This is a genomic window from Brevundimonas sp. FV1ye29L, assembly GCF_058681095.1.
Genome location: NZ_CM178730.1, coordinates 3191636 through 3249306, shown reverse-complemented (window position 1 = coordinate 3249306; position 57671 = coordinate 3191636). Strand labels below are relative to the sequence as shown.

Genomic DNA, 57671 nt, shown 5'->3' with positions numbered 1-57671 from the left:
CACCACCACCAATGACGCCCGCCGCCGGGCCTATGCCGCCAGCGCCGCCCAGGCCGGTACGACGGCTGATGTCGCCGGCGCCCGGATGTTCGAGAGTCAGCTTCTGGCCCGCATCCCGACGGGTCAGTGGTACCGCAACGCCTCGGGCCAGTGGGTCCAGAAATAGGTCCGGCGGCGCCTTCGAGGGCTTCATGGCGAGCCCGATCCTCCGTTTTGTCCTGTCGCTGGGCCTCGCCCTGCTGATCGCCGCCCTGTCGACGGCGGCCATGAGCTGGTTGTGGGTGGCCATCGGCGGCGGGACGATGTCAGTGCATGGCTGGATCGCCCTCGGGCTGGGCATGGCGGGCACGGTCGGGCTGGCCTGGGGTCTGATGGCCCTGGCGTTCCGCTCCCATCGTGAGGGGTGGGACGACCGGGTCGACAACTCTCTGGACCCCGGGCTTCAGGACCGCGTCAGCCGCGATCTGGATCACAGGGACTAGGCGGCGATCCCGGGGCGCGCCTTGAGGGCGGGCCCCAGCAACTGTTCGCCCAAGGCCTGCACCACGGGAACGGCGACGGCGTCGCCCATCAGTTTGAGCGCGGCGTTTTCACTGGCGGGCAAACACCAGCCGTCGTCCAGCCCCATCAGGCGGGCGGACTCGCGTCCGGTCAGGCGGCGGGCGCGCAGCCGGCCTTCCTGCATCACCAGCACATATTGTCGCGACGATCCGCCCGAGGGGGTGCGCAGGCATCCCGCCAGCCCGTCGAGCCGGACTTCCAGCCTCTGGACCTTGCGGCCGTTCTCGACCCGTACGCGGCGGAAGGCGGCCGCCACGCGGCGTTCGCCCGAGGCCAGGGCCGCCTCCAGCCGCGCGCGGTGGAGGGGGGCGGTCAGGGCCAGCAGGGCGTCGGTCCGGCCCTGATCCAGCCAGTCGACCTCTGCATCCGGGCTGAGGATCGAGGCGAGGTCGAGGTTGCGGCGCGGCGGCGGCGTCAGCGACCACCAGACCCAGGCGGCCCGTGTCGCCTCGGGCAGGGCCGCATGGGCGGCGACGAGGCGCGGCGAATGGAAGGGGCCAGCCGGCGAGGGCAGGATGGGCGCCTCCAGTCCCTTCATGGCGATGATGAACAGGCGCGGCCGCGACTGGGGCAGCCACAGGCCGGCGTCGATCTCCAGCGCCCCGACCCGGTAGCCCGCGCCGGCCAGAACCGTGCAGACTGCGGCGAAGTCCGCTCCGCCCGCCGAACTGAGCAGGCCGGTGACATTCTCGATGACCATGATCGGCGGCCCGCGCCCCTCGGCCGCCAAAGCCTCCATCAGCCGCCAGAAGCCCCAGAAGGCGCCCGAGCGCCGGGCCTGGAGCCCGCCCCGGGCGCCCGCCAGACTGACATCCTGACAGGGGGAGGAGGCCCAGCACAGGGAGGGGGCGCCCGGCAGGTCAGCCGGGGTGAGGTCCCAGACGTCGCCGTGATGCAGGGCGACATCCGGGTGATTGGCGCGAAAGCAGCGGGCCTTGGCGGCGTCGATGTCATTGGCGAAGACGGTGCGAAACCCGGCCCGGGCCAGACCGGTTCCGGCGAGGCCGCCGCCGGCGAAAAACTCGAAGACGGCGGGGGCTGTGGCCGCCCGGTCGTCGGTCCGGATGTTCGCGCGAATCGCCATGTATCCAGACTAGAGGCGGATGGCGCCCTGTGGAACGCCCGGCGCCGCCAACCCCGTCTTGCCCCGTCGCCCCATCGGGGTCATTGCTTTGGCTCCCGCGTCCGGTGCGGTGTTTCAGGGTTCAGGAGCCGTCATGCGTTCGATCGTCACCCGCCTCGCTGTGACCGCCCTGCTGGGCCTCGGCGCCTGTTCGCAGGGAACCACGGAGGCCACGGAGCCGCCGGCCGACGCCCCGGCGGGCGTCGTTCTGGGCGGGATCGACCTGAACCAGCCGCTGCGGGCCCTGGGCACGGAGCCGTTCTGGGGGCTGGACATCACGCCGCAGACCCTCAGCTGGAGCGGGGTCGACCAGCCGGTGCTGACCGCTGTCAATCCGGGCCCGGCGGTCCAGGGCACCACGGCCGTCTATCACACCGAAACGTCGACGGGCGCCCTGCTGGTCCTGACCCTGATCGCCACGGAATGTTCGGATGGAATGAGCGACCGGACGTATCCGCTGACGGCGCGCGTCGAACTGGGCGAGCAGTCTTTCAATGGCTGCGCCGCCACGACCGCCTTTCTGAACGCGGCCCCGCCGCCCTGACCCGGGGCTCAATTTCCGGGCTTTAACGGTTCCCAAAGCGTGGGCGGGTTAGGGTCGCGCCATGACCCAGACACCGAACCTGGCCCCGGCGCCTGTCCCGGCCTCCGTCGTCCCCGCGCCGCACCTCACGGATGCGAACGGGGCGCCGACCGATCTGAGAGCCCTGACCTCCCTGCGTTTCCTCGCCGCCATGTGGGTGGCGGTCTACGCCCTGTGGGATCATCTGGCTGTCGGCTTCAGGCCGGATGTCGTCGCCAAGGGCTATCTTGGGGTCGAACTGTTCTTCGTCCTGTCCGGCTTCATCCTGTGCCACGTCTACCTGGCCCAGACCGGTGCGGGGCCAGGCGAAAGGCGTTTCAGCTACAAGGGCTTCCTGTGGGCCCGGATCGCGCGGGTCTATCCGCTGCATCTGGCGACCCTGATCGGCATCGGCGTTCTGGCCCTCGGGGCCGGTGCGGCGGGGGTGGCGGTCGACGACGGCATCCTCGGCTGGTCGTCGCTTCCGGCCAACCTGACCATGACCCATGCCTGGGGCCTGGCCCCCGAGGCCGCGTGGAATCACCGGTCGTGGTCGATCTCGGCCGAATGGTTCGCCTATCTGCTGTTCCCGGCCTTCGCCTTCGTCGCCTGGAGACTGAGGGCCCGGCCGCTGGCCGCCATTGTCGGGGCGATCGTCCTGATCGCGGCCCTGTATCTGGCCTTCCCCCGTCTGGCGGGCTTTCATCTGACCGAGGCGACCATCGCCTGGGGGGCGCTGCGGATCGTGCCCTGTTTCGCCTATGGCTGCGCCCTCTATCTGGTCTATCGCCGCGCGCCGATGCCCTTCCCGGGTCTGGTTTCGGCCGCAGCGGCGGTGTTGCTGATCGGCACAGCGGCGCTCGGCCTGTGGGACGGCGTGCTGGTCGCCCTGTCCGGCCTGCTGATTCTCGGGCTTGCCTCCCTGCCCAATTCCCGGGCCGGGGTGCTGGCCTCTAAGCCCGCCGTCTATCTCGGGGAGATCAGCTATTCGGTCTATATGGTGCTGGTGCCCTGGCAGCTGCTGGCGGTGAATCTGGCCGCCCGGGCGACCAACGCCCCCGACAAGCAACTTCAACTTTTCGTGTGGCTGGCGATTCTGGCCGGCCTGCCGGTGGTCGCGGCCGTCTCCTATCATCTGGTGGAATTCCCCGCCCGGCGGGCCCTGCGCCGGCTTGCGGAGCGTTCGCCGCAGCGCAAAAACGCCCTTCGCAGCGCACCATCGGCATCCTGAAAACGGTGCTTCAACCGGGCGGACGTATGGGCTATGCCTGTCACGGGCGTAACAGTCAGAAACAGTTCAGCATGAAAAAACGTTTCACGGCCGCCGTGGTTGCCGCGTCCCTCGGGTTTTTCGCATTGGGTTCAGCCCCTGCCCAGGCCGACGCTCCCTACTGGCAATGTGTGACGTTCGCCCGGATGTTCTCGGGCATCCAGATTTTCGGCGATGCCTGGACCTGGTGGAACCAGGCGACGGCGCGGTTCCGCACCGGCCGGGCGCCGGAGACCGGCTCGGTTCTGGTCTTCCGCCCCGAGGGCCGCATGTCGCGCGGCCATGTGGCCGTCGTGTCCGACATCATCACCGACCGCGCCATCCAGATCACCCACGCCAACTGGGGCGGCAGCCGCGGCAAGGTCGAGGAGAACGTCACCGTCGTGGACGTCTCGGCCCGGAACGACTGGAGTCAGGTCAAGGTCTGGTACAACCCGATCAACGACCTGGGCACGACCGTCTATCCGACCTATGGATTCATCTACAAGGACGCCCGCGACGCGGCGGCCGCCAGCCGGCAGATGGCCTCGGTCGACGCCGTCCAGGGCGGCGGTCGCTGATCGTCGCTCGGTCCCCGCACCTGTGATCGCGCGCCTGTGATCCTGTGATCCTGTGATCCATCTGTTTCGCGACGGCGCCATGACCTTCGAGGTTCTGGCCGGAGATCCGGCGGCCCTGGTCCTGACGCCGGACGTGCTATGGATCGACCTTGTCGCCCCGACGCCCGAGGAGGATCGCGCGGTCGAACGGGTCCTGGGCCTGTCGATTCCCACCCGTCAGGAGATGGCCGAACTGGAGGCCTCCAGCCGCCTGTATCGCGAAGGCGGGGCCACCTATGTCACCGCCGACATCCTGCACAATGGCGACACGGACCTGCCGACCCTCGATCCGGTGACCTTTGTCCTGACCGCCGGGCCCCTGGTCACGATCCGCTATTTCGATCCGAAACCCTTCACCCTCCTGCTCGAGCGGATCGCGCGGGAGCCCGGGATGGGCGTCTCGGGACCGGCCCTGTTCCTGCATCTGATGGAGGCGGTGATCGACAGGGCGTCGGACATCCTGTCCTTCAATGCCGGCAAGGCCGAGGCCGTGGCCCTGCATATCTTCGCCACCGGCCGCACGGTCGGCTTCGAGAGGCTGATCGCCAGACTGGGTCGGGCCCATATGGCCAACGCCCGGATCGAACAGAGCCTGTCGGGCCTGGCCCGCATCTTCGCCTATGTGGCGCCGGATGAGCGGATCGAGGCCGTGCCGGATGCGCGAGACCACCTGAAGTCGCTTTCGGGCGACGCCTCCAGCCTGATCGCCCACAACCAGGCCGTGGCGGCGACAATCAATTTCCAGCTCTCGGCGGCGCTGGGACTGATCAATATCGAGCAGTCGTCGATCATCAAGATCGTGTCGGTGGCCTCGGCCGCCATCCTGCCCCCGACCCTGATCGCCTCGATCTACGGCATGAATTTCCAGCATATGCCGGAGCTGCCGCTGGCGTGGGGCTATCCGGCGGCCCTGATCGCCATGCTGGTGTCAGGCCTGCTGCCGCTGGCGTGGTTCAGACGCAAGGGATGGCTGTAGGGCGGGGCGCAGGCAGGACGGGAGGGCCTGGGTCCGCGCCGATGGACCGGGCGATGTCGCCGTCTGGTCCCGGGTCCCTGTTCGGCCGCTATCTTTCCGGCTTGATCGACAGCTGGAAGGCGACAAGACCCTCGGTGACATCGCGGTCGAAGCCCTCTCCGCCGCGCAGGCCGTCGGCCTTGATCTCACGATAGACCACGCCGAACGAGCCCTGCATATCGCCGCGCCGGTAGGCCACCCCGACCGAGGCGTCGCCGAGGAACGATCCGGCGTCATGGCTCATGCCCGAGCGGGCGTAGTCGCCGTCGCGCGTGCGGGCGAAATTATAGCCGACGGCGCGCCCGGCCCCGGCCGCATAGATGTACCAGCGCGCCCGCTCGCCAAATCGTTCGGCGCCGTTCGGGGCGAGGGAATCCGGTCCGATCCTGAGGGTGGCGCCGGCCTCCGCCGATCCGCCGCTGTCGCCCACCCCGATGCCGGCGTGAGGGATCAGGGCGACCTCAAGCCCCGAGGCCGTATAGGCCCGCGCCGCCTGCCAGCCGCGCGTAAAGCTGACGTCATAGCTGTCGACATCGAAGGCGGCGGAATCCCGCGCCGTCGGCGGAAGCGGCGCTCCGTCGGCCCGTCGCAGGCCCCCGCGTGTCGTCAGGCGCAGCCGGTCGGCATAGGCGCCGGTTTCACGCCAGATATCGCGCCGGTCAACGGCGGCGACACTGCTGAGGCGGCGGTCGGCAAAGCGGTCCGCGGGACGATCGGTATCGCGGAACCCGACGGCGGGGCCGAAGGCGGCGCGTTCGTCCGCAACGACGGCATAGGGGGTTGTGGCGGCGAACAGCGGTGAAGAGGTCGCGGCCTCTGCGGAGGCCAAGGGGGGGACAGACGCCGGGAATGTAAAGGCGACGGGCGCCGGTTCGGGGAGGGGGGCGACCCGGGCGGGCGGGCGGCGGGCGGCGCGCAGGGCGTTCACTTCTTCTGCCCGCGCCCATTCGGCGTTGAGCTGAGCCGACGTCGACTGAGCCATCGCTGCAGAGCCTGTTCCCGAAAGAAACAGGCCCGACAACGCCAGGCCGGCGCAGAAGAGATCAGCCGATCGGTTCAACGGTCCCCCTCACAGTCCGTTAACGGAACCCACCGTGACTCGAAACCGGCGGATCGCCAAATGACATTTTTCAGACCTGTTTCGAATGCGCGTCGTGCGGATCGGGTTCCCGGCGCTCGATTGCGGTTCAGGCCGGGCGGCTGGACGACGCCGGGAACAGCACTTCCCTGCCGGTGCGGGCGCTTTCCGCCCCGGCGTCCAGCACCTGCATGACGCGCAGCGCCTGGTCCGGAGGGACCGGGTTGTCGCCTTCTCCGCGCAGGGCCCGGGCCACCCCGGCGTAGTAGGCGGGATAGTCGCCGGGCGGACCTGGGGCGGCCGAGCGGGCGGCCGTGTCGCCGTCGACCCAGGTTGCGGGGCGGGGGTCCACGCCCCAGCCGGGGGCGCCGGGGGCCATGCCGGACTTGAGCTGATCCTCCTGTACGTCCAGTCCGGCCTTCAGCCAGCTGGCCGAGGTTCCGTGGACGGCGAAACGGACCTCGGGCGCGGCCATGACCATGGCGGCGTTCAGCACGACCCTGAGCCCGTCGTCATAGCGCAGCACCGCATGGGCCCAGTCCGGGCTGCGGCCGCCGTCGCGCTGGATGGCGAGGGAACAGCTGATGCCGACGGGCAGGCCGAACAGGACCAGCATCTGGTCGATCAGATGCGGACCGAGGTCCAGCCAGCAGCCGGCGCCGGGGGCCTCGCGCCAGCGGTCGCGGACCACAGGGCGGTGGCGGTCGAAACGGCTCTCGACCGTGACCACCCGGCCCAGCCGTCCGCGCTGGATCTCGCGTTTCAGGGCCAGGAAGTCGGCGTCCCAGCGCCGGTTGTGGAAGACCGACAGGAACAGGCCCCGCTCGCCGGCCAGGGCGACCACCGCCGCCGCCTCGGCGTGGCCCAGGGCGAAGGGCTTGTCGACGACCACCGCCTTTCCCGCATTCAACGCCGCCGTCGCCTGTTCGGCGTGGACGGGGTCGGGGGTGGCGATGACGACCAGTTCGATGCCGGGATCGGCCAGGACCTCGGTCAGGCTGGCGGCGGTGCGGACGCCGGGAAGGTCGGCGCGGACGACGTCAGGCTGACGGGTGGCGACGAGGGCCAGCTCCATCCCCGGCGCGGCGCGGATCAGGGGGGCGTGGAAGGTCTTGCCCGCAAAGCCGTAGCCGATCAGGGCGACCTGGACGGGGCCCTGTCCGGAGGGCGATGGGGAAGCGCCGGCGGCCGTGACGGAGGCGAACAGATCATCCGTCACGGCGCAGTCCTTTTCCCGGGATCGGGCTCAGCCCGCGACCATGCTCATGTCACGGCGGGCCATCATCTTGTCAAACTCGGACCAGACGCCGTCGGCGCCGTGCCAGGAGCCCTGCGTCGCCGCCTTGGAATATTCGGTGGCGCGGGCCTCGAAGAAGTTGGCGTGTTCGACGCCGCTGAGCAGCGACTGCAGCCAGGGCAGGGGGTTCTCGCGCGAGCCGCCGTACAGCTCCGGCAGGTCCAGCTGGCGCAGGCGCCAGTCGGCGATGAAACGGATGTATTTCTTGATGTCCTCGGGGGTCATGCCGTCGACCGAGCCCATCTCGAAGGCCAGGTCGATGAACTTGTCCTCCATGTCGACCACGGTGCGGCAGCATTCGACGATGTCCTCGGCGACCGCCTTGGTCACCGCCCCCGTCTCCTTGTTGAAGGCGTGGTAGAGCTTGATGATCCCGTCGCAGTGCAGGCTTTCGTCACGCACCGACCAACTGACGATCTGGCCCATGCCCTTCATCTTGTTCTGGCGCGGGAAGTTCATCAGCATGGCGAAGGAGGCGAACAGCTGAAGCCCCTCCGAGAAACCGCCGAACATGGCCAGGGTGCGGCAGATGTCGGCGTCCGTATCCACGCCGAACTTGCCCATGAAGTCATGCTTGTCGCGCATGGCCTCGTATTCCATGAAGGCGCCGAACTCGCTTTCGGGCATGCCGATGGTCTCGAGCAGCAGGGCGTAGGCGGCGATATGGATCGTCTCCATATTGGCGAAGGCGGCCAGCATCATCTTCACCTCGGTCGGTTTGAAGACCCGGCCGTAGCGCTCCATATAGTTGTCCTGGACCTCGATGTCGGCCTGGGTGAAGAAGCGGAAAATCTGGGTCAGCAGATTGCGCTCGCTGTCATTCAGATTGGCCGCCCAGTCCTTGCAGTCCTCGCCCAGCGGCACCTCCTCGGGCATCCAGTGGACCTGTTGCTGCTTTTTCCACATGTCGAACGCCCACGGATAGCGGAACGGCTTGTAGGCGGCGGAGGCGGTCAGAAGTCCGGCGGTTCCGGGCTTGATGATGGCGTGTGCGTTCATCGGAAAGGGGCTCTGAAAACGGCGGGGGACGAATCCCGTGGAGAGACACTCACCATGCGGCCGCAATGCCCTGGCGCCAAGTCGAAACCGGCCTATTTAGCGATCACTTTTTCCAGAAACGCTATATCTGGTAGACATGCCCCGGAATTGTGGGGAGGATTCAGGGGATGAGCCTGGCGCTGCCGGTTCAGGCGGCGGCCCGTCCGCGGCCGGCCAGCACGGCTCCGACGGATCCCGAAAGGGCAGAGAAGGAGATCGGCTTGGACAGGTGTCCGTCCATGCCTGCGGCGAGACAGCGCGCCGCGTCTTCCGGCATGGCGTCGGCCGTCAGCGCCAGTATGGGGACGAGTCCCGCATCGCCTGTCAGCGCCCGGATCGCGCGCGTCGCCGCCAGTCCATCCACGCGCGGCATGCGCACGTCCATCAGGATCAGATCGTAGAGACCCTCCCGCGCCAGGGCGACCGCCTCGTCGCCGTCTTCGGCCTGTTCCACGCGACAGCCCATGGCGGTGAGCATCAGTCGGGCGACCTCGCGGTTGGCCGGGTGATCGTCGACCACCAGCACCCGGGGCGACGGGCCACAGGGGGGCTCGGCCCTTTGAGGTCCGGCCTCAGCCTCGGGGATGGCGGCGACGGGCATGGGCAGGCGCAGGGTAAAGGTCGCGCCCTCGCCCGGTCGGCTGTCGACGATGATGTCCCCGCCCATGAGGCCCATCTGACGTTGGGCCACGGCCAGACCGATGCCCGCTCCGCCATAGCACCGGGTGGTGGAATCGTCGCCCTGGACGAAGGCGCCGAACAGGCCGGCCGCCCGGGTCTGGTCCAGCCCGCAGCCGGTATCCGTCACCGCAATCCGCACCTGACCATCCAGGCGGTCGGCGCGGACGGTCACCCCACCCCGGGCGGTGAATTTGAGCGCGTTTGCGACCAGGTGCTGCAGGGCCTGACGGAGCCGGCGGGCGTCTCCGGTCAGGGTGACGGCGGCGTCCGGCCGGACCTCGATTGTCAGCGACAGCCCCTTGGCTCCGGCCATGAGGCGGTGGGGGGCGACGGCGGACTCAATGACGTCATCCAGCCTTAACGGCGCGAGATCGAGCGAGTCGTCCGCACTGGACATCTCCAGAACATCCTCGACGAGGGCCAGCAGGGCATCCCCCGCCCCCCGGATCTGGGTCAGGTCCGTCCGGTCACGGTCGTCGAGGGTGGTGCGGAGCGCCATGATCTCGGCATAGCCCGCGATACTGTTCAGCGGCGTGCGCATCTCGTGGCTCATCAGGGCGAGGAAACGCGACCGGGCGGCCTCGGACCGTTCCGCGCGGCGGCGGGCGGCGTTGGCGGCGGCGGTCCGCGCCTGCAGTCTCGCATGCAGACGGCGCCTCTGGCTGGTGATGGTGCTGACCGGGAGGGCGGTGAGGACCACCATCAGCATGAAGACATAGTAGAGACCCAGATTGGCCACGCCGGGGGCGGACCCGAACATGGCGGGAATGTCGGGCAAATGCGCCAGCGGCAGGGGGCCCCGGCCAGCGGCCGTTGCGGCGCCCCCTATCAGGCCGATGCCGATGACCGCCACCGCCACCTGCGACGGCGACAGCCGGAACGCCGCCAGAACCAGGACCGGAAAGACGAGGAAGGCCAGCGGGGCCCGCGTCTGCACAAACACCGCCGTCGTGACCGCGAACAGCAGGGTCATCAGGACCACCGACTCGCGTCGCGCATCCGGCCGGCGTTCCTCGGGCGGGGTTCTGCGCGACAGCAGGATCAGCGCCGGGGTGACGATCATGGCGCCCAGGGCCTCGACCATGAAGAAGCGCTGGACCTGGAACAGGGTCTGGGTGACCGAATAGTCACGCAGCAGAACCGCGATGGGTACGGAGACGCAAACGGCGACCAGCACCGAGGGCGCCACGGCCAGAAGGGCGAAGCGCCACAGACGTCCGGGACGCCGGAGGTCCAGCGCCGCGCCACAGACGCGGCGGGCGATCACCGAAGCCAGCACAGCCTCCGCGGCGTTCATGGCCACATTGATCAGGAAGAAGGGCATCTGGTCGCCGCGCACCAGATTGTTCAGCAGGTTCAGCGCCACGGCGGCCAGCAGCACCCCGAAGGCCTGCGGGCGGCGAAGCATCAGAAGCGCGGTGATCAGCACCGCATTGGCGGGCCAGAAGACCACGACGCCGAAGATCTTCGCCGACAGGGTGCCCAGGGCGAGGGCTGCGACATACAGGACCAGGAACGTCCAGGGCCCGGGCCCTGACTTGCGTGCCGCCTCATGTCTGAACAGTCGCCAGCGACCGTGCATTCGGCCCCCCAAGACCGCCCAACAGCCGAGGCTACAGTGCATCTGGTTAAGAAATTCGCCGCAATCCGCCCGGCGCCCGGTGCGGGCCGGACAGTCGCCGTATTCGTCGCCTGCGGAACCCCTGTCTGATCGCCCCCGGAACCCCGAACGACGCGCGATCGTTGACGGGATGCGTATCAGTATTCCGGGGCGGCGTGTTTGGCCCCGATCGGGAGTCAAGGCCATGTCCGCGTCTGTCGAGCGACCGTCTGCCGAGAGTTCCCCCATCGCGACCGATCCCGCCGGCTGGGCCGGCCCGGACTTCGACGACATCCGGCCCCCGTCCTGGTGGCTTGCGGCGCGGTTGCAACGGGAGGATGGACGTCATGCCCCGCCCGGCGCCGCCCAGGGGCCCGGCGCCGCCCGGGGGGAAGTCTTCGACGAGGCCGCGCCCGGGCCCGAACCGATCTCGCCCTAGGCTGCGACCAGCACCCACAGGCCGGTCGCCGCAAAGGCCGCCGCCGCCGCCCACCGGATATATCTGAGCGGCAGGCGTTGGGCCGCAGCCTCTCCCACGAGGACCGCGGGTCCATTGACCAGCATCATGCCGAAGGTCGATCCGGCCACCACCAGCGGCAGGTTCTGGAACCGGATCGCCAGGCCCGCTGTGGCGATCTGGGTCTTGTCGCCCATCTCGACCAGGAAGAAGGCGGCCGCCGTGGTCCAGAAAATGCCGGCGAAGGTCCGCGCCGCCGTCTGCGGGGCGTCGTCATCGAGGGTGTCCGGAATCAGGGCCCAGAGCGCGAAACCCAGGAAGGCGACGCCGATGATCCACTTCATCCACGGTCCGTCCAGGTATTGGGCGGCCAGGATCCCCGCCAGGGCGGCGAACGCGTGATTGGCCAGGGTGGCGACCAGAATGCCCAGGATGATAGGCATCGGTCTTCGCCATGCCGCCGCCAGGGCGAGGGCCAGCAGCATGGTCTTGTCCCCGATCTCGGCGATGGCGACGAGACCGGTCGATATGAGGAAGGCGTCCATAGGTTGTCTTCGCGGGGCCTCGGCGGATGGACCTGTGGCGTTCGCAGCCGAAACCCCGCGAAAGGTCCCTGCGAATACCAGCGGTCTTGCCATCCTTCCGGCGCCCTGAACGGTATCGCGAACGCGATACGAGAGGGCCACTGGAAGGCTTCCCGCGCCATCCTCTCCGGGAGAGGAAGTGTGTTGACGCGGGCTCCGCTTGAGGTGCGGACGGCTACTCCCCGATGACGTCGCCAGTCTTAGTGTGCAGCGCAACATGCCGACAAGTGCGAACGTCTCGCATCTTTCGCGATTCAGGTCTCGGCCGGGGAGGGCTCGTCGTGCGGACCGCCCGCGTGGGCGCGCTGGCGCCGCGCCACGGCCCAGGAGATGAGCCACAGGGCCATGGCCCAGGCGGCGCCCACGCTCCATCCGGCGAAGACGTCCGAGGCCCAGTGGGCGCCCAGATAGATCCGGGTCACGCCGACCGTGACGGTGAGCAGGACGCCGACGCCCAGGGCATAGGCCTTGAGCCGTCTTTGGGGAAAGGCGCGCGTCAGCATGACGCCGAGCGTCAGATAGAAGACCGCCGACAGCAGGGCGTGACCCGAGGGGAAGCTGGCGTTGATCGTCTCCACCGCCTGATAGATGGCGGGCGGTCGCTCGCGCCCGAAGACCGCCTTCAGCCCCTCGCTGAGGGCCACGCCCCCGGCGAGGCCGACGACCAGCAGGACGGCGGACAGCCGCTTGCGCTGCAAAATCAGGAAGGTCACCGCAATGATTGCGAACAGGCCCAGGACAGAGATCCCGCCCAGGGCCGTCAGGTCCCCTGCCGCCTCCTGCAGCCACCATGGCCCCCAGGGTCGGCCCGGGTCGGCCGGCCAGGGTCGCAACAGCGTCAGAATCCGCCAGTCCAGGGCCTGGCCGTCAGCCTCCGTCACATCGTCGGCGACCTCCACGAAGGTCAGCACGCCGAGGCCGAGCACGAGCAGGGCGCCGAGGGCGACGACCTCGGTGCGCGCAGCCTGGATCAGGCGCGTCAGGCGGGGGTGGGAGAGGGGCGGGCTGAAACGGGACATGGGGCTCCTAACGGCCAAGCTGACGCCCCGTTCCGGCCTTCCCGGATTCACGCCATCGTGATCGCCGGCCCGTCGCCGCCCGAGGCCCTTTCGCCGTCGTGTCACGCGGCGTTCGCGGCCTCGTCACGGGATTCGCCCACAGGGCCATCCCCTGTCTTCCTTGCGATTCGGTTGGAAAGTGATCGTCAAGCCCGTTGACGCCTCATCAACCATCTGACCCTATATCTGGACCAAGGGGGTGCTTCGACCACTAGATGCTGTGGTCGATCACAGTGTTTCCCTTTGCGCTTATGTTCAGGACGAAGACGATATGGCTGGCCTCGAGGCGTTCAAAACCACGGAATTTCCTTCGCTTTCCGAGGAGGGTCGAGGCGAGGCGGCGGCGCGTCCGCAGCTGTCGGTGGTGCGGTCGCTGGAGCTTGACCGGTCGCGCGACGACCTGCTGACCGACTTCGGAAAGAAGACGCTCGAGGATCGTTATCTGCTGGCCGGCGAGTCCTATCAGGACATGTTCGCCCGCGTCGCCACGGCCTATGCCGACGACCACGACCATGCCCAGCGCGTCTACGACTATATGTCGCAATTGTGGTTCATGCCCTCCACCCCCGTGCTGTCGAACGGCGGGGCGGCGCGCGGCCTGCCGATCTCCTGCTTCCTCAACGCCGTCGGTGATTCCCTGGACGGCATCCAGTCGGTCTGGAACGAGAACGTCTCCCTCGCCTCGAACGGCGGCGGCATCGGCACCTACTGGGGCGGGGTCCGCTCCATCGGCGAGAAGGTCAAGGGCGCGGGCCAGACCTCGGGCATCATCCCCTTCATCCGGGTGATGGACTCCCTGACCCTGGCCATTTCGCAGGGGTCGCTGCGCCGCGGCTCGGCCGCCGTCTATCTGGACGTCTACCACCCCGAGATCGAGGAGTTCCTCGAGATCCGCAAGACCTCGGGCGACTTCAACCGCAAGTCGCTGAACCTGCACCACGGCATCAACATCACCGACGAGTTCATGGAGGCGGTGAAGGCCGGCGAGACCTTTGCGCTCAAGTCGCCTAAGACCGGCGAGGTCAGGAAGACCGTCAACGCCCGCGACCTGTGGACCAAGATTCTCGACATCCGGATGCAGACGGGCGAGCCCTATCTGATCTTCTCCGACACGGTGAACCGGCAGATGCCGCAGCACCAGCGCGACCTGGGCCTGAAGGTCAAACAATCGAACCTGTGCTCGGAAATCATGCTGCACACGGGCCGCGACCATCTGGGCATCGACCGCACCGCGGTCTGCTGCCTGTCGTCGGTCAATGCGGAGAAATTCCTCGAGTGGCGCGAGGAGCCCCGTTTCATCGAGGACCTGATGCGGTTCCTCGACAATGTTCTGGAAGACTTCATCAAGCGCGCCCCGCCGGAGATGAAGGCCGCCGTCTATTCGGCCAAACGCGAGCGTTCGGTGGGCCTGGGCCTGATGGGCTTCCACTCCTTCCTGCAGATGCAGGGCGTGGCCTTTGAATCCGCCATGGCCAAGTCGTGGAACATGCGGCTGTTCAAACATCTGCGTCGCGAGGCCGACAAGGCCAGCCGCCTGCTGGCAGAGGAAAAAGGCCCTTGCGAGGATGCCGCCGAGCGCGGCGTGATGGAGCGGTTCAGCCACAAGCTGGCCATTGCCCCGACCGCCTCGATCTCGATCATCTGTGGCGGCACCTCGGCCGGCATCGAGCCGATCCCGGCCAACATCTATACCCACAAGACCCTGTCGGGCTCGTTTGCGGTCAAGAACCCCTTCCTCGAGGAACTTCTGGCCTCCAAGGGGCTGAACACCGACGAGACCTGGAACTCGATTCTGGAGCATGAGGGCTCGATCCAGCATCTGGACGGCCTGACCGAGGACGAGAAGTCGATCTACAAGACCGCCTTCGAACTGGACCAGCGCTGGATCATCGAACTGGCCGCCGACCGCTCGCCGGAAATCTGCCAGGCCCAGTCGATCAACCTGTTCATCCCCGGCGACGTCAACAAATGGGACCTGCACATGCTGCACTGGTCGGCCTGGGAGCGGGGGGTGAAGTCGCTCTACTATCTGCGGTCCAAGTCGGTGCAGCGCGCGGCCTTCGCCGGCGCCGGGGAAAAGACGGCCGAGGAGCCGGATCCCAACCAGCCCGACCTCTTCAACATCGCCCGCACCGACTATGACGAGTGCTTGGCCTGCCAGTAGGCTGAGGTTGAACCACCGGTTTCCGGCCCGGATGCGCCTGCATCCGGGCCGTTTTCGTCAGATCAGGGCTCCGGGCCAGCGGGTCGGGCGAGGTCCGACCCGCCCGCCTTTGCCCTAGATGCGGATGTCGAGCAGGCTCCCGGGGCGCAGGGGCCGTTCCGGATCGGCCGTCTGGACCTGTGGGGCGGGTGCGGCGGTGATCCGCGGCGTCGTCGCGACGGGCGAGGCGGTCATCGCAGCGGCGGCCCCGGCCATGGCGGCTGTCCGGGGGGCGGTTGGGGCGACCGCGCCATCGGCGGCGCCGAGGGCGGCACGGAAAAAGGCGGACTGGGCCTGGCGCGCCGCATCCTCGCGGACAGGCGCGCCGGTGCGGGGCAGGGACGGCAGATCGGGGCGGATGGCGCTCATGCCGACAGGGTTAACGAAACCTGTCGCAAAAAGGTTAACGCCGGGGGTTCGGGCCGTCGACCTCTAGGGGCCTCTCGGCCTGGCCGTCGGCGGCGCCCGGGCCGGGGTCTGAAGGGCGGCGACCAGCCGTTCGACATCGGCGTCCTCAAGCAGGGGCCCGGACTGTTTGGCGACGATGCGGCCCATGGCGTCGACAGCGAAACTCTCGGGTACGCCCGACACCCCCAGATCCAGTCCCGCCCGGCCCTCATGATCGACCAGCACCATGGAGAAGGGGTCGCCGAGCTCCTCAAGGAAGGCGGCCGTCGCCTCGGGCTCGTCCTTGTAGGCGATGCCGACAACGGCGACGCCGCGCGCCTTCAGCGCCAGAAGATTCGGATGCTCCAGCCGGCAGGGGGCGCACCAGCTGGCGAAGACATTGACGATCATCGGGCGGCCGACGCCGGCGGTCTTCAGATCGACATTCTGCGGCCCCGCCGCGCCGTTCTGCAGGATCGGCAGGACCGTCTCGGGAATGGCCTGGCCGACGAGGGCGTCAGGCCGGTAGGTCGGGTCGCGCTTGAGCGACCAGCCCACGAACAGCGCCGCCAGCGCCGCCAGAACGACCAGCGGCAGGATCGCCAGCCAGCGCTTCATGCGTCCGTCGCCCTCTGTTCGGCCTCGAGTGCGGCCAGTTCGCGCCGGCGGCGCCGGGCGGCCAGAAGGGTGCGCGCCGCCAGTCCGCCGAGCACCAGAACCGTCAGGCCCCAGGCGGGCCAGACGAAGGCGGCATAGGGGCTCATGTCCAGATCGATCATCCCGCTCTCCCTTACGCCGCCCAGGCGGCGCGCGCGCGCAGGGCGACGATGCGACGACGCAGGATCTCGGTGCGGATGTCCGTCAGCCACAGGGCCAGAAACAGGGCGCTCCAGGCCGCCATCATGGTCAGCAACGGGGCGAGAAAGACCGGGTCGAGGCTGGTTCCGCCGGCGCGCAGCAGCGACGCCGGCTGGTGCAGGGTGTTCCACCAGTCGACGGAGAATTTCACAATCGGCAGGTTGATCAGTCCGACCAGACCCAGAACGGCGGCGGCGCGCGCGGCCCGGGTCTCATCGTCGATGGCGGAGCGAAGCGCCATATAGCCGAGATAGAACAGGAACAGCACCAGCACCGAGGTCAGCCGGGCGTCCCAGACCCACCAGGTTCCCCACATCGGCCGGCCCCACAAGGCGCCTGTGGCCAGGGCCAGGGCCGTAAAGGCGGCGCCGGGAAGGGCGGCGGCGCGGGCGGCGGCATCGGCCAGGGGGTGGCGAAACACCAGGGACAGGAAGCTGCAGACCCCCAGGGCGGCGTAGATCATCAGGCCGAGCGAGGCCGCCGGCACATGAACGAACATGATCCGCACCGTGTCGCCCTGCTGATAGTCGCCGGGTGCGGCGAACGACAGCCAGGTTCCGGCCGCCAGCAGGACAGCCGCCAGACCCCAGACCCACGGGACCAGGGGGCCGGTGAAGCGCATGAAGCGCTCGGGATTGGCGAGACCGAACATGGCGGCGGCTTACCGGCCCGGGCGCCGATCGGCAAGGGAGTGAAGACGGCGGACGGGCGGCGCCCTCAGGCCAGGGCTCCGACTGGCGCCTGGACGTCGTTCGACATAGGATCACCGCCGCCGGGGGGCGGATATCGAACAGGAGTTGCGACGATGTGGCGAACCCTACGGCCGATCCCCCTTCACCTGGCCCTGTCCGGACTGGTTCTCGCCGGATTGACGCTCGGCGCCTGCGCCTCGGGCGGCGCCCGCTTCCCGGGTCAGGCCGAGGAACGGGCCAGACTGACCGCCGATTGCGAGGCGAGGGGCGGGGTCCTGACGCCCTCCGGCCGCACGACCGGCCGTGAGCCTCTGGACAACTACTGCCGCATCACCGGCGGCCCGTCCGAACGGCTGCGCCCGCGAAACTGAGGCTTGCGAGGCGGCGGAGGATATCGAAGGCCGCGCGGCGTCCCGGGGCGGTCTTCATTCTGTGCGCGTCGTCAGTGGTTGTCTCTCGGATTGCCGAAGCGGTCGATGATGCGGTGGTATTTGACGGCGGGTTCGAGGACGGCTCCGGTGGAGAGGGGGCCGACGGCGGCGCGCTGCATTTCCTGCCAGGGGGTCTGTGACGGGGGGAAGGCGAAGCCGCCGGCGGCCTCGAGGGCGGCGCGGCGTTCGGCGAACTCCGCTTCCGACAGGTCGGCGTTGACGGTGCGGGCGTTGAGGTCGATGCGGACCCGGTCGCCGGTCCTCAGCAGGGCCAGGTTGCCGCCGGCCGCCGCCTCGGGCGAGGCGTTCAGGATGGAGGCCGAGCCCGAGGTGCCGGACTGGCGACCGTCGCCGATACAGGCCATGGCGGTGACGCCCCGGGCCAGCAGGTGGGCGGGCGGGCGCATATTGACCACCTCGGCCGCCCCCGGATAGCCGATGGGGCCGGCGCCGCGCATGAACAGGATCGACTGTTCGGTGATGCCGTTGTCCGGCTGGTCGATGCGGTGGTGATAGTCTTCCGGACCATCGAAGACGACGGCCGGACCCTCGAAGGCATTGGGGTCGTCGGGGTTGGACAGATAGCGGTCGCGGAACTCGGCGGCGATGACGCTGGTCTTCATGATGGCGCCGTCGAACAGATTGCCGCTGAGCACCAGGAAGCCGGCGTCGGCCATCAGGGGGGCGTCGAAGGTGCGGATGACGTCGGGAAGGATGATGGCCTTGCCGGCGCAGTTTTCACCGATCGTCCGGCCGTTGACGGTCAGGGCGTCCTCGCGGATCAGACCCGCGCCCATCAGCTGGTTGACCACGGCGGGGACGCCGCCGGCCTGATAATAGTCCTCGCCGAGGTATTTGCCGGCGGGCTGGAGATTGACCAGCAGGGGCACGGCGTGGCCGACGTCCTCCCACTGTTGCAACGGCAGGTCGAGGCCGACATGGCGGGCCAGGGCGGTGATGTGGACCGGGGCGTTGGTCGAGCCGCCGATGGCCGAGTTGACGACAATGGCGTTGTGGAAGGCGTCGGGGGTCAGGATGTCGGAGGGCTTCAGGTCCTCATGGACCATGTCCACGATCCGCCTGCCGGTCAGATAGGCGGCCTGGGGCCGTTCGCGATAGGGGGCGGGAATGGCGGCCGAACCGGGCAGGGACATGCCCAGGGCCTCGGCGAGCGAGTTCATGGTCGTGGCCGTGCCCATGGTGTTGCAGTAGCCGACCGAGGGCGCCGAGGTGGCGACCAGGTCGATGAAGCCCTCATAGTCCAGCTCGCCCCGCGCCATCATCTCGCGCGCGGTCCAGATGATGGAGCCCGAGCCGATCCGCTCGCCCTTCAGCCAGCCGTTCAGCATGGGCCCGACCGACAGGGCGATGGCCGGGATGTCCACCGTCGCGGCCGCCATCAGACAGGCGGGGGTGGTCTTGTCGCAGCCGATGGTCAGGACCACGCCGTCCAGCGGATAGCCGTACAGCAGCTCGACCAGACCCAGATAGGCCAGGTTGCGGTCCAGCCCGGCCGTCGGCCGCTTGCCGGTCTCCTGGATCGGGTGAACCGGGAATTCCATGGCGATGCCGCCGGCCTCGCGGATGCCCTCGCGCACCCGTCTGGCCAGTTCGATATGGTGACGGTTGCAGGGGCTGAGGTCCGAACCGGTCTGGGCGATGCCGATGATCGGCCTGCCCGAGCGCAGCTCCTCCAGCGTCAGCCCGTAGTTCAGATACCGCTCCAGATACAGGGCCGTCATGTCCGGGTTTTCCGGATTGTCAAACCAGGCGCGCGAGCGGAGGGGCTTTTTCATAGGTATTCTCTGAGGTGGTATACTCAGACAATTAACGAGGCCTGCTCAACTTGGCAACTCACTGCCACCGGTGTCATTTATTGTTTAGCGCCCCCGCAATCTGGGCCAGTGCGTGATTGACCAGGGCTTCCATCGCCGCCCTCGCCTCGGCCGCGTCCCCAGCAGCGACCGCATCATAGACCCGCCAGTGCTCCGGCATCGGATCCGGCGGCAGCTTGCGCTTGCGCTGTTTGTAGTGGGTGGTCCAGCGCACCCCGGCCCCGATGGTCGAGGCCAGGCTGATCAGCGGCGGATTGCCGGTCGCGACCAGCAGGGTCTGGTGGAAGTCCCTGTCGGCGGACTGGCCGGCCTCCGTCTTGAGTGTCAGTCGCTCCATGTCATTCAGCGCCTGTCTCATCTGGCTGAGCTGCTGTGTCGTGCGACGCTCGGCCGCAAGGGCGGCGGCGGCCGGCTCTATGATCAGGCGAAGTTCGAACAGGCCGTCGACCATGCTGCGGCTCGGCTCGCTCTCGAAGAACCAGGCCAGAACGTCCGGGTCCAGAAGGTTCCAGCGTTCCATCGGCAGCACGCGCGTGCCCGTTCTGGGCCGGCTTTCGACCACTCCCTTGGCGGCCAGGATGCGTATGGCTTCGCGATAGGCGCTGCGGGAGACCTTCAGTTGCTCGCTGAACTCGATCTCGTTGGCCAGGATTTCACCAGGCTGGCGTTGTCCGGAAACGATTGCGATTCCGAGATCTCTGGCGATGGCTCCGTGCAGGCGTCCAGGCCTGGAGGGGGGGCGGGTCAGGACGTGGGCGGTCCGGGAAGACATGGAAAGCTCCAGTGGTGTCGGCCGACTTCTACAGGATTTTTGACGCCCGGCGACCATTGACCGGGCGTCAGGATCAGCCGTATGGTTATGGTAGCGCTATCATCATCGGGCCTAACCGGTGGGTGTCCAGGGAGAAACGAAATGACCGACCAAGGCTTGACGCAGGTAAAGCTTGGCCGCCGCACACTGCTCGCCAGTTTTGTGTCGACGATCGCCATGTCGCAGATTCCCGTGGCCGCCCGGGCGCAGGTGTCGGCCCGGCCCGGCCCCGACGCCCTGTATCGCGATCCGCGGCAACCGGTGGAAAGACGGGTCGAGGACCTCCTTCGGCGGATGACGCTCGAGGAGAAGGTCGCCCAGATGGTGGGCATCTGGGAAACCAAGGGGCTTGTTCAGAACAGCGTCGGCGATTTCGACGCGACCAGGGCCACCGTCGCCTTCCCTCACGGACTGGGCCAGATTTCTCGCCCGCAGGACAAGCGCGGCGTCGACGCCAGCCTGAACGGCGCCGCCGGCGCGGCCGGGGATGCGGTCAACAGAACCGGCCGTGAGACGGCCCAGTACGCCAATGCGGCCCAGAAGTGGGCCGTCGAGAACACGCGGCTCGGCATTCCGCTGATCCTGCACGAGGAAGCCCTGCACGGCTATGTCGCTCGCGGCGCGACGAGCTTCCCGCAGTCCATCGCCCTGGCCAGCACCTGGGACCCGTCTTTGCTGACGCGCGTGTTCAGCGTCGCGGCGCGGGAAATGCGCGCCCGGGGCGCCCAGCTCGCCCTCGCGCCGGTCGTCGACGTGGCGCGCGACCCGCGGTGGGGGCGTATCGAGGAGACCTATGGCGAGGACCCGCATCTGGTGGGCGAAATGGGGGTGGCGGCGATCCGGGGCTTCCAGGGTGAAACCCTGCCCCTGGCGCCCGACAAGGTCTTCGTCACGCTCAAACATATGACCGGCCACGGCCAGCCCGAGAACGGCACCAATGTGGGGCCGGCCAACATCTCCGAGCGGACCCTCAGGGAGAATTTCTTCCCGCCGTTCGAGCGCGCCGTGACGGAGCTCCCCGTCATGGCCGTCATGGCCTCCTACAACGAGATCGACGGCCTGCCCTCGCACGCCAACCGCTGGCTCCTGCACGACGTCCTGCGCAAGGAGTGGGGCTATGAGGGCGCCGTGGTGTCCGACTATTTCGCGGTGAGGGAGCTCAATACGCGCCATCGGATGTTCTCCACCATCGAGGAGGCCGCAATCCGGGCCATTGATGCGGGGGTGGACGTCGAACTGCCGGACGGCGAGGGCTACGCCAAACTGCCGGCCCTCGTGAATCAGGGGAAGGTGGACATCGCGGCGATCGACGACGCGGTGCGTCGCGTCCTGACCATGAAGTTCCAGGCCGGGCTGTTCGAAACGCCCTATGTCGACCCGCGCCGCGCCGATGCGCTGACGGCCACGCCGGACGCGATCGCCCTCGCCCGCGAGGCTGCGGGCAAGGCGATGGTCCTGCTCAAGAACGCCAACGGGGTCCTTCCGCTGGACGCGTCGAAGATCTCGCGCATGGCGGTGCTGGGCACCCACGCCCGAGACACGCCGATCGGCGGGTACAGCGATGTGCCGGCCCATGTGGTCAGCGTGCTTGAGGGAATCCAGGCCCATGCCGCCGGCCGGTTCGCGGTGGACTACGCCGAGGCGGTCCGGATCACGGAGAGCCGCTCGTGGAGTGCGGACAGGGTCGACCTGGTCGATCCCGAGGTCAATGCGGGCCTGATCCGCGAAGCCGTCGCCACCGCCCGCAACGCCGACGTCATCGTCATGGTCCTGGGCGACAATGAGCAGACCAGTCGCGAAGCCTGGGCCGACGAACACCTGGGCGATCGCGATTCCCTGGAGCTCATCGGCCAGCAGAACGACCTCGCCCGCGAGATCTTCGCCCTGAACAAGCCGACGATCGTCGTGCTGCTGAACGGGCGGCCGCTGTCGGTGAACTTCGTGGCCGAGAGCGCCGACGCCCTGATCGAGGGCTGGTATCTGGGTCAGGAGACCGGCCACGCCGTCACCGACGCCCTGTTCGGGAAGATCAATCCCGGCGGCAAACTCCCCGTTTCGATCGCGCGATCCGTCGGGCAATTGCCGATCTTCTACAACTACAAGCCCACGGCGCGTCGCGGCTATCTGTTCGACGAGACGACCCCGTTGTTCCCGTTTGGTTTCGGCCTGTCGTACACGACCTTCGAGATGTCCGCGCCCCGCCTGGCGCGCTCCACGATCGGCCGTTTCGAAAAGGTCCGGGTGGACGTCGATGTGACCAATACCGGCGCGCGCGCCGGGGACGAGGTGGTCCAGCTCTACGTCCGGGACGATCATGCCTCCGTCACCCGCCCGGTGCTTGAGCTGAAACACTTCAGACGCGTGACCCTCGAACCCGGCGCCCGAACCACGGTGTCGTTCGAACTGACGCCGCGCGACCTGTCGTTCTGGAATATCGATATGGAGCGGGTGGTGGAGCCCGGTACCTTCACGATCAGCGCCGGCCCGAACTCGATCGACCTCAAGACTGCGACCTTGACCGTCTCGGCCTGATCGTCCGCCCCTTGATCCATCACCCGGACATCTCAAAGCGGTAGCGCTGACAAACAAGACCGGACGTGTTGCGCCGGCCAGGACTCCATGACTCAAATCACCTCCTATCTGCCAGCCGACTGGCGCAGCGCCCTGCTTCTGGGGCGGATCCAGAGACGCGAAGGACCGACCCCCGTGCTGGTTCGCGAAGGGCGGGTTCTCGACATCTCCCGGTTTGCGCCCACCACGGCGGAGGCCTGCGCCATGTCCGGTCTCCGGGGGGCGTCGGGCCTTGATCTGGGCGCCTTGGACGCCATGGAATTCTCTGTCGCGTGGGACGGGACGTCCACGGCCGGCGAGACCCTGCTGTCGCCGCTGGATCTGCAGTGCGTGAAGGCCTCGGGGGTGACGTTTGCGGTGTCGGCGCTGGAGCGGGTGATCGAGGAGCGGGCGCGGGGGGTGGCCTCGGCGGCGACCGACATCCGGGCGCGTCTGTCCGACCGGATCGGCGGCGACCTGAGGGCCGTGCAGCCCGGATCGGAACAGGCGGCGACCCTGAAACAGGCCCTGATCGCCGACGGTCTGTGGTCGCAGTATCTGGAGGTGGCGATCGGCCCGGATGCGGAGATCTTCACCAAGGCCCCGGTGCTGTCGTCCGTCGGCTGGGGCGCGGAGGTCGGCGTCAGGAGCGATTCGGCCTGGAACAATCCGGAGCCGGAAATGGTGCTGGTCTGCGATCCCTCGGGTCGGGCCGTCGGCGCTGCGCTCGGCAATGACGTCAATCTGAGGGACATCGAGGGCCGCTCGGCCCTGTTGCTGGGCAAGGCCAAGGACAACAACGCCGCGGCGGCCGTGGGGCCGTTCATCCGGCTGTTCGACGACGGCTTCACCCTGGACGATGTGCGCGGGGCGACGGTGGAGCTGGAGGTGCGGGGCGAGGACGGGTTCGTCATGTCCGGCGCCAGCTCCATGAGCCTGATCAGCCGGGATCCGCTCGATCTGGCGAAACAGGCGGCGGGTGAGAACCACCAGTATCCCGACGGTTTCGCCCTCTATCTCGGCACCATGTTCGCCCCGGTCCAGGATCGGGATACGCCCGGCGGCGGCTTCACCCACAAGGTCGGCGACCGGGTGAAGGTGTCGTCGTCCCGCCTTGGCGTGCTCGAGAACCGGGTCACCACCTGCGACCGCGCCCCGCCCTGGACGACGGGGATTTCGGCCCTGATGCGCAATCTCGCCGGACGCGGCCTGCTGGGAGACGTCGTATGAGCGGGGCCATCTATCCGTCGCTGAAGGGCAAGGTCGTCGTCGTCACCGGCGGCGGGTCCGGCATCGGCGCCGGCATGACCGAGGCCTTTGCCCGGCAGGGCGCCAGGGTGGTCTTTTTCGACGTGGCCGACGCGGACTCGCTGGCGTTGCAGGCCGGGCTGGCGGAGCTGGACCCCGCGCCGGTCTATCGCCGGTGCGACCTGATGGATCTGGCGGCGCTGACCGACGGTCTGGCGGCCGTCGAGCGCGACTTCGGCGCCGTGGAGGTGCTGGTCAACAACGCCGCCAATGACGACCGCCACACCCTGGCCGAGGTCACGCCCGCCTACTGGGACGACCGGATCAATGTGAACCTGCGGCACCTGTATTTCGCCGCCCGGGCCGTGGCGCCGGGGATGAAGGCGCGAGGGCAGGGGGTGATCCTGAACCTGGGCTCGATCTCCTGGCACCTGGGTCTGCCGGATCTGTCGCTCTATGAGACGGCCAAGGCGGGGATCGAGGGCATGACGCGGGCCCTGGCGCGCGAACTGGGCGTGGACGGCGTGCGGGTCAGCTGCATCGTGCCGGGCAACGTCAGGACCCCGCGCCAGATGAAATGGTACACGCCCGAGGGCGAGGCCGAAATCGTCGCGGCCCAGTGCCTGAAGGGCCGGCTGGAGCCGAGGGACGTCGCGGCCCTGGCCCTGTTCCTCGCCTCGGACGATGCACGTTTGATTACAGGTCACGAGTTTTTCGTGGACGCAGGCTGGCGTTAGGCCAGACCTTCGTCGAACAATTCATACGGGCCAGAGAGCCCGCCAGGGAGGAGATCGAGATGGCAGGACCGACGGGGGGCTCAGGCCCCGATATCGCAGGCGCCGATCGCGTCAACATGGGGTTCATCGTCCTGATCGTGGCTGTGGCGACGATCGGCGGCTTCATGTTCGGCTATGATTCCGGGGTCATCAACGGCACCCAGGACGGGCTGGAAAGCGCCTTCAACCTGTCGGCCCTCGGCACGGGCTTCAATGTCGGCGCCATCCTGCTGGGCTGCGCCTTCGGGGCCTTCGGGGCCGGGCGGCTGTCGGACATGATCGGGCGCAAGGGCGTCATGCTGGTCGCGGCCGCGATGTTCATCGTCAGCGCCATCTGGGCCGGCGCCGCCGATACCTCGGCCCACTTCATCCTCGCCCGCTTCATCGGCGGACTGGGCGTCGGCGCCGCCAGCGTCCTGGCCCCGGCCTATATCTCGGAGGTCACCCCGGCCTCGATCCGGGGGCGGCTGTCCAGCATCCAGCAGATCATGATCATCACCGGCCTGACCGGCGCCTTCGTCGCCAACTACGCCCTGGCGGCGACGGCGGGCGGATCGACCGCCGACTTCTGGATGGGCTTCCCCGCCTGGCGCTGGATGTTCTGGCTGCAGGTCATCCCGGCCGCCATCTATCTGTTCGCCCTGCTGCTGATCCCGGAGAGCCCGCGCTATCTGGTGGTCAAGGGCCGCGACGCCCAGGCCGAGGCCGTGCTGACCAAATTGTTCGGCGCGGGCGCCGCGCGACGCAAGGTCGAGGAGATCCGCGCCTCGCTGAATGCGGAGCACAAGCCCAGGCTGTCGGACCTGCTGGACCAGACCACCCGCAAGGTGCGCCCGATCGTCTGGGCCGGCCTGATCCTGGCGGTGTTCCAGCAACTGGTCGGCATCAACATCGTCTTCTACTACGGCGCGGTGCTGTGGCAGTCGGTCGGCTTCTCCGAGAACGACGCCCTGCAGATCAACATCCTGTCCGGCGTGCTGTCGATCGCGGCCTGTCTGGCCGCCATCTCGGTCATCGACCGGATCGGCCGCAAGCCGCTGCTGCTGATCGGCTCGGCGGGCATGGCGGTGACCCTGGCGACCATGGCCTGGTGTTTCTCGCAATCGACCCTGGTGGACGGCGCGCCGCATCTGCCCGGCAATGTCGGCCTGATCGCCCTGATCGCCGCCAATGCCTATGTGGTCTTCTTCAACTTCAGCTGGGGCCCCGTCATGTGGGTCATGCTGGGCGAGATGTTCCCCAACCAGATCCGGGGTTCGGCCCTCGCCGTCGCCGGCTTCGCCCAGTGGATCGCCAACTTCGCCATCTCCGTCAGCTTCCCGTCCATGGCCGTGGGCCTCGGCCTGCCGGTCACCTACGGCTTCTATGCCGCCAGCGCCCTTATCTCCTTCTTCCTCGTCCAGGCATGGGTCAAGGAAACCCGCGGCCGTGAACTGGAAGACATGCAGGGCTGACCCTATCTACTGTCCGACAAATGAAGGGGCGGCGCTCCTCCGCCGCCCCGGTTCCTTCACAAGGCGAACTTGATGACCGACATTCTGAATCTGTGCCATTGGATCAATGGCGAGAAGGTCGATGCCGACCGACCGGGTGAGAGCCGCAACCCCTCCAACACCCGTGAGGTCGTGGCCCTGACGCCGAAGGGCGGCGCGGCCGAGGTCGACGCCGCAGTCGCGGCCGCCCGGGCGGCCTTCCCGGCCTGGTCGGAAGCCTCGCCCGAGGTGCGCTCCGATATCCTCGACCGCGCCTCCAACATCCTGATGGACCGCAAGGAGCAGGTCGGCCGGCTGTTGTCGCGCGAGGAGGGCAAGACCCTCGCGGAAGGCATCGGCGAGACGGCCCGCGCCGCGCGAATTCTGAAATATTTCGCCGGCGAGGCCCTGCGCATCCACGGCCAGAACCTGATGTCGACCCGTCCGGGCGTCGAGATCCAGACCTATCGCCAGGCGGTCGGGGTGTTCGGCCTGATCACGCCGTGGAACTTCCCCATCGCCATCCCGGCGTGGAAAATGGCCCCGGCCATCGCCTTCGGCAATACGGTGGTGATCAAGCCCGCCGGCCCGACCCCGGCCACGGCCGAGGCCCTGATCGCCATCCTGCATGAGGCCGGCCTGCCCAGGGGCGTGGTTAACATGGTCATCGGCGACGGCGACGTGGGCCGCGCCATCGTGGCCCATCCGGACATCGACGGCATCAGCTTCACCGGCTCCCAGACCGTGGGGGCCAGCGTCGGCAAGGGGGCCATGGAGCGTCAGGCCCGGGTCCAGCTGGAGATGGGCGGCAAGAATCCGCTGATCGTGCTGGACGACGCCGACCTGGACCGCGCCGTGGCCATCGCCCTGGACGGCTCCTTCTTCGCCACCGGACAGCGCTGCACGGCTTCCAGCCGCCTGATCGTGCAGGACGGCATCCATGACCGGTTCGTCGCAGCCCTGGCCGAGAAGGTCGCCGGGCTGAAGGTCGGCGACGCTCTCGATCCCTCCACCCAGATGGGTCCGGCCGTGTCCGAGAGCCAGATGGAGACCTCCTACAGCTATATCGATATCGCCCGCGCCGCCGGCGGCCGGATCGCCACCGGCGGCAACCGGCTGAACCTCGACCAGCCCGGCTGGTATGTGCAGCCGACCCTGATCGCCGACACGACGGCCGCCATGCGGATCAACACCGAGGAGGTGTTCGGTCCGGTCGCCTCGACCATCCGGGTCAAGGACTATGAGGAGGCCCTGGCGATCGCCAACGGGGTCGAGTTCGGCCTGTCGGCGGGCATCGCCACCACCAGCCTGAAATACGCCCGCGACTTCCAGCGCCGCGCCCGGGCCGGCATGGTGATGGTCAACCTGGCCACCGCAGGCGTCGACTATCACGTGCCGTTTGGCGGGTCGAAGAAGTCCAGCTATGGCGCGCGGGAACAGGGCTTCGCGGCGGCGGAATTCTTCACCCAGCAGAAGACCGCCTACAGCTGGAGCTGACGGGCCGAAGCCGGACCGGTACTGCGGGCTTCCACGGCGGCGACCTCAGGATGCGGGTCCCCCCGACGCATGCCCGGCCACGCGGACCAGCGCCCTGCGCGCCCGGTCCGCGTGGGCTTCGCCGGCTAGATCGATGCCGGCGGCGCTGCGCTGTCGCAGGACGCCGTACCAAGCGTCCCGCCTAGGCGGCCCCTGAATAGCCGGAGAGGAAGTCCTCATGCCGTGGCATCCCGGCGGCCAGGTCCTGGATCACCCGCGCCACGGCGGCGAGCCTGCGCTGAGCCAGCGCCGGATCGATGGTGTCGGCGAGGGGTTCGTAGGTTTTCGGCACGACCCCCTGGCCAAGCAATACGGCGATCCAGCTGGCTTCGCTGAAAAGCTCGTCCTCGTACCGGAACAGCCTGCCCGTCGCCCGGAACAGGTCGATCTTGCGGGCCAGGGTGTCCGGTACGGGCATGTCCCGGACCTGACGCCAGAAGCCCGTGTCGTCTCGCGCCGTAGCCTTGTAGTGCAGGATGATGAAGTCGCGCACCTGTTCGAACTGCTGTTGCGACAGACGGTTGTATTCGGCGATCAGGATCGGGTCGAATCCCCTGTCCGGCATCATCGTCATCAGTTTCGAGATTCCGCTCTGGATCAGGTGGATGCTCGTCGACTCCAGGGGTTCGAGGAAGCCGGACGCCAGGCCGAGCGACACGCAGTTCTTGACCCACTGCGACTTCCGTCGCCCGGTCACGAAGCGCAGCATCCGGGGCTCGTCCAGAGGGGGACTGTCGAGCCCGGCCAGCAGTTCCGAGCGGGCCTGTTCGTCGGCGATATGGCCGCTGCAGAAGACGTGGCCGTTGCCCGTGCGATGTTGCAGCGGAATGCGCCAGCGCCAGCCGGCCGAACCGGCGGTGGCGCGGGTAAAGGGGGAGAGCGCCTCAAGCCGGGCGGTCGGAACCGCCAGGGCCCTGTCGCAGGGCAGCCAGTGCGACCAGTCCTCATAGCCGGACTTGAGCGCCTTCTCGATGATCAGGCCCTGGAAGCCCGAGCAGTCGATGAACAGGTCCGCCTCCAGCCGACGCCCGTCAGCCAGGACCACGCTCTGGACGAATCCATCGCCGGGGCGCAGCACGGTGTCGACGATCCGCCCCTCGTGCCGGACGACCCCCCGGGCCTCGGCGAGACGCCTCAGATAGGCCGCATAGAGACCGGCGTCGAAATGATAGGCGTATTTCAGCGTCTGCAGGGCGGGGGGCGCGTTCCGATCCGGCTTGATGAAACGGTCAGCCCCGGCGGCGGCGATGCTGAGGCTGTAGGCGCCGAGGGGCGTCGGATCGCCGGCCGCGCGCAGGCGCAGCCAGTGCTGGTGAAACTGGACGCCGTCCATGTCTACGCCGAACGGACCGAACGGATGCATGTACCGGTCGCCGATCCGGCCCCAATTCACGAACTCGATGCCGAGCTTGAACGTGGCCCGGGTGGCGCGCATGAAGTCCGGCTCGTCGATGCCGAGCAGGCTGTTGAAGCTGAAGATCGGCGGAATCGTCGCCTCCCCGACCCCGACCGTCCCGATCTCTTCGGATTCGACGACCGAAACCCGGGTCACGCCATTGGCGCCGAGGCGGGACAGGGCCGCCGCCGCCATCCAGCCGGCCGTGCCTCCGCCGACCACAAGAATGTGGCGAAGGGGTCCAGGGGGCGGGTCGGAGATCTGCATCGTGAAGACTATAGCTCCATAAAAGTCCGACAGGGCGCCCGTCGCGCCGCCGGGGCGAGGCGGCCGGCGCCGGGGGCGGGCGGCAGGGTCAGCCTCGTCCGAGGCCGGCCATCAGGAAGTCGCGGATGCGCCGCGCCAGGGCCGGCGTCATGCGGCCCAGTACGCCCCGGCTGGACGGCGGAAGATGGCCGGCCGGGTCGACATCGTCCTGGAACACATAGTGTTCGAACAGGGCGCGCCAGGCCTCCCGGTGGGCTGGAGCCAGAGGGCGAACGGTCATGATCGCGTGGACGAGGGCCTCGAACGCCGAGGGAGGGGCGCCGGCGGCGTTCCACCAGTAGTTCACCAGCACGTTGACCGGCGACAGGGCCTCCACCTGATGCCACCAGAGCGGGGGGATGTAGATCGCATCTCCGGGCTCGAGGTCGGCGGTGACCGCATGGGACAGCGCCTCTGCAAAGCGCGGATAGCGTTCCAGATCGGGATCCTTAAGGGATACCAGGCTCACGGGCTGGCCGGCCGGGGTGAAGTCCAGCGGCCCGACATACAGGTTTCGGGCCTGATCGGGCGGAAAGAGGGTGAAGCGCCGGCGGCCGGCGGCAACGCAGGCGATATTGTCCGAGAGGTCGTAGTGGGTCGACACCGTGACGGCGTTGCCGACCCAAAGGCGGGCCAGTGCACGGGCGTCCAGAATGTCCAGGCTGTGGGTCGCGGAGAACTCGGGGACGCAGCCATTGGCGACGGCCGCGCCGGCGTAGAGAGACGGCGGACGCGGATCATGACGATACGCCAGCAGACGATCCAGGATGTTGCCCAGAGAGGCCTGGCCCCGGTCGAAATTCAGGCCGGTCATCGTGTCGTTGTAGAAGAAGCGGCCGCCGATGAGGGGGGGTCCGCTGAAGGTCTCCAGAAGCTGGTCGTTTGAGCGGGCCTTCAGCCAGGCCGCGAGGTCGTCGTCACCCCGGCCGGCGGCGAGGACCATGGGCCAGTCGGCGACCTGGGCCCTGAACACGACCGGTCGGTAGGCCGGAACAATCTCGCGTTCCAGAACCTCGCGACTGATCCGCCCCCGCCGGGGAATGTTCTCAGGCCCGGCAAGGCGGGGACGCGATGTGAGATTCATACGGGCCAGACTAAAGAAAAAGCCCCGACGGCAGAACCGTCGGGGCCTGAGGTCGCTTCAGGAAGTGATCAGAAGGTAGCGCGCACGATGAAGGTGAAGCGCCGGTCGTTGATGAACCAGGACCGGCCGGTCCTGAGCAGGTCATTGTTGAGCACCTGGGACGTGCGGGTGACTTCGTCGGTCAGATTGACCGCCTGGATGCCGATCTTGATGTTGTCGCTGACCGAATAGAAGGCCGAGCCGTCGAGCTGTCCCGTGGATTCGTTCATGATGGGCGCGAACGGCACGATGACGTCGCGGGGCGTGATCAGGAACTCCGAGCGCCAGGCGTAGGCGAGACGGATGGCGATCGGCCCCCGCTCGTAGAAGCCCGCGAGGTTTGCCGTGTGTTTCGACAGGTTCTGCAGCGGCAGCAGGCTGGTGTCGATGTTGGCGACACGTCCGGCGGCCACGTCGGGATCGGTGTTTGACAGGGTGCTTTGCGGAACGCCTTCCGAGTCGATGTAGGTGTAGTTGGCGTTGAAGCCGAAGCCCGCGAAACGCTCGGGCAAGACCGAGTCGAGCGTGGTCTGCCAGGCAACCTCGAAGCCCTTGATCGTGGCGGTCTCCTCCGAGTTCACGGGGGTGGTGACCACGGCGTCAAAGGTGGCGCCATTGTTGGTGAAGGCCTGTCGCACCGTGCCATTGGTGATCACGTCGCTCAGACGCTTGTAGAAGAGCGACAGGGTGAACGACCCCGGATTGCCATAGTACCACTCGAAGGCCGCGTCGAAACTGTCGGCCTGGATTGGCTTGAGATAAGGATTGCCAACCGCAAACCGCCCCGTGGGCCGGCCATCAACGATGTCCAGTTCGTTGGCGGACAGGTTCACGTTGAAGAAGTTGCGCGTCAGGCCGATGTCAGGCGGTGTGATCGCCTTTGAGTAGCCGAAGCGGAAGATCTTGCCGCCATCCATCTCCGCCTTCAGGTTGAAGCTGGGCAACAGATAGTCGAACGAGGTCTCGGCGGTGTCAGCGATAATGGCGCCGTTGGCGAAGTCGCGCGCCGCCTGGCGGTTTGCGGGGGAAACCAGCCGGCAGAACGGCGTGGCGGTTTCACCCGGCGGGACGTCGGCGCATTGCGCCTCGGTGCTGAATGTCCCCCTGGGGAAGGCAAGGTACCCGCCGGCCTGGCGATCGGTCTTCGTGTACCGCAGTCCGAAGTTGCCGCTGAGCCGCAGGCCGTTTGAAAGCTCCCCGGCGTAGCGCATCATGGCGTAGAAGGCGTCGTTCTGCTCATTGACCGGGTTGATCTCGTTCAGCCGGTAGAGCGTTCCGGGCACGACGTCGCAGCGCATGGCCAGAGGCACCCAGTTTTGCGGACATCCGTCAGCGCCGAAACGAGCGCGCCATTCATCGCCCACCAACAGCCCGAATGCGGCATATGCATCGTAGTTCTGGACGATGTTCTGGTTATAGAAGAGCCGGGGTTGATCGCCGGTCGGCACAGGGATCTGGCCGCGGAAGAAGTTGTTGAAGCCGAAGGTCTCGAACCTCGAGCCGACAACAGTACCGACCGTACCGGGCAAGCCGTTGGTCTCGGGAACCCCATCAGCCGAATCGCTCAGCCAGACAGGGCCGCCGCCGCCCCATTGCTCGCTGATCACGCCCCAGTTGTAGGCCGAGAAGCGGGTGGTCTGTTCCCGTTCGGCGCGACGGTAGCCGAACCGGACCGATTCCAGCCAGCTGTCCTCGTCGAAGGTGTACTCGCCGTCCAGCTTGACGGCCGTCAGTTCGCCCTCGCTGTCCTCGGCATGGTCCATGTTGTTTCGGACAAAGCTGTTGAACGGGTCGCTGAAGTTGTTGTTGGCGCCCGTAAAATACCGGGGGCAATCCGAATCCGGGGTGGGCGCTGTCGAGGGGCACTGGGCCACAACGCCGTTTTCCGAAGGCGGCAGGAAGGTGACGATCGGCACATCATCGCCGCGCAGCTCGATCGAGGCGTTCTGGTAGGTCGAGGCCCACAGGGTAGCGTCCAGGTTCTGGACCGTGGATTCCACGCGCTGGATGTCCAGGTTGAACTTCAGCCTGTCGCTGGGCGTCCACTTGAAGTTGAAGCCATAGTCCGTTGTGATGTTCTCGGAGTAGACGTCCCGGCGCTGATTGTTGCTCTGCAGGCCGAAGGCCGGATTGCGGTTGTCGCGACCATCCAGCTGGTCATCGCGCCAGCCGGTGGGCCCGGTGATCGTTCCATTGGTAAAGACGCCGTCGTCTCCGAAGTCGAACGTCGTGCCGAGAACCGGGCGGGAGTCGCCGTTGGACGTGACGTTGTCTGTCGCGATCTCGACCGCATGCTCGGTCCAGGCCTGGGTCGCCTCGGAACGCAGGAACTGCGCCGTGGCGATCATGGTCCGGTCAGGGCTTCGCCATTGGGCTGCGGCGGCATAGCCGGTGCGTTGACGGTCGAAGTCCTGGGTGCGGAAGGACGCGCCGCGAGGGAAATAGATCGGCCGGGAGGCCACGTCGGACCGTAGCGAGAAGTTGGAGATCTGCTGGCCGTCCCCCCGGGACTTCAGCTGCGAGTCCACGAAGTTGGCGAGCAGGCCGAATTCGCCCATCTCGGTATCCCAACGCTTGCTTCCCAGCACGGAATAGGTGGGCGTGTACTCTTCCGCGAGGTCGCCGTAGCTGAGTTCAGCCGATGCAGACAGCAGGTCGCCCGACTGGTCGAACGGGACGCGGGTCCGCAGGTTCACCGTGCCGGCGATGCCGCCCTCGATGAGGTCTGCGGACTGGTTCTTGAACACGTCGACGCCGGCCAGCAGTTCGGAGGGCACGTCCGAGAAGCCAAGCGCACGCCCGTTGTTCGCGGTGAAGGCGTCACGACCATTGAATTCAGAGCGGACGAACGTCAGGCCGCGCACGACCACGCCGCTGCCCTCTACGGAGAAGTGGTCGGGATCCACGCCGGCGGCGAAGCGGTCGATCGACACGCCCGGGACGCGCTGGAGGGCCTCTGTGACGGATCGGTCGGGCAGGGCGCCGATGTCCTGGGCGCTGATCGAATCGACGAAGACCTCGGCATTGCGCTTGATCGTCTGGGCGCTCTGCAGGCTTCCGCGGATGCCCGTGACGACAACCTCCTCGACGGTTGTGGCGTCGGGGTCTTCCTCGGCCGGCGCGGTCTGGGTCGTCTGGGCCAGAACCGGCGCGCCATAGACGACTGCGGCGACAGCCAGAATTGAGACCCCATGGCGCATGAGGCGCGCCCGGCCAAAGCGCCTTGGCGCAACTGTGACGATGTCTTGAAGCATGTTTCTCCCCCGGATGTTATTCAGTAGCGCCTTGGTAACGCTACCATTGTCCAACACATACCGCATGCGCCGCCGGGGTTCAAGTGTCTGAGTAATCAGCGGCGTCCCGCCTTAAGCTGCTGTTTTTGCTGCATCGCACCAATCCATATTGGGCTTGCAGTCCGTCTCTCATCCGTGATCAATCCGGTGAGGATTGGGAGCGCTAACGGGCATGGTTGCGACACGCATCCAGAATGTGGTCATCGTGGGGGGCGGCGCTGCGGGCTGGATGACAGCAGCGGCGCTCTCGACCCTGCTTGCCCGTTCGAACCTGAATATCCGGCTCATCGAGTCCGAAGAGATCGGCACCGTCGGCGTCGGCGAGGCGACGATTCCCCACATCCGGAGTTTCAACCAGAGATTGGGCCTGGACGAAGAGGCGTTCATGGTCCGGACCCAGGCGACCTTCAAGCTGGGCATCGAATTCCGGGACTGGGCGCGTCTGGGCGACTCCTACATCCATCCGTTCGGGGCCTATGGACGGTCGATCGATCGGGTCGGCTTCCATCATCACTGGCTGCGGCTGCGACGCGCAGGCGCAGCGGCCGATATCCATGACTATTCCCTGCCGGTGGCGGCCGCCCGCCAGGGCCGGTTCCTGCGTCCGGACACGGATCCCCGCTCGCTCCTGTCGACCTTCTCCTACGCCTTCCAGTTCGATGCCGGCCTCTATGCGGCCTGTCTGCGGGAGCATGCCGAGGCGCGGGGGGTGGTGCGTCGTGAGGGCCGGGTGGCGGATGTGGAACTCGATCCCGGGAACGGCCACCTGCGCAGCGTCGTCATGAACGACGGCGAGCGTATCGAAGGCGATCTGTTCATCGACTGTTCGGGCTTCCGCGGACTGTTGATCGAGGGTGCGCTCGGCGCGGGCTACGAAGACTGGACGCGGTGGCTGCCCTGCGACCGGGCGGTGGCGGTCCCTTGCGACACCGTAGAGGCCTCGACGCCCTACACCCGGGCGACCGCCCTTGAGGCGGGATGGTCCTGGCGGATTCCCCTGCAGCATCGGGTGGGCAACGGATATGTCTACTCCAGCGCCTTCCTCGCGGACGAGGCGGCGACGGCGCGCGTCATGGGCCGTCTGGAGGGACCGGCGCGGGCCGAGCCGCGGCTGCTCCGGTTCACGACCGGTCGCCGAAAGCGTCAGTGGATGCGCAACTGCGTGGCCATCGGCCTGTCCAGCGGATTCCTGGAGCCGCTGGAATCCACGAGCATTCATCTGATCCAGGCCGCCATAACCAACCTGGTCGACCTGTTTCCGGATCGGGAGATGGATCCGGCTGACGCCGACGAGTTCAACCGGATCATGGACCTGGAGTACGACCGCATCCGGGATTTCCTTGTGCTCCACTACAAGGCGACCGAGCGCAACGACACCCCCTTCTGGGATCACTGCCGCACCATGGCCGTCCCCGACAGTCTGGCCGAGAAAATGGCGCTCTTCAGGGAGCGCGGCGTGGTGGCGCGATATCGGGACGGCCTGTTCCTGGAGCCGAGCTGGCTCGCGGTCTATTTCGGTCAACGCATCGAACCCCGGACCTACGACCCTCTGAGCGACAGGACGCCCGAGTCGGCCCTTGCGGGCGCGCTGGAGACCCTGCGCACGGCCGTGGAGCGCCAGGCGGCGGCCATGCCCACCCACGAGGCCTTCATCCATGCATGCTGCGACGCGCGGACGACGGCATGAAGCGCAAGGTCCTGATCGTGGGCGGCGGTTCCGCAGGCTGGATGGCGGCGGCGGCTCTCGCCAGGGCATTCGGCCCCCGGCTCGGGGTGCAGATCCTCGAGGAGGATGCCCCGGTGGAGGACAGCGGGGTCCTCGGTCCGTTCGAGGCGACCCTGCCGTCCCTGAACGGCTTCAACACATCCCTGGGCGTGTCCGACGAAACCCTGGTTGCGAAGGCGGGGGCCACCTTCCGGCTGGGCACGACGTTCCGGTCGTGGACGCGGCGTGATCACGCCTATGTCCATCCCTTCAGCGAGTTCGGCGGCGCGCTGGACGGGGTGGCCTTCCATCATCACTGGCTGACGCTGAAGGCCGCAGGGCTGGCGCCGCCCCTGGAGAACTTCTCTGTCGCGGCCGTCGCGGCGCGAGCGGGCCGGTTCAGCCGGCCATCGGCGGACCCCCGGTCGGTCGCCTCCACCATGGACTATGGGCTGCATCTCGCCGTGGAAGACTATGTCGAGCTCGTCCGGGGCGTGGCCCTTGCTGCGGGTGTGGAGCGGCTCACGGGGCGTTTCGCAGACGTCGGGCGGACCGGGCCGGGCGACGGAATTGATGCGATCATCTGTGATGACGGACGTCGTTTCGTGGCGGATCTCTTTATCGATGCAACCGGCCAGAGGGGGGAGTTGATCTCGCGTCTTGGCGCGCACTGGGTCGACTACTCCCGTTGGCTTCCGGCAGACCGGATCAGCGGCGACACCGCGGCCGGAAAGACGACGGCGCCGCTCACCGAGGCTACGGCCCTGCGCAGCGGCTGGACCTGGCGGGCGCCTCTCGGGGCCGGCTCGGCGACGATGCGGGTGTCGGCCAGCGCCTTCGAAACGGGAGACGCCCGACCGGCGCTCAGATTTTCCAATGGACGCCGGTCCAAGACATGGATCGGCAACTGCCTCGCCATCGGCCTTGCGGCCACGACCCTCGAGCCGCTGGAGGCGTCGGGCCTGCACCTGGTGCAGAGCGGCGTGAGCAAGCTGCTCGGCCTGTTTCCGTCCGACGCGTCGATGGGGGCCGCCGCCTCCGAATACAACCGCCTGATGGCCGACGAGGCGGACCGGCTGCGCGACTTCATGATCCTGCACTACCGGGCGAATTCCCGCAAAGGCGAGCCGCTCTGGGACGCGGTCCGCAGCGCCGCGCCTCCAGACGAACTGGCGCACAAGATCCGGATGTTCACCGCGCGCGGGCATGTCAGCCTGTATGACGAGGAGACTTTCGAGGATCCCAGCTGGATCGCCGTCTTCCTGGGCCAGAACATCATTCCGCAGCGCCGTCACCCGATCGCGGAACTGACGCCGACCCGGGAACTCGCCGCCCGTCTGGACCGGATGCAGTCGGTGATCCGCCAGGCGACGGAGGCCATGCCGACCCATACAGAGATGCTGGCGCGGCTCCGGCCAGAATTTCCGCCGGCGAGAGCAAGCTGACATGACCCTCGACACCCGTATCCGCAGGATCGCCATCGTCGGCGGCGGCACGGCCGGCTGGATGACCGCCGCCGCCCTGGCGAAAATTCTGGGCCCGGACTATGCCCGGATCACGCTGATCGAGTCCGACGATATCGGCACGGTCGGCGTCGGCGAGGCGACGATCCCCCAGTTGCGCACCTTCAACACCATGCTGGGGCTCGATGAAGACGACTTCATCCGGCGGACCCAGGGGACGTTCAAGCTCGGCATCCAGTTCCGCGACTGGGGCCGCATCGGCGATCGGTACTTCCATCCGTTCGGGCCTTTCGGCGTGGATATGGAAGGGGTGTCGTTCCACGCCTTCTGGCTGCGTCTCAACCAGCTGGGCGATCCCGCCCCGATCTCTCACTATTCGCTCCAGGCCATGGCGGCCGAGCACGGGAAATTCATGCGTCCCATCGATGCGGGCCGCTCGCCGCTCTCCAGAATCGCCTACGCCTTCCACTTCGATGCGGGACTCTATGCCCGCTATCTGCGCGAACACAGCGAAGCCCGGGGCGTGGTCAGGCTGGAGGGACGGATCGTCGACGTCGCCCTGAGGGGCGAGGACGGCTTTGTCGAAAGCGTCTCGCTGGAGGACGGCCGCAAGGTCGAGGCGGACCTCTTCATCGACTGTTCCGGCTTCCGCGGTCTGTTGATCGAAGGGGCGTTGAAGACGGGTTATGACGACTGGTCGCACTGGCTGCCCTGCGACCGGGCCGTCGCCGTGCCCTGCGAACGCGTCGAGGACCCCGTCCCCTATACGCGGTCGACGGCGCGCAGCGCGGGTTGGCAGTGGCGCATTCCGCTGCAGCACAGGACCGGCAATGGCTACGTCTTCTCAAGCCGCTTCATCGAGGAAGAGGAGGCAAAGGCGGATCTTCTCGGCCAGCTGGACGGCCGGGCCCTGGCCGAGCCGCGCACCCTCCGCTTCACGACGGGGCGCCGCAGGAAGGCATGGAACAGGAATGTCGTGGCCCTGGGCCTGGCCTCGGGTTTCATCGAACCGCTGGAATCCACCAGCATCCATATGATCCAGAGCGGCATCGCAAACCTGCTGGCGATGTTCCCGACACGAAATTTCGAACAGGCCGAGACCGATCGATACAATCGCGTCGTCGCCCATGAGGCCGAGCGGATCCGGGACTTCATCATCCTGCATTACAACGCCACCCAGAGGACAGACTCGGCCTTCTGGGACTATGTGCGGACCCTGTCACCGCCCGACAGCCTCATGGAAAAATACGAGATCTTCCGCAGTCGGGGACGGATTTTCCGCGAGAACGAGGAACTGTTCAACGACACGAGCTGGTTCGCGGTCATGATCGGCCAGAACATCGCCCCTTCCAGTCACGATCCCGTCGCCGACGTTCTTTCCGTGGAAGAGACACGGCGCCGGCTGTCACAGACGGCGGAGGCGATCAGAAATTCCGCCGACTACATGCCTTCACACGCCGAATTTATCAGCGGGAACTGCGCGGCGTGAGGCTGCCGGGGGGCGGGGCTGGAAGCGCGCACTGCGGCCCAGCCTTCGTCAGGCGGATGATCGACCGGGGTCTTCACGGCCCGTCCGTCAGGTCGACGATTCTGACCGTTCCGATGGCGACGCCGGCCCTGCACAGGCTGACCGGCCGGTCAGCCGCGCCGGATCATTTCGGGGACAGATAGGCGGCCACCCAGACGAACGGGGCGTTCCAGTTGATGGCCACCTCGTTCTGGGTGTAGGCGCCGATGTCGTCGCGCCAGCAGGTCTGGGGCATACAGCGGCCCTTCATGGTCTCGGCCACCGGATCGCTCATATTGGTATTGTTCGGCCCTCCCGACAGCACGCCCGCTGGCGGCGCCGGGTAGGCGGGATCGGCTGACGCCGCCCAGAAGCGGTGATGCGGATTTCGCATCGGCCGGTCGCCATGGCCGGTGACATAGGACTGATCCAGCGGATTGCGGCCCAGCACATAGTCAAGGGCGGCGACGGCGCCGTCCCGGAAGGCGGTCTCCCCGGTGAAGTCATGGGCCAGGCCCAGCACCATCGCGCGGTTCATCAGGGCCCCGTTGGAGCCCCAGCTGTAGTCCGGGCCGGCGAAGGGATGTCCGTAGCCCTGGCCGGCGCCGTCGGCGAGATAGGACCGGCCGGCCGCGACCACCGCCTGCCGCGCGCGCTGGCGCTCCGCTGCGGGCAGGGGGCCGGGCGCGAGGGCCAGGCTGATCGTCCCCAGCGCGCCGACGCTGTTCCAGCCGATGTCGCCCGTCGCGATCGCCCCGACCGGTCCCGCCAGATAGAGGGGCGACGCCCGCAGGGCCTCAAGCAGGGGCTCTTCGCCGGTGGTGAGATACAGCTCGGCCATAGCCCAGTAGAGTTCGTCGGTCAGGTCGCCGTCGCCATAGTCGCCACCGCCGTGGAACGACCCCACCGCATAGACGTCCGGATGTCGCCGGGCGGCGGCCATGCCGCGACGGGCGGCGTCCAGGGCGCGGGCGGCGAACGCCGGATCGACCGTCTTCCATATCCGCGCGGCCTGGGCGGCGACCGCGACCATGTTCAGGGTGGCGGCGGTGTTCGGGGCATAGAGAAACCGGGTCTCGGGGTCATCGGCCGGAGCCATCGGCAGGCCCGTCCAGCGTACGTCGTGCACCTTGTGATGGACCATCCCGCCCGCATCGATCTCGGTGAAGGTCAGGGGCTGTTCGCGGGTGAACCGGCCCACGGGCACACGCAGACGCTTTCCGTCCGGGACCTGCATCCGCAAAAGGAACTCGACCTCCCATCGGGCCTCGTCCAGCAGATCCGAAACCCCGTTTCCGGCTTCCGGGATAGAGGCGGCGCCGTCCGGATAGGGGTCGCCCAGCCCGGCATGCCCGGCCCTTTCGAACGCATTCAACAGGGTCCAGGTCGAGATGCCGCCGTTGACGACATATTTTCCGTGGTCGCCCGCATCATACCAGCCGCCCGAGACGTCGAGCGTATAGTCGCAACCGGGCCAGACATTGCCGCGCATGTCCTCGCCCGAAAAACAGGTGGCGCGATCCGGCGCATGGCCGGCGGGACGGGCGAGATCGGGCCGGGCCACGTGCCGGGCCTCGATCGCTGCCCCGCTCCGGTTCTCGTAGAAGAACACCATCGCGTCCCGCCTGACCGCGCCGAACGGCCGGTCAGACACTCGCAGACGCCGACGATGGTCGCCGATCGTCAGGGTGAAATCGCCCGTCGTGCGCACCTCGTCGAACCGCACCGTGTGGACATGGTCGCCGGACGTGCGGTCGAGGCCTGTCACCCGGCTCTGTCCGCGCAGCACCACGGCCCCGGCCTCGTCGGTGATCGTCCAGTCGAGGGGGCGGGTGGCGGGGTCTTCCAGCGTCGCCGCCTTGGGACCTGTGCGCTCGAAGCCGACCTGGTTCAGACGGATGGCCAGGGGCTCGGCGGCGGGGACTGCGGTGTCGGGGCTCGCCGCGCCCGGGCTCGCCAGGGTCTGGGCCATGACCGCTGCCGCGGCGGCGACCGCCAGGCGAACGCTCCTCGAGGACCGGCTTTCATTCCGCATGGGAGACACCTTGCATTTGCGATCAGAATTGTCTGAGTTAAGGCGACGATCAAGTCAATGCACGGGTCGGCGAACGACCCGGTTCGGGGGAGGTTTGCATGCGGTACGGTAGAGGCGCGCTCTCGGGTCTGGTTCTTGCTACGGCGTTGGCGGCCGCCCCCGCGACGGGCCAGGACGACGACATCACCCAATATATCATCAACAGCCCGCCGGTGCAGTCGTGGCAGGTGAGCGGCGTGCAGACCCCGCCCCGTCCGCATCGCGCCCCGGGCGTCCTGGGCGAACGTGCGATCACGGTTGAGGCCCGCCGGTCGGACCAGCCCTGGTCGGTATCGGCGCAGATGCCTATCCGGGGAGAGATCAAACGCGGCGACACCATACTGCTGGCGGTCTGGGCGCGTCTCGCGACCCCGCCGGCCGGCCAGACCGCCAGCCGCCTGCCGGTTCGCGTCCAGCGGGCGACGCCGCCGTACGACGCGATCGCCGAGGGCGCGGGCGAGATCGGGCCCGAATGGAAGATGGTCTATGCGTCCGGGGTGGCCGCAGAGGACTTTCCCGGCGGCGCCGCCAATCTGGCCGCTCATCTGGCGACCGCCGACCACACCGTCGAACTGGGGCCCGCGCTCCTTCTGGATTTCGGCCAGAACTACGACTCCAGGAAGCTGCCCGTGAACTGAGGCGGCCTGGTCCGGCCGGACGCCGTCGTCCTCAGTGCGCCGACCGGGCGTGGACACCCAGGGTCACGCCGACGAAGCCGCCCGCTGTCCGGGTGCTCAGTATCGTGCCGTCCACGTCCCGGGCCAGGGTGATCCAGTCTCCCGCGTCGGGGGCGTAGGCGAAATCGTACTGTCCGGCGCGGGCGGTGATCCGCAGGCGGGTTGCGTCCCCCGCGTCGGTCAGCGGCGCGCTGGCGATCACGACGCCCTCGGCGGGCTGCTCGGGTCCCGCGCGACGGCGCAGTTCGATGACCGGCCGTCCGGCCTCCAGACCGACAGCGAGGAAGTAGAACCAGTCGTCATTCTGCAGCGCCGTCAGACCCGCCCGGTCGCCCTCCCGGGTCGGGAGCCACCGCATCGTGGTTTCGGCCGTGGCGAATTGATGCTGCTGGCGCCGACCAAGGAACGAGGGGTTGGCGCTGTCGCCCAGATCGACGGGACGGGCCGCCAGCGAGAGGGCGCCGGGCGTCGAGGTCAGGTCGTACCAGGTCTCGCGCGGGTTGCGCATCATCATCCAGTAGGGCGGGAGCGCCGGACCGTCGAAGGTATCGACGATCTGGAACGGGCCGGTCGTCGGGGCCGCGGGCGCGGGGCCGGCGGGAAGATCGGGGCGCGCCGCCTGATAGGGGATCAGTTGCCCGGGCGTGGTGATGATCGGCCAGTCGCCCGACCAGTCGACAGGCAGGAGGAAGGTCTCGCGGCCGGTGTTGTACTGGTCCGGCCCGTAGGGCCTGACCGCCAGGAAGGTGGCCCACCAGTCGCCGTCCGGCGTCTGCACCAGATCCGCGTGCCCGGCGGAGGTCACGGGGTTGGCCCGGGCGGGATCGAGCCCGCGCTGGGTCAGGATCGGGTTCCCGGCGAAGGCCTCGAACGGCCCGTCGGGCGAGCGGGATCGCAGCACGACCTGGGAGTGGCCCTCGGCCGTGCCGCCCTCGGCGCAGGTCAGATAGTACCAGCCGTTGCGATAGGTCAGGTGAGGCCCCTCGATCCAGATCGGCCGGGTGCTGAAATCCACGCCGCCGTTCACCAAAACGGTGCGCGGCCCGAACGTGACCTGACGCGCGACGTCGTAGCGCTGGATCCAGATGGCCCGATGACCCTCATACTCGGGCTCGCCCTGCGGAGGGCCGTTGTTGAGGATCCAGGCCTGCCCCTCGGCATCGACGAACAGCGAGGGGTCTATGCCGCCCTCCAGATCGGGCAGCCAGACGGGGTCGCTCCAGGGCCCGGCCGGGTCCGTCGCCGTGATCAGGAAGTTGCCGCCGCAATCGACGCAGGTGTTCAGGATGTAGAATCGTCCGGCGTGGTGCTCGATCGTCGGGGCGAAGACGCCCCGGGACAGACCCAGCGTACCGAAATCCAGCTGGTCGGGCCGGTCGATCGCATTGCCGATCTGGGTCCAGTTGACGAGGTCCCGGCTCCGGAAGACCGGAATTCCCGGGAAATAGGAGAAGGTCGATGTGACCAGAAAATAGTCATTTCCCACACGGGTGACCGAGGGGTCGGGGTAGAAGCCGGTCAGGATCGGATTGCGGTACTGGCCCTCGGCCAGGGGCGTCGAGGTTTCCGGATCAGCGCCCTGGTAGGTGAAGCTCTCGAACCGGGCCGGGGCCGTCTGGGCCAGGGCGGCGGAGCCCAGAAGACAGGCGGACGCGGCGATCAACAGGGGGGCGATGTGGTTTTTCATTTGTCTGACATTTAGCCCTGGCCCTATAAGGTTGGCAACACGTCCCGAACGGAGCTTCCCATGATCGACCGACGCACACTGATGGCCAGCGCCGGAGCCCTCCTGGCGACGCCCCTGTTGGGTGCAGCGGCACGGGCGCCTCAATCCCCCTCGCTCGGCCGTCTCGCCGCCGACAAGGGCATTCTGTTCGGCACGGCGCTGAGCGCCGGTCAGGCGAGCGCCCGGACCGGGACGCCGGACGCGCAATATCGCTCCGTGGTGCTGGCCGAATCCGCCGCCCTGGTGTGCGAAAACGAGATGAAATGGCCCGCCCTGAGGCCCGACGCCGATACCTTCGACTTCTCCCGCGCCGACGCGATCGTGGGGCTGGCGAACGACCATGGTCTGAAGATGCGCGGCCATACCCTGCTGTGGCACCACCCGGACTGGTTCCCCGACTGGCTGACCAACCATGACTTCGGCCCGCGCCCGGCCGACGAGGGCGAACGTCTGCTGCAAGCCCATATCCGGCGTGTCTGCGGACACTACCCTCAGGTCGTGTCCTGGGATGTGGTCAATGAAGCCGTCGACGCCGATACGGGCGAGCGGCGCGAAACCAGCCTGTCGCGGGCGATCGGTCCGGAGGTCCTGGACATCGCCTTCCACACCGCGCGCGAGGCGGCGCCGAACGCCCGGCTCGTCTACAACGACTATATGAGCTGGGAGGCCGGCCACGAGAACCATCGCGCCGGCGTCCTGAGGCTTCTCGAAGGGTTCAAGTCGCGGGGCGTGCCGATCGACGCCCTGGGCGTACAGAGCCATATCGGTTCGGGCAATACCGACAACTCCGTCGGTTTCGACACCGCTCAGGAGGCCGAATGGCGACGGTTCCTGGACGAGGTGACGGGCCTGGGTCTGCAGCTCGAGATCACCGAGTTCGACGTTCACGACAAGAACCTGCCGGCCGATCCCGCCATCCGTGATCGCGAGGTCGCCGCCCTCGGGCGCCGCTACCTCGACCTGATGCTGGAGTATCCGCAGACCGGCACGGTCATGGCCTGGGGGATGTCGGATCGGTACACCTGGCTACAGGGCCGCTGGCCCCGTTCGGACGGGCTGGCGAAGCGGCCGACGCCCTACGACTCCGGGTTCAATCCGAAGCCGTTGCGACAGGCGATGGCGGCCGCTTTCGAGGCCGCAGCCCCGCGTCCGCGCCCGGCCTGACGTCACGTTGATCGTCAGTTCCCGGGGGCCAACGGGAATGAGAGGCTCCTGTACCAGGACAGGGGCTGGAGTGGGGGCGTGATGTCCTGCGGCAACGGACGACCCGAGACCTCCTGGAAATAGGCGATGCTGGCGTCCCGCCACCACCGGGCTTCCTTCTGCTGGATCGCGAGGAAGGTGGAGACCTCATCGAACCGTTGCCGGTCGATGAAGGGTTCGACCTCGCTCCAGGTTCGCCGCATGTCCCCGACGCTCCCTACGCCCCGGTCGTAGCGGTGCAGCAGTTCGCTCCAGAGCGTGCGCCCGGACGGCATCGCATGGTCCCAGGCCAGATGATGGAACCACAGCAGTTCCGCCATTGGCGTCGTCGCGGGGTCAGCATACAGGGCCCGGAGGGCCGGCGCATACTGGGCGATCGCATTCGAGCCCCCGGCCGTGCGATCGAACCCGATCCCGCCCCTGTCCACCCGATGGTAATAGACCGGGTTCCACTCCGGGCGGGCGAGGTCGTCGACCCAGGGGCCGGGGCCATAGTGATGGCCGGTCGCCATCAGGTGATGCAGGCCGAGCGGCGTCATATAGTCCACCACGGCCTCCCGCGACCCCATCATCATCTGCACGATCGGGGCGACCGCCTGCGGCTCGTTGGTGAAGGTCATGCGCGCCCATTCCTCGGCGATCGGTCCGGCGCGGCCCGTCCGGGGGTTCCAGGCCATGCGGCCGAAGACGTACCAGTTGGCCTGATCGAAGTGGGAGCCGGACCAGTTGCGGTCAGAGCCGATGTTGGCCACCCCGGCCATGCCGGTGAGGGCGTGTCCGTCCAGCGATCCGTCGATGACACGGGCGACTGTGGCGCCCGGGACAGGGCGGTGGGTGTCCGACTGGAGCGTCTCCTCATACAGCGGGCCCAGGTAGGCCAGGTGGGTGGCGAAGCCGAGGTACTCCTTGGTGATCTGGAACTCGATCATCAGCGGCGTGCGGGGCATGGCGCCGAACAGGGGGTGGAAGGGCTCGCGGGGCTGGAAGTCGATCGGGCCGTTCTTGACCTGGACGATGACGTTGTCGCGGAACTGACCGTCCAGTGGTTCGAAATCGGCATAGGCCTGTCGGGCCCGGTCCTCCGGATTGTCGTGCGCATAGACGAAGGCGCGCCACATCACGACCCCGCCGTGAGGCGCAACGGCGTCGGCCAGCATGTTGGCGCCCTCGGCGTGGGTGCGGCCGTAGTCCTGCGGGCCGGGCTGGCCCTCAGAGTTCGCCTTCACCAGAAAGCCGCCGAAATCAGGGATGGCGGCATAGATGTCGTCGGCCCTGGCGCGCCACCAGGCCCGGACCTGCGGATCGAGGGGATCGGCCGTGGTCAGGCCGCCGATCTCGATCGGTGCGCTGAATCGCGCCGAGAGATAGACCTTGACGCCATAGGGCCTGAAGACCGCGGCGAGGGCGGCGGCCTTTTCGATATAGGGCGCGGTCAGGCTGAGCGCGTTGGCGTTGACGTTGTTGAGCACCGTTCCATTGATGCCGACCGATGCGTTTGCCCGGGCATAATCCGTATACAGAACGGGCGTGAAGTCGGGGAGGCGGTGCCAGTCCCAGATCGACTGGCCCGCATAGCCCCGCTCCACGTGGCGGTCCAGATTGTCCCAGTGGTTGAGGACGCGCAGGGCCACAGTGGGCGCCGAAACGATGTCGATCTCCGGGATCGAACGTCCGGTCTGGATCTCGCGCAGGAGGGCGAACGCCCCATAGAGGACGCCGACATCGGAGTTCGCCGCGATCACGGTGGTGGGCTCGCCCCCGATCTCCAGGGTCCGGATGATATAGCCTTCGCGCCCGAGGTCCGATGTCGGCAGGCCCAGGGCGGCGATGGCCGGCGACGACGCGACGCCATAGATGAGTCCTCCCGGCCTGATCCCGGGATCCACATCCGGACTATGGCCCAGCAGGCCCTGGAGGCCGCGGGACAGTTCGGCGGTGGCGGCGTCCAGGGTGGGGCTGTCGCCCTGGGGCGACAGGCTTCGCGTCAGGGGCAGGGCGGCGGCCGCCTGGGCGACCGGCACGGGCCTGTATCGCAGCCAAAGATCATAGCCGTCCTCCGCCCGCGACGGGGTCGGGGCGATGATCCCGAAGATCCAGGCCACAAACAGGGCCGCCGAAACCAGGGTGGATCGCATATCGTCTTCCTCCATCGACCCTTGAACGGGTTCTCGCGCGCCGGGACGATAGCGATTGACATCACCATCCCGGTGCATTCTGGTAGCGCTATCATTGCACGACCCCGGCGCGAGACCAAGGGCGGGCAGGCGCAGGGCGTCGTGGAGGAAAATCGTGTCGAGGCTCGCCATCAAGTGCGCCCAGTTGTTCGTAGCCCTCGAGCTCCGACCAGCCCGCGCCATGCCGCATCCCGGCAAGGGGGAGGGCCGGGGGCGGCGGGCGGTCGGACTGTCCGCGACTGGCGCGCTGGACGAAGACCCCCATGCAGCCGGAGCAGGAAGATGGCCTTGACGTCGCGTTTCGCACTCAGGAACTGGCCCCGACGGCTGGGCATTGCCCTGTTCTGTCTGCTCGTCAGCCCGACCTTCGTCGCAGCCCAGGGCGCCTCACCGGCCGCGACGACGCGGTGGGTCGGCGGCTGGGCGTCGTCGCAGCAGGTCCCCGAACCCTACAACGCCCTGCCGGCCGGGGCGCTGGACGACGCCACGCTTCGCCAGATCGTGCGCCTCAACCTGGGCGGCTCACAGGTGCGGGTGCGTATCTCGAACGTCTTCGGCGTCGCGCCCCTGGCGATCACTTCCGCGCGCGTGGCCAGGCCCCTTGCGATCGACGGCCCGGCCATCGATCCGGATACCGACCGCCCCCTCAGCTTCTCGGGACATCCCGGGGTGACGATACCGGCCGGGGCGGAATTCCTTTCCGATCCCCTGCCCCTCGAGACGAGGGCCCTGGACAGTCTGGCCGTCAGCCTTCACTTCCTGTCCACGCCCTCGATCCAGACCAGCCATCCCGGCTCCAGGGCGACCTCCTACATCGCGCGGGGCGATGTCACCGGCGCGGCCGATCTGCCCGGGGCGCAGCGCAGCGACCACTGGTACAACCTGTCCGGCGTAGACGTTCTGGGCGGTCCGGAGCGGGCGGCGATCGCCGTCATCGGCGACTCCATCACCGACGGCTACGGGGTCCCGCCGAACAGCAATTCGCGCTGGACGGACCGGCTTGCAGAACGGCTGGGCGCCTCGCCGGACACGGCGCACCTGTCGGTGCTCAATCAGGGCCTTGGCGGCAATCGGGTGTTGCTGGACGGCCTCGGTCCCAACGCCCTGGCGCGGTTCGAGCGCGACGTGCTGGGGCAGACCGGCGTCGCCTATTTCATCATCATGGAAGGCGTCAACGATCTGGGCTGGGTGGCGCGCGATCATCCGGCCACGCCTGAACAGCATGCCGGGCTCGTGCGATCGGTCATCGCCGCCTACGCCCAGATGGTGGAGCGGGCGAGGGCGCGAGGCATCGTCGCCATCGGCGGAACGATCACCCCCTTCAGCGGGTCGGAATACTATCACCCTCCCGCCGAGACGGAGGCGGACCGGAACGCGATCAACGCCTGGATCCGCACGCCCGGAAACTTTGACGCCGTGATCGATTTCGACGCTGTGATGCGCGATCCGGGCGATCCAACGCGTCTCAGGGCCGACGTCGACAACGATCAACTGCATCCGTCGGTCGCCGGATATCAGGTGATGGCCGACGCGGCCGCCGCCGTTCTTAAAGAGGTGGTGCGCCGATGACGTGGATGAACACCCTTCGAGTCGCGGCCTTCGCGGCCGCAATCGCCGGGGGCGCGCCGTCCGGGGCCGCCGCCCAGCAGATCGCCCTGACCTTCGACGACCTGCCGTCCCACAGCGCCTTGCCGAGGGGGGAGACCCGGCTCGGGGTCGCCGGCCGGATCGTCGCCGCGCTCAGCGAGGCGGGTGCGTCGCCCAGCTATGGCTTTATCAATGCGGGGTCGGTCGTGGCCGACGCGGAGGCGGGGAGGGTGCTGGCGCTCTGGCGGGCGGCGGGTCATCCACTGGGCAATCATACCTGGAGCCATCAGAGGCTGGACGACGGCAACCTGGCGCCGTTCAAGGCCGAGGTTCAGCTCAATGAGCCCCTGCTGGCCGCCCTCATGGGCGACGCCGACTGGCGATGGTTCCGCTATCCGTATCTGTATGAAGGCTCCACGGTCCAGGCCCGGACCGACATGCGCGCCTTCCTCTCCGGACGCGGCTATCGCGTCGCCAGCGTGACGCTCAACTTCGACGACTATGCCTGGAACGAGCCCTATGCCCGCTGCGCCGACCAGGGGGATGCGAAGGCCATCGCGCACCTGGAGGCCAGCTATCTGTCGGCCGCCCGCGCCAGCCTGGAGCAGGCCCGGGCGCGGTCCAGGGCGGCGCTTGGCCGCGACGTTCCTTATGTGCTGCTGATGCACCTCGGCGCGTTCGACGCCCGTATGCTGCCGAGGCTTCTGGCCCAGTACCGGGACGGGGGCGCGACATTCGTGACCCTTGAAGAGGCGCAGGCCGACCCGTTCTATGCGGGAGACGTCAAGGCTCCGCTCGCGGTCGATCCTGTGGGCCTTCCACCCTATGGGGGAGAACCCCGAGGGCATGAGATACCCGCCGATCTGAACAACCTCTGCCGCCCTGGCTGAGAGGTCAGGCGCTGCGCGAGGTCTGAGAAGTCCTCGACGGCCGGGATCCGGGTTTCCTACTTCGACCCTGGCGCATGGCGCGGCGGAGGGGCGTCCGACTGGCGAAGAATCAGATGGAACGGCATGATCTCGTCCACGGGCTTGAGTGACTTCCCGGCGGCTTTTCTCCGGATGGCCTCGGCCAGCAGCAGGACGGCGTTTCGCGACATCTCCGAAACCGGCTGGCGGATTGTCGTCAGTTCCGGCCATACGGTTGTGGCCAGGGCCGTATCGTCGAAACCGCAGACCGTGAGGTCCCGGGGAACATCCAGGCCCAGACGATGCGCCACAGCGATGGTCGCGGCGGCCATGTCGTCGTTGCTGGCGAAGATGGCTGTTGGAGCGACAGGCAGCGACAGCAGCCGGTCCGCAGCGTCGCGACCGGAATGGTAGGTGAAGAACCCCTGCATCACCAATTCCGGATCCACCTCGATGCCCTCGGCCCTGAGGGCGGAAACATAGCCGTCGTAGCGCCGGGCGCTGGCGGTCTGGTTGGGATGCCCGCGGATGAAGCCGATCCGGCGATGTCCGCGCTCCAGAAGGTGCCGGGTCATGGTCTCTGCGGCATGAAAGTCGTCGATGCGGATGGCGGATGCCGACGTCGGAGGCTCGCCGGTGGCCACGACGACAGTGGGCAGGCCTGCCGCACTCAGGCCTTCGACGATGAGGCGTGCGTCGCACAGGGGGGGCGGAAGGATCACGCCGTCGACGCCCGCCGAGACGAGACGATCGACCGCCCGCATCTCGGCCTCTTCCGTATCGCATTTTTGCACGACAAGCTGGAACCCGCTGCGGCTGCACTGGTCCAGGCTGCCCAGGAGAAACTCGCTCAGATAGGCGGCGCTGGGGTTCGAATACAGCAGGCCGACGCTGACGGCCCGCGCGCTGGCCAGGCTCCGCGCGGCGGCATTGGGCGAATAGCCCAGCTCCCGGATCGCCTCGGCGACGCGTTCGCGGGTGGCGTCACGGACGTTCTTTTCCCCGTTTATGACGCGCGACACCGTCATTGGCGAAACCCCGGCGTGGCGAGCCACGTCGGTGATGGTCTGGCCGCCAACGCGGCGCCGCTTTGTCCTCTGGTCCAATCCGGTCTCCACCCTGAAGTGACGCTTCATAACCTCGTTGTGAATCAACCGCGAGGGCCTGCGGGAGCGAGCCGCGTCAGCGTGGCGGCGGCCCGGAAGATTCCCGGATCAGCAGGGCGTAGGGATGATCCTTGCGTAGCGTCACGGGGGTTCCCTCCAACTGGGCCACAACCATATCGGCGGCGGACGCGGCCATCTCGAATACGGGCTGTCTGACTGTTGTGAGGCGGGGCCAGGTGATCCTCGAAACCTCCGAGTCATCGAAGCCGACGATGGAGAGGTCCTCGGGCGCCGACAGGCCGCGTTCCCGCGCCGCCATCAGGGCGCCTACCGCCATGTCGTCGTTCTGGGCGAGGATCGCGGTCATTCCGGCGTTCCGGTCAAACAGGCGCGATGCGGCCTCATAGCCGCTGGTTCGGGTGAACAGGCCCGGCTCGATCCTGTCCGCAGCGAGTTCCACGCCGGCGGCGTCGAAGGCCTGACGGTATCCGATCATCCGTGCGGTGCTGGAGGCGTGGGTGGGATCGCCCTGGATCACCGCGATGTCGCGGTGGCCCAGGCCGAGCAGGTGGTCGGCCGCCTCACGGGCGGCGGCGACATCGTCGATGACGTTGCTGGGACCGGCCTCAATGTCCTGCATCGGCGCAATCCGGGCGAAACGGATGCCGGCCGCAGTCAGGTCCGCCAGGATGCGGGGATTGTCCGATGCCGGCGGGGCCAGGACCACGCCGTCCAGAGCCGCCGAACGCAGCAGGCCGACGACCTCGGCGGCCCGCTCCTGGACCGAGGATATCGGGATGACCACGAGGCGATACCGGGCCGAGCGAAGGCGATCCAGCACGCCCATCTGCAGCTCAACCACATAACTGGGCGAGGGATTTTCGTACAGAAGCCCGATCAGGTGCGAGCGCCGCCTGACAAGCCCCTGGGCGAAGACATTGGGGTGGTAGTCGAGCGCCTCTGCTGCCTCGCGGACGCGTTGCCGAACCGCGTCGCTGACATTGGGAGCATCGTTGAAGACCCGCGAGACGGTCTTGATGGATACGCCGGCACGCAGACCAACATCAACGATCGTCGCCCGCCGCACGCCCTTCACCACCCTGGCCCGTCCTCCCGGCTTGATCGCCACTGAGGTCACCGCTAGCCGCTCGGGACCTTCGGGTCCAGTATCGACGTCTGGCCAGATTTAAACACATTTCCGATAGCGCTAACATAAATCGCGTTGACAACGTGAGACAAGTCGTCAGATTGTCAGCTCAGCGGCCGGGAAGCCGCCCACAAAACAGACGCCGGCTCAGCCGGCGCGGAGGGAAACATGAGGGAAATGACGTTTATAAAGACGCTTGCGCGTTCCACTTCGGCTCTTGCGCTGTTGACGGGGCTGGCCTTGCCGGCAGCCGCCATGGCCCAGTCGACCCCGTCGAGCGGGCCTCAGTCTGAGGAACCTACGGCGGTAGACGAAATCGTGGTCACCGGCGTCCGCGCCAGCCTTGATCGCGCCATGGACATCAAGCGGAACGCCTCGGGCGTCGTGGACGCCATCTCTGCCGAGGATATCGGCAAATTCCCGGACACCAACCTGGCCGAGTCCCTTCAGCGGGTCAGCGGCGTGTCGATCAACCGGGTCAATGGCGAAGGTTCCGAGGTGACCGTTCGCGGGTTCGGCGGCGGCTTCAATCTCGTCACCCTGAATGGCCGTCAGATGCCGACGGCCAACGTTGTCGCCGTCGGCGGCGACCAGAACGTCGACTTTGCCACGGCCACCAGCCGGTCGTTCGACTTCTCCAACATCGCGTCGGAGGCCGTCGGCCGGCTTGAGGTCTACAAGACCGGTCGCGCCGCCGCTCCGTCGGGCGGGATCGGCGCCACCATCAACGTCGTCACGCGCAGGCCGCTGGACAATCGCGAGTCGGGACTGCAGGGCAGTTTCGGCGTCAAGGCCGTCGCGGACACCAGCGTGGACCGGGGCGATGAGATCACCCCGGAGGCGTCGGGCCTCCTGAGCTGGACCGACGAGGACCAGCGGTTCGGCGTTCAGGTCTTCGGCAGCTATCAAAGCCGCGACAGCGCGGCCGCCAGCGCAACCTCGAATGCCTGGAATATCCGGACGCGCGACGCCTTCCTTGATCCCGCCAACGGCTTCGTCAACGCCCAGACCACAGTCACCAACCGGCCGAGCGCCAACCAGCTGATCGCGGTTCCGAACGACAGCCGCTACCATTTCTCGGAATCGACCCGTGAGCGGATCAACGGTCAGGCCGTGTTCCAGTGGCGTCCGATGGACAGTCTGACGCTTACCGCCGACGTCCTCTATGCCGAAAACAGCGTCACCGAATCGCGCTCGGACCAGACCAACTGGTTCAACCGGCCCTTCCGTCAGGTGACGTTCGACTCCAATCCCGCCGTCGCCTCGACCGTATTCCTGCAGGAGAACATCAGCGGGGTGAAGGATACAGGCTTCGAGCAGCAGTATCGCGCGACCAAGGACACGCTTGAGTCGTTCGGCCTGAACGCCAAATGGGACCTGACCGACCGCTTCTCGGTCAATATCGATGGTCACATCTCGTCCGCCGAAAGCCTGCCCGACGCCTCCAACGGCGCCTCGTCGACCCTGATCAGCCTGGGCGCTCCGGTCGTCGCGGCTCACTCGGTCGACTTCAGCAGCGGCTTCCCTGTCCAGACCATCACGATCAACGACGCGCTGCGCGGCAACAACAACGGTCGGCTCGACATCGGCGACATCGGGTCCCAGATCGCCCGAACCAACGCTTCGCAGCAACGTCAGGAAATCAAGGAGATCCGCGGCGTCGGCAGCTACGATTTCGATGGGGGCAGCCGTTTTGACTTCGGCGGCAACTACATCAAGTCCGAAATGACCAGCCAGCGCACCCAGACGCAACAGACTCTGGGGGACTGGGGCATCACCAACCCGGGCGACGTCAACCGCTTCGCGGCCGGCCTTCTGGAAGAGTTCTGCATCACCTGCCAGTTCGACAAGTTCAATACGGGCGCGACGGGCGCGTCGCTGGTCGGGTTCCGCGGCAATGCGATCGACATCTACAACGCCCTCTCGGCGGTCTATGCGGCCGATCGCAATCCGCTCAACAACACGGCCGATCCGGGCAATCCGAACGCCATTACCGGCCAGGATTTCAACACCGTCGAGGAAGAGACCTGGGCCTTGTTCGGGCAGCTGACCTGGGACGGTGAAATCGGGTCCATGCCCGCCTCGATGATGGCTGGCATCCGCTACGAATCGACCGACGTCACCTCGACCTCGCTCGTGGCCGTTCCGACGGAAATCCGCTGGACCGCCGACAACGACTTCACACGTATCGTGGGCGCACAGGTTCAACCGATCAGCGGAGAGGGGAGCTACGACTATTGGCTGCCCGCCCTCGACTTCTCGATCGAGCCCCGCGAGGACGTCAAGTTGCGGGCGTCGTTCAGCCGTACGCTGGCCCGTCCGGACTTCGGCAACCTGTTCGCGGCAAGCACGATCAACGCGCCCGGCCGTCCGACCGCCATCGGCGGTGTGGCGACCGGCAACTCCGGCAACCCGAACCTTCAGCCCCTCCTGTCCGACAACATCGACTTCTCGGCAGAGTGGTATTTCGCTCCGTCCAGCTATGTTTCGATCGGCTATTTCGACAAGCAGGTCCGCAACTTCATCGGGCAGGGACAGTTCACCCGTAACCTGTTCGGACTGCGTGACCCGTCGTCGGGAGCCGCAGGCTCGCGCTCCGGCACCGCCCGCACCCAGTTGACCAGCCTCGGCGCCGACATCTCGGACGTCAACCTGTTCACCTACACAGCCCTGCTGATCCAGAACAACGGGAACGTTTCCGCTGCAACCGCCCAGTTTGAAGCCCAGCGGACGGGCCCGAACCGGTCGCTGAACCAGGCCTTCATCGACTCGACGCTCGCGGCTGTCGACATATCGGCGGACGCCAACGACCCCCTGTTCCAGGTGTCGGTCTCACAGCCCGTCAACCAGCAGGAAGCCAACATCAACGGGATCGAACTCGCTGGTCAGTACTTCCTGGGCGACACCGGCTTCGGCATCGCCGGCTCCTACACAATCGTCAACGGCGATGTGGATATCGATGTCGGCGCCGACCCCAGCATCGACCAGTTCGCCCTGCTGGGCCTGTCGAACAGCGGCAACGTGACGTTGATCTACGAAAACCGGGGCGTCTCGGCCCGTCTGGCCTACAACTGGCGTGACGAATATCTGAGCGAGACCAACCGGGGCGGCGGCGACCGCAACCCGGTGTTCACCGAGCCCTTCGGAACGCTGGATATGAACATCAGCTATGATGTCACGGACAACGTCGCCATCTCGTTCGAGGGCATCAATCTGACCAGCGAGACGGTCAAGACCCACGGGCGGGACGAGACGAACCTGTGGTTCGCCCAGGAACTGAAACCGCGCTACCTCCTCGGCGCGCGTATGCGCTTCTGACCAGAGGGCATGCGAACTTGGGCCGCCGCTTGTCGGCGGCCCTTTTTTTACTCGACCTGGCCGATTGCCAAGGGGCCTGGCCCCGCCCATCCTGCCTGGGTCGAGCCAAGGTGCGTCCGTGACCAACATCGTGCTTCTGAACAACATCGAACATGCCGACCTTCGCGTCAGGGGCGGCTATGGCGCGGAGTTCGGCGACGCCGTGAACCAGACGCGGGTCTTTCCTGCGGAATTCGAGGCGCTCCAGCGGGAATATCCGATCCTGTTTCGCCGTGACGGCGCCGGGGCCTACTATTCGGTCATCCTGCTCGGGCTCGACCGCGACGAGAACCTGTTCCTTCAAGGTGATGAATGGCGAGCCCGCTACGTCCCGGCGGGACACAGCCGGGGGCCGTTCTCGATCGGCATTCAAGGGGGGCAGCCCGGGGCGGAGCGGGAGCCGAAGATCAATGTCGATCTCGACCATCCTCGCGTCAGGGACGCGGTCGGTGATCCGGTCTTTCTGCGCCACGGCGGCGGAGCGCCCGGCCTGGACCAGGCCCGCGCGGCCCTCTCTATCGTCTATGACGGGCTTGAACGCGAGGCGTCCATGTTCGCGGCGTTCGACGCGGCCGGACTGATCGAGCCCGTGGCCATCGACATTACGGTAGGCGAAGGCGACCGCTATGATCTCGAGGGCGTCCACGCCATTTCGCACGAGAGGCTTGGCCGTCTCGATGGCGGGGCTCTGGACGGGCTTCATCGCGCCGGATGGCTGGCGGCGGCCTTCCACGCCGCGAGTTCGCTGGCAAACATTGAGCATCTGATCGGATTGAAGACGGCAAGGGGCCGGGCGAGATGAGTGCGCCAGCCTGCCCGGGCGCCGGCGCGGTAGCCCGCAGGACCAGGGTCGTACAGACGGCTCCGGGCACGCCCGTCGATATTGAGGCCCTGCTCACGGATCAGCGGCCAGTGATCCTTCGCGGCCTGGCCCTGGACTGGCCGCTTGCCCGGGCCGGCCGCAAGGGCGCCCATGAGGCCGTGGCCTATCTGAAGGGTTTCGACGCCGGCCGGCCGGTCGTGGGCTATACAGGGGCGCCGGAAATCGCCGGCCGATATTTCTATCAGGATGATCTGCAAACCCTGAACTTCAAGGCGGAGCGGGTGTCTCTGAGCGCCTATCTGGACCTCGCGCTCAGCCTGGCCGGCGCCCCGCAGCCGCCGTCGCTGTATATCGGCTCAACCGACCTGGACCTCTATCTTCCGGGGCTGGGAGATGAAAACGGCCTTGCTCTCCCACCGTCGATCGACAAGGACGGCAACCCGCCGACAGTCAGCATATGGATGGGCAACCGGACGACGGCCGCCACGCATTTCGACATGTCCAACAATCTGGCCTGCTGCCTCGTGGGCCGCCGCCGGTTCACCCTGTTTCCGCCGAACCAGATCGAGAACCTGTACCCGGGTCCCATGGAGCCCACGCCGGGCGGTCAGGTCGTCAGCCTGGTGGATCCGTCGGCGCCCGATCTCGACCGCTTCCCGCGCTTCGCCCTTGCTGCGGAGGCGGGCGAGGTGGCCGAGCTCGAGCCCGGTGACGTTCTCTTCTACCCGGCGCTCTGGTGGCACAATGTCGAGGCGCTCGACGATTTCAACGCCATGATCAACTACTGGTGGAACGCCGCGCCTGATTTCATGGATACGCCCATGAGCACGTTGCTGCATGGCCTCCTGAGCCTGCGCGGCCGGACCCCGGCGGAGAAGGCGGCCTGGCGGTCGGTCTTCGACTTCTATCTGTTCGGGGACCCTGAAAAGGCGGTCGGGCATCTGCCGGTCGCCGCGCAAGGCGATCTTGCGCCGCTCGACGAGCGATCGGCGCGACGACTGCGTGCGCGCGTGCTGCAGAAACTCAATCGCTGAGGAGGCGGGCCGTGGAACAGCGCAAGAGGCGTGTGGTGATCGCGGGCGGCGGGACGGCCGGATGGCTGGCCGCCGCCGTCCTGACCCGGCAACTGGGCGAACTGATCGATGTCACCCTGGTCGAATCCGAGGAGATCGGCACGGTCGGGGTCGGCGAATCGACCATTCCGACGATCCGGTCCTTCCACGCCCTGATGGGGCTGGACGAGCCTGAGTTCATGCGCACGACAGGCGCGACCTTCAAACTCGGCATCGCCTTCGAGAACTGGAGCCGGGAGGGCTCCCGCTACATCCACTCCTTCGGAGACGTCGGAAAATCCACCTGGATGGGGGACTTCCAGCATTTCTGGCTGGACGCCCGCCGTCGCGGCCTGGCGGGCGAGCTGGGCGAATATTGTTTCGAACATCAGGCCGCCGAGGCCGGCAAGTTCATGACCGGGCCGGACGGCCGGCTGAACTACGCCTATCACCTCGACGCCGGCCGCTACGCCCGCTTTCTGCGGAGCCGCAGCGAGGCCGCCGGGCTGAAACGCATCGAGGGACGTATCGCCCGGGTCGAGCGCCATGCCGGGAGCGGTCTGATCGCCGCCCTGATGCTCGCCGACGGGCAGAGAATCGAGGGCGACCTTTTCCTGGACTGCACGGGCTTCAGAGCGCTTCTGATCGGCGAGGCCCTCGGGGTGGGCTATGAGGACTGGGGCGACTGGCTTCCGACCAACCGGGCGCTGGCGGTCCAGACAACCTCGACCGGCCCGGCGCTGCCCTATACCCGCGCCATCGCTCACGACGCGGGGTGGCGCTGGCGGATCCCGCTTCAGCATCGCGTCGGCAACGGTCTGGTGTATTCGGCCGACTATCTTTCGGACGACGAAGCCCATGCCCGCCTGATCGGCGCCCTCGATGGCGACCGGTTGATCGAACCAGGCCTGATCCGCTTCCGGACCGGACGGCGAGTACGGACCTGGGAAGGCAATTGCGTCGCGCTGAGCCTTGCGGCGGGCTTCGTGGAGCCGCTGGAGTCCACCAGCATCCATCTGATCATGACGGGGCTGACCCGGCTCATGCAGCAGTTCCCGTTTGATGGCGTCAGCCCGGCCGTGGTCGCTCGCTTCAACGCCCAGTCGCGCGCCGAGCTGGAGCGGGTGCGGGACTTCATCATCCTGCACTACCACCTCAACGACCGGCCCGAGCCCTTCTGGAGACGACAGCGCGAGATGGATGTCCCATCGACCCTCGTCGAACGCATCGCGTTGTTCGTGGAAGGCGCACAGGCCTATCAGGCGCCGGACGATCTGTTCAGGGTGGCGTCGTGGATGCAGGTGTTGTTCGGGCAGGAGGTT

At 67.5% G+C, this 57671-nt stretch carries 46 protein-coding genes and 1 riboswitch (2 of these 47 running past the window's edge); of the genes, 25 read left to right on the top strand and 21 right to left on the bottom strand.

From position 1 onward, the window contains the following. Both ACW17W_RS15845 and ACW17W_RS15840 read left to right on the top strand, forming a co-directional pair. A protein-coding gene (locus tag ACW17W_RS15845; RefSeq protein WP_492078040.1) for a DUF1318 domain-containing protein crosses the window boundary here: on the top strand, positions 1-166 show its end. It extends 197 nt beyond the left edge of the window; 166 of the gene's 363 nt are visible here — the last part of the coding sequence; the start codon falls outside the window, past its left edge; its stop codon occupies positions 164-166. 25 nt (positions 167-191) lie between these two features. Continuing rightward, positions 192-482: a hypothetical protein gene (locus ACW17W_RS15840; RefSeq protein ID WP_492078038.1), complete on the top strand. Its 291-nt coding sequence runs from the start codon at positions 192-194 to the stop codon at positions 480-482. Here ACW17W_RS15840 and ACW17W_RS15835 read toward each other — a convergent pair. Beyond that, positions 479-1645, bottom strand: a complete 1167-nt coding sequence (locus tag ACW17W_RS15835; RefSeq protein WP_492078036.1) for a DNA cytosine methyltransferase — start codon at positions 1643-1645, stop codon at positions 479-481. The two genes, ACW17W_RS15840 and ACW17W_RS15835, sit on opposite strands and share 4 nt — an antisense overlap. A 133-nt stretch (positions 1646-1778) precedes the next feature. Between ACW17W_RS15835 and ACW17W_RS15830 the strand changes: the two genes are divergently transcribed. From ACW17W_RS15830 to ACW17W_RS15815, 4 genes are all read left to right on the top strand, one after another. Next, complete coding sequence (locus ACW17W_RS15830; protein ID WP_492078034.1) at positions 1779-2228, top strand: COG3650 family protein; 450 nt, start codon at positions 1779-1781, stop codon at positions 2226-2228. A 190-nt stretch (positions 2229-2418) separates the two neighbouring features. Then, entirely contained in the window at positions 2419-3477 is a 1059-nt protein-coding gene (locus tag ACW17W_RS15825) for an acyltransferase family protein (RefSeq protein ID WP_492080331.1), read from the top strand. A 71-nt stretch (positions 3478-3548) separates the two neighbouring features. After that, positions 3549-4076: a CHAP domain-containing protein gene (locus ACW17W_RS15820; RefSeq protein WP_492078032.1), complete on the top strand. Its 528-nt coding sequence runs from the start codon at positions 3549-3551 to the stop codon at positions 4074-4076. Positions 4077-4128: 52 nt separating this feature from the next. Continuing rightward, a complete protein-coding gene (locus tag ACW17W_RS15815) occupies positions 4129-5091 on the top strand; it encodes a magnesium transporter CorA family protein (protein ID WP_492078030.1) in 963 nt (320 codons plus the stop codon). 88 nt (positions 5092-5179) lie between these two features. On the opposite strand, the gene ACW17W_RS15810 is transcribed toward ACW17W_RS15815, so the two are convergent. The 4 genes from ACW17W_RS15810 to ACW17W_RS15795 form a co-directional block, all read right to left on the bottom strand. Then, the gene (locus ACW17W_RS15810) at positions 5180-6112 is read right to left on the bottom strand and encodes a lipid A-modifier LpxR family protein (protein ID WP_492078028.1); all 933 of its coding nucleotides are present in this window, start codon (positions 6110-6112) and stop codon (positions 5180-5182) included. Positions 6113-6317: 205 nt separating this feature from the next. Beyond that, entirely contained in the window at positions 6318-7427 is a 1110-nt protein-coding gene (locus ACW17W_RS15805; RefSeq protein ID WP_492078026.1) for an oxidoreductase, read from the bottom strand. A gap of 27 nt (positions 7428-7454) precedes the next feature. Beyond that, complete coding sequence (locus tag ACW17W_RS15800; protein WP_492078024.1) at positions 7455-8504, bottom strand: ribonucleotide-diphosphate reductase subunit beta; 1050 nt, start codon at positions 8502-8504, stop codon at positions 7455-7457. Between the two features lie 187 nt (positions 8505-8691). Continuing rightward, positions 8692-10806, bottom strand: coding sequence for a response regulator (locus ACW17W_RS15795; RefSeq protein WP_492078022.1), 2115 nt, complete (start codon positions 10804-10806; stop codon positions 8692-8694). A gap of 223 nt (positions 10807-11029) precedes the next feature. Here ACW17W_RS15795 and ACW17W_RS15790 point away from each other — a divergent pair, with 223 nt between their 5' ends. Next, positions 11030-11263, top strand: coding sequence for a hypothetical protein (locus tag ACW17W_RS15790; RefSeq protein ID WP_492078020.1), 234 nt, complete (start codon positions 11030-11032; stop codon positions 11261-11263). On the opposite strand, the gene ACW17W_RS15785 is transcribed toward ACW17W_RS15790, so the two are convergent. Further along, positions 11260-11826, bottom strand: coding sequence for a TMEM165/GDT1 family protein (locus tag ACW17W_RS15785; RefSeq protein ID WP_492078018.1), 567 nt, complete (start codon positions 11824-11826; stop codon positions 11260-11262). The two genes, ACW17W_RS15790 and ACW17W_RS15785, sit on opposite strands and share 4 nt — an antisense overlap. Before the next feature lie 91 nt (positions 11827-11917). Continuing rightward, a riboswitch (yybP-ykoY riboswitch) is annotated at positions 11918-12064 on the bottom strand. Positions 12065-12119: 55 nt separating this feature from the next. After that, positions 12120-12884, bottom strand: coding sequence for a phosphatase PAP2 family protein (locus ACW17W_RS15780; RefSeq protein ID WP_492078016.1), 765 nt, complete (start codon positions 12882-12884; stop codon positions 12120-12122). A 310-nt stretch (positions 12885-13194) separates the two neighbouring features. Here ACW17W_RS15780 and ACW17W_RS15775 point away from each other — a divergent pair, with 310 nt between their 5' ends. Further along, positions 13195-15087 carry a ribonucleoside-diphosphate reductase subunit alpha gene (locus tag ACW17W_RS15775; RefSeq protein WP_492078014.1) on the top strand — a complete coding sequence of 631 codons (1893 nt, stop codon included), beginning with the start codon at positions 13195-13197 and terminating at the stop codon, positions 15085-15087. Between the two features lie 114 nt (positions 15088-15201). Here the strand turns inward: ACW17W_RS15775 and ACW17W_RS15770 are convergent, their stop codons facing one another. From ACW17W_RS15770 to ccmC, 4 genes are all read right to left on the bottom strand, one after another. Then, a complete protein-coding gene (locus tag ACW17W_RS15770) occupies positions 15202-15495 on the bottom strand; it encodes a hypothetical protein (RefSeq protein ID WP_492078012.1) in 294 nt (97 codons plus the stop codon). Positions 15496-15558: 63 nt separating this feature from the next. Beyond that, positions 15559-16131, bottom strand: a complete 573-nt coding sequence (locus tag ACW17W_RS15765) for a DsbE family thiol:disulfide interchange protein (protein ID WP_492078010.1) — start codon at positions 16129-16131, stop codon at positions 15559-15561. Further along, positions 16128-16292 carry a heme exporter protein CcmD gene (ccmD, locus tag ACW17W_RS15760; RefSeq protein ID WP_492078008.1) on the bottom strand — a complete coding sequence of 55 codons (165 nt, stop codon included), beginning with the start codon at positions 16290-16292 and terminating at the stop codon, positions 16128-16130. Before ccmD ends, ACW17W_RS15765 begins: the two co-directional genes overlap by 4 nt. Before the next feature lie 11 nt (positions 16293-16303). Continuing rightward, a complete protein-coding gene (gene ccmC / locus ACW17W_RS15755) occupies positions 16304-17023 on the bottom strand; it encodes a heme ABC transporter permease CcmC (protein ID WP_492078006.1) in 720 nt (239 codons plus the stop codon). A gap of 153 nt (positions 17024-17176) precedes the next feature. Here ccmC and ACW17W_RS15750 point away from each other — a divergent pair, with 153 nt between their 5' ends. Next, positions 17177-17434 carry a hypothetical protein gene (locus ACW17W_RS15750; RefSeq protein WP_492078004.1) on the top strand — a complete coding sequence of 86 codons (258 nt, stop codon included), beginning with the start codon at positions 17177-17179 and terminating at the stop codon, positions 17432-17434. 71 nt (positions 17435-17505) lie between these two features. Here the strand turns inward: ACW17W_RS15750 and ACW17W_RS15745 are convergent, their stop codons facing one another. Beyond that, positions 17506-19290 (bottom strand): IlvD/Edd family dehydratase, encoded by a 1785-nt coding sequence (locus ACW17W_RS15745; protein WP_492078002.1) that lies wholly within the window; start codon positions 19288-19290, stop codon positions 17506-17508. Between the two features lie 73 nt (positions 19291-19363). Then, positions 19364-20101: a FadR/GntR family transcriptional regulator gene (locus ACW17W_RS15740; RefSeq protein WP_492078000.1), complete on the bottom strand. Its 738-nt coding sequence runs from the start codon at positions 20099-20101 to the stop codon at positions 19364-19366. 141 nt (positions 20102-20242) lie between these two features. Here ACW17W_RS15740 and ACW17W_RS15735 point away from each other — a divergent pair, with 141 nt between their 5' ends. The 5 genes from ACW17W_RS15735 (at position 20243) to ACW17W_RS15715 (ending at position 27683) form a co-directional block, all read left to right on the top strand. Beyond that, positions 20243-22672, top strand: a complete 2430-nt coding sequence (locus ACW17W_RS15735) for a glycoside hydrolase family 3 N-terminal domain-containing protein (RefSeq protein WP_492077998.1) — start codon at positions 20243-20245, stop codon at positions 22670-22672. A gap of 87 nt (positions 22673-22759) precedes the next feature. Further along, positions 22760-23920: a fumarylacetoacetate hydrolase family protein gene (locus ACW17W_RS15730; RefSeq protein WP_492077996.1), complete on the top strand. Its 1161-nt coding sequence runs from the start codon at positions 22760-22762 to the stop codon at positions 23918-23920. Next, positions 23917-24675: a D-xylose 1-dehydrogenase gene (gene xylB / locus ACW17W_RS15725; RefSeq protein ID WP_492077256.1), complete on the top strand. Its 759-nt coding sequence runs from the start codon at positions 23917-23919 to the stop codon at positions 24673-24675. The genes ACW17W_RS15730 and xylB overlap by 4 nt, the downstream gene beginning before the upstream one ends. A 59-nt stretch (positions 24676-24734) precedes the next feature. Beyond that, a complete protein-coding gene (locus ACW17W_RS15720; RefSeq protein ID WP_492077255.1) occupies positions 24735-26168 on the top strand; it encodes a sugar porter family MFS transporter in 1434 nt (477 codons plus the stop codon). 72 nt (positions 26169-26240) lie between these two features. Continuing rightward, a complete protein-coding gene (locus tag ACW17W_RS15715; RefSeq protein ID WP_492077994.1) occupies positions 26241-27683 on the top strand; it encodes an aldehyde dehydrogenase family protein in 1443 nt (480 codons plus the stop codon). A 181-nt stretch (positions 27684-27864) separates the two neighbouring features. On the opposite strand, the gene ACW17W_RS15710 is transcribed toward ACW17W_RS15715, so the two are convergent. The 3 genes from ACW17W_RS15710 to ACW17W_RS15700 all read right to left on the bottom strand — a co-directional run bounded on the left by ACW17W_RS15710 (position 27865) and on the right by ACW17W_RS15700 (position 33747). After that, a complete protein-coding gene (locus tag ACW17W_RS15710; RefSeq protein WP_492077992.1) occupies positions 27865-29385 on the bottom strand; it encodes a tryptophan halogenase family protein in 1521 nt (506 codons plus the stop codon). Between the two features lie 88 nt (positions 29386-29473). Further along, positions 29474-30508, bottom strand: coding sequence for a cupin-like domain-containing protein (locus ACW17W_RS15705; protein ID WP_492077990.1), 1035 nt, complete (start codon positions 30506-30508; stop codon positions 29474-29476). A 68-nt stretch (positions 30509-30576) separates the two neighbouring features. Next, the gene (locus ACW17W_RS15700) at positions 30577-33747 is read right to left on the bottom strand and encodes a TonB-dependent receptor (protein WP_492077988.1); all 3171 of its coding nucleotides are present in this window, start codon (positions 33745-33747) and stop codon (positions 30577-30579) included. A gap of 265 nt (positions 33748-34012) precedes the next feature. Between ACW17W_RS15700 and ACW17W_RS15695 the strand changes: the two genes are divergently transcribed. The 3 genes from ACW17W_RS15695 to ACW17W_RS15685 are packed head-to-tail and all read left to right on the top strand — an operon-like array spanning position 34013 to position 38497. Next, entirely contained in the window at positions 34013-35527 is a 1515-nt protein-coding gene (locus tag ACW17W_RS15695) for a tryptophan halogenase family protein (RefSeq protein WP_492077986.1), read from the top strand. Next, the gene (locus tag ACW17W_RS15690) at positions 35524-36990 is read left to right on the top strand and encodes a tryptophan halogenase family protein (RefSeq protein ID WP_492077984.1); all 1467 of its coding nucleotides are present in this window, start codon (positions 35524-35526) and stop codon (positions 36988-36990) included. The genes ACW17W_RS15695 and ACW17W_RS15690 overlap by 4 nt, the downstream gene beginning before the upstream one ends. A 1-nt stretch (position 36991) precedes the next feature. Continuing rightward, positions 36992-38497, top strand: a complete 1506-nt coding sequence (locus tag ACW17W_RS15685) for a tryptophan halogenase family protein (protein WP_492077983.1) — start codon at positions 36992-36994, stop codon at positions 38495-38497. A gap of 163 nt (positions 38498-38660) precedes the next feature. On the opposite strand, the gene ACW17W_RS15680 is transcribed toward ACW17W_RS15685, so the two are convergent. Further along, a complete protein-coding gene (locus tag ACW17W_RS15680; protein ID WP_492077981.1) occupies positions 38661-40487 on the bottom strand; it encodes a glycoside hydrolase family 9 protein in 1827 nt (608 codons plus the stop codon). 161 nt (positions 40488-40648) lie between these two features. Here ACW17W_RS15680 and ACW17W_RS15675 point away from each other — a divergent pair, with 161 nt between their 5' ends. Then, entirely contained in the window at positions 40649-41227 is a 579-nt protein-coding gene (locus ACW17W_RS15675; protein WP_492077979.1) for a hypothetical protein, read from the top strand. A 31-nt stretch (positions 41228-41258) separates the two neighbouring features. On the opposite strand, the gene ACW17W_RS15670 is transcribed toward ACW17W_RS15675, so the two are convergent. Beyond that, the gene (locus ACW17W_RS15670) at positions 41259-42953 is read right to left on the bottom strand and encodes a glycoside hydrolase family 43 protein (RefSeq protein WP_492077977.1); all 1695 of its coding nucleotides are present in this window, start codon (positions 42951-42953) and stop codon (positions 41259-41261) included. Between the two features lie 60 nt (positions 42954-43013). Here ACW17W_RS15670 and ACW17W_RS15665 point away from each other — a divergent pair, with 60 nt between their 5' ends. After that, on the top strand, positions 43014-44156 hold the full coding sequence (locus ACW17W_RS15665; protein ID WP_492077975.1) for an endo-1,4-beta-xylanase: 1143 nt from the start codon (positions 43014-43016) through the stop codon (positions 44154-44156). 14 nt (positions 44157-44170) lie between these two features. Here ACW17W_RS15665 and ACW17W_RS15660 read toward each other — a convergent pair whose 3' ends face one another. Next, positions 44171-46330: an alpha-glucuronidase family glycosyl hydrolase gene (locus ACW17W_RS15660; RefSeq protein WP_492077973.1), complete on the bottom strand. Its 2160-nt coding sequence runs from the start codon at positions 46328-46330 to the stop codon at positions 44171-44173. 321 nt (positions 46331-46651) lie between these two features. Between ACW17W_RS15660 and ACW17W_RS15655 the strand changes: the two genes are divergently transcribed. Together ACW17W_RS15655 and ACW17W_RS15650 are read left to right on the top strand one after the other, a co-directional pair. Beyond that, positions 46652-47938: an SGNH/GDSL hydrolase family protein gene (locus tag ACW17W_RS15655; protein ID WP_492077971.1), complete on the top strand. Its 1287-nt coding sequence runs from the start codon at positions 46652-46654 to the stop codon at positions 47936-47938. Between the two features lie 5 nt (positions 47939-47943). Continuing rightward, entirely contained in the window at positions 47944-48846 is a 903-nt protein-coding gene (locus ACW17W_RS15650; protein WP_492077969.1) for a polysaccharide deacetylase family protein, read from the top strand. A 56-nt stretch (positions 48847-48902) separates the two neighbouring features. Here ACW17W_RS15650 and ACW17W_RS15645 read toward each other — a convergent pair whose 3' ends face one another. Next, entirely contained in the window at positions 48903-49970 is a 1068-nt protein-coding gene (locus ACW17W_RS15645; RefSeq protein ID WP_492077967.1) for a LacI family DNA-binding transcriptional regulator, read from the bottom strand. Positions 49971-50046: 76 nt separating this feature from the next. Continuing rightward, positions 50047-51099 (bottom strand): LacI family DNA-binding transcriptional regulator, encoded by a 1053-nt coding sequence (locus ACW17W_RS15640; RefSeq protein ID WP_492077965.1) that lies wholly within the window; start codon positions 51097-51099, stop codon positions 50047-50049. Positions 51100-51372: 273 nt separating this feature from the next. On the opposite strand from ACW17W_RS15640, the gene ACW17W_RS15635 reads away from it, so the two are divergent. From ACW17W_RS15635 to ACW17W_RS15620, 4 genes are all read left to right on the top strand, one after another. Further along, a complete protein-coding gene (locus ACW17W_RS15635) occupies positions 51373-54435 on the top strand; it encodes a TonB-dependent receptor (RefSeq protein ID WP_492077963.1) in 3063 nt (1020 codons plus the stop codon). Between the two features lie 118 nt (positions 54436-54553). After that, positions 54554-55276 (top strand): SapC family protein, encoded by a 723-nt coding sequence (locus tag ACW17W_RS15630; protein WP_492077961.1) that lies wholly within the window; start codon positions 54554-54556, stop codon positions 55274-55276. After that, positions 55273-56331: a cupin-like domain-containing protein gene (locus ACW17W_RS15625; protein ID WP_492077959.1), complete on the top strand. Its 1059-nt coding sequence runs from the start codon at positions 55273-55275 to the stop codon at positions 56329-56331. The genes ACW17W_RS15630 and ACW17W_RS15625 overlap by 4 nt, the downstream gene beginning before the upstream one ends. Positions 56332-56342: 11 nt before the next feature. Beyond that, a protein-coding gene (locus ACW17W_RS15620) for a tryptophan halogenase family protein (RefSeq protein WP_492077957.1) crosses the window boundary here: on the top strand, positions 56343-57671 show its 5' portion. 153 nt of this gene lie beyond the right edge of the window; only the first 1329 of its 1482 coding nucleotides appear in the window; the start codon lies at positions 56343-56345; the stop codon falls past the right edge of the window.

Coding starts and splice junctions, on each gene's coding strand:
- ACW17W_RS15840 (WP_492078038.1), top strand. CDS start 192: ATGGCGAGCCCGATCCTCCGTTTTGTCCTGTCGCTGGGCCTCGCCCTG.
- ACW17W_RS15835 (WP_492078036.1), bottom strand. CDS start 1,645: ATGGCGATTCGCGCGAACATCCGGACCGACGACCGGGCGGCCACAGCC.
- ACW17W_RS15830 (WP_492078034.1), top strand. CDS start 1,779: ATGCGTTCGATCGTCACCCGCCTCGCTGTGACCGCCCTGCTGGGCCTC.
- ACW17W_RS15825 (WP_492080331.1), top strand. CDS start 2,419: ATGTGGGTGGCGGTCTACGCCCTGTGGGATCATCTGGCTGTCGGCTTC.
- ACW17W_RS15820 (WP_492078032.1), top strand. CDS start 3,549: ATGAAAAAACGTTTCACGGCCGCCGTGGTTGCCGCGTCCCTCGGGTTT.
- ACW17W_RS15810 (WP_492078028.1), bottom strand. CDS start 6,112: ATGGCTCAGTCGACGTCGGCTCAGCTCAACGCCGAATGGGCGCGGGCA.
- ACW17W_RS15800 (WP_492078024.1), bottom strand. CDS start 8,504: ATGAACGCACACGCCATCATCAAGCCCGGAACCGCCGGACTTCTGACC.
- ACW17W_RS15795 (WP_492078022.1), bottom strand. CDS start 10,806: ATGCACGGTCGCTGGCGACTGTTCAGACATGAGGCGGCACGCAAGTCA.
- ACW17W_RS15790 (WP_492078020.1), top strand. CDS start 11,030: ATGTCCGCGTCTGTCGAGCGACCGTCTGCCGAGAGTTCCCCCATCGCG.
- ACW17W_RS15785 (WP_492078018.1), bottom strand. CDS start 11,826: ATGGACGCCTTCCTCATATCGACCGGTCTCGTCGCCATCGCCGAGATC.
- ACW17W_RS15780 (WP_492078016.1), bottom strand. CDS start 12,884: ATGTCCCGTTTCAGCCCGCCCCTCTCCCACCCCCGCCTGACGCGCCTG.
- ACW17W_RS15775 (WP_492078014.1), top strand. CDS start 13,195: ATGGCTGGCCTCGAGGCGTTCAAAACCACGGAATTTCCTTCGCTTTCC.
- ACW17W_RS15770 (WP_492078012.1), bottom strand. CDS start 15,495: ATGAGCGCCATCCGCCCCGATCTGCCGTCCCTGCCCCGCACCGGCGCG.
- ACW17W_RS15765 (WP_492078010.1), bottom strand. CDS start 16,131: ATGAAGCGCTGGCTGGCGATCCTGCCGCTGGTCGTTCTGGCGGCGCTG.
- ccmD (WP_492078008.1), bottom strand. CDS start 16,292: ATGATCGATCTGGACATGAGCCCCTATGCCGCCTTCGTCTGGCCCGCC.
- ccmC (WP_492078006.1), bottom strand. CDS start 17,023: ATGTTCGGTCTCGCCAATCCCGAGCGCTTCATGCGCTTCACCGGCCCC.
- ACW17W_RS15750 (WP_492078004.1), top strand. CDS start 17,177: ATGTGGCGAACCCTACGGCCGATCCCCCTTCACCTGGCCCTGTCCGGA.
- ACW17W_RS15745 (WP_492078002.1), bottom strand. CDS start 19,290: ATGAAAAAGCCCCTCCGCTCGCGCGCCTGGTTTGACAATCCGGAAAAC.
- ACW17W_RS15740 (WP_492078000.1), bottom strand. CDS start 20,101: ATGTCTTCCCGGACCGCCCACGTCCTGACCCGCCCCCCCTCCAGGCCT.
- ACW17W_RS15735 (WP_492077998.1), top strand. CDS start 20,243: ATGACCGACCAAGGCTTGACGCAGGTAAAGCTTGGCCGCCGCACACTG.
- ACW17W_RS15730 (WP_492077996.1), top strand. CDS start 22,760: ATGACTCAAATCACCTCCTATCTGCCAGCCGACTGGCGCAGCGCCCTG.
- xylB (WP_492077256.1), top strand. CDS start 23,917: ATGAGCGGGGCCATCTATCCGTCGCTGAAGGGCAAGGTCGTCGTCGTC.
- ACW17W_RS15720 (WP_492077255.1), top strand. CDS start 24,735: ATGGCAGGACCGACGGGGGGCTCAGGCCCCGATATCGCAGGCGCCGAT.
- ACW17W_RS15715 (WP_492077994.1), top strand. CDS start 26,241: ATGACCGACATTCTGAATCTGTGCCATTGGATCAATGGCGAGAAGGTC.
- ACW17W_RS15710 (WP_492077992.1), bottom strand. CDS start 29,385: ATGCAGATCTCCGACCCGCCCCCTGGACCCCTTCGCCACATTCTTGTG.
- ACW17W_RS15705 (WP_492077990.1), bottom strand. CDS start 30,508: ATGAATCTCACATCGCGTCCCCGCCTTGCCGGGCCTGAGAACATTCCC.
- ACW17W_RS15700 (WP_492077988.1), bottom strand. CDS start 33,747: ATGCGCCATGGGGTCTCAATTCTGGCTGTCGCCGCAGTCGTCTATGGC.
- ACW17W_RS15695 (WP_492077986.1), top strand. CDS start 34,013: ATGGTTGCGACACGCATCCAGAATGTGGTCATCGTGGGGGGCGGCGCT.
- ACW17W_RS15690 (WP_492077984.1), top strand. CDS start 35,524: ATGAAGCGCAAGGTCCTGATCGTGGGCGGCGGTTCCGCAGGCTGGATG.
- ACW17W_RS15685 (WP_492077983.1), top strand. CDS start 36,992: ATGACCCTCGACACCCGTATCCGCAGGATCGCCATCGTCGGCGGCGGC.
- ACW17W_RS15680 (WP_492077981.1), bottom strand. CDS start 40,487: ATGGCCCAGACCCTGGCGAGCCCGGGCGCGGCGAGCCCCGACACCGCA.
- ACW17W_RS15675 (WP_492077979.1), top strand. CDS start 40,649: ATGCGGTACGGTAGAGGCGCGCTCTCGGGTCTGGTTCTTGCTACGGCG.
- ACW17W_RS15670 (WP_492077977.1), bottom strand. CDS start 42,953: ATGAAAAACCACATCGCCCCCCTGTTGATCGCCGCGTCCGCCTGTCTT.
- ACW17W_RS15665 (WP_492077975.1), top strand. CDS start 43,014: ATGATCGACCGACGCACACTGATGGCCAGCGCCGGAGCCCTCCTGGCG.
- ACW17W_RS15660 (WP_492077973.1), bottom strand. CDS start 46,330: ATGCGATCCACCCTGGTTTCGGCGGCCCTGTTTGTGGCCTGGATCTTC.
- ACW17W_RS15655 (WP_492077971.1), top strand. CDS start 46,652: ATGGCCTTGACGTCGCGTTTCGCACTCAGGAACTGGCCCCGACGGCTG.
- ACW17W_RS15650 (WP_492077969.1), top strand. CDS start 47,944: ATGAACACCCTTCGAGTCGCGGCCTTCGCGGCCGCAATCGCCGGGGGC.
- ACW17W_RS15635 (WP_492077963.1), top strand. CDS start 51,373: ATGGCCCAGTCGACCCCGTCGAGCGGGCCTCAGTCTGAGGAACCTACG.
- ACW17W_RS15625 (WP_492077959.1), top strand. CDS start 55,273: ATGAGTGCGCCAGCCTGCCCGGGCGCCGGCGCGGTAGCCCGCAGGACC.